This window comes from Burkholderia sp. S171 (genome assembly GCF_009766085.1).
Classification (GTDB): domain Bacteria; phylum Pseudomonadota; class Gammaproteobacteria; order Burkholderiales; family Burkholderiaceae; genus Caballeronia.
On record NZ_LMUF01000062.1, the window covers coordinates 1 to 57,671 of the forward strand.

The 57,671-nt window shown below is 60.0% G+C and carries 49 protein-coding genes; 17 read left to right on the plus strand and 32 right to left on the minus strand.

The genetic code is table 11. The features are described from left to right. Nucleotides 1-178: 178 nt before the first annotated feature. The 3 genes from GSQ93_RS34355 to GSQ93_RS34365 are packed head-to-tail and all read left to right on the plus strand — an operon-like array spanning nucleotide 179 to nucleotide 3,353. Nucleotides 179-1,417, plus strand: a complete 1,239-nt coding sequence (locus GSQ93_RS34355; protein ID WP_158940385.1) for a site-specific integrase — start codon at nucleotides 179-181, stop codon at nucleotides 1,415-1,417. Continuing rightward, complete coding sequence (locus GSQ93_RS34360) at nucleotides 1,414-2,358, plus strand: tyrosine-type recombinase/integrase (RefSeq protein WP_158940386.1); 945 nt, start codon at nucleotides 1,414-1,416, stop codon at nucleotides 2,356-2,358. Before GSQ93_RS34355 ends, GSQ93_RS34360 begins: the two co-directional genes overlap by 4 nt. Further along, nucleotides 2,355-3,353, plus strand: a complete 999-nt coding sequence (locus GSQ93_RS34365) for a site-specific integrase (RefSeq protein ID WP_158940387.1) — start codon at nucleotides 2,355-2,357, stop codon at nucleotides 3,351-3,353. Before GSQ93_RS34360 ends, GSQ93_RS34365 begins: the two co-directional genes overlap by 4 nt. Here the strand turns inward: GSQ93_RS34365 and GSQ93_RS34370 are convergent. From GSQ93_RS34370 to GSQ93_RS34395, 6 genes are all read right to left on the minus strand, one after another. Next, a complete protein-coding gene (locus GSQ93_RS34370) occupies nucleotides 3,308-4,270 on the minus strand; it encodes a tyrosine-type recombinase/integrase (protein WP_158940388.1) in 963 nt (320 codons plus the stop codon). The two genes, GSQ93_RS34365 and GSQ93_RS34370, sit on opposite strands and share 46 nt — an antisense overlap. Beyond that, nucleotides 4,263-5,234, minus strand: a complete 972-nt coding sequence (locus tag GSQ93_RS34375) for a tyrosine-type recombinase/integrase (protein WP_158940389.1) — start codon at nucleotides 5,232-5,234, stop codon at nucleotides 4,263-4,265. Before GSQ93_RS34375 ends, GSQ93_RS34370 begins: the two co-directional genes overlap by 8 nt. After that, entirely contained in the window at nucleotides 5,231-6,484 is a 1,254-nt protein-coding gene (locus GSQ93_RS34380; RefSeq protein ID WP_158940390.1) for a site-specific integrase, read from the minus strand. Before GSQ93_RS34380 ends, GSQ93_RS34375 begins: the two co-directional genes overlap by 4 nt. A 488-nt stretch (nucleotides 6,485-6,972) precedes the next feature. Beyond that, a complete protein-coding gene (locus GSQ93_RS34385) occupies nucleotides 6,973-7,419 on the minus strand; it encodes a cupin domain-containing protein (protein WP_158940391.1) in 447 nt (148 codons plus the stop codon). A 4-nt stretch (nucleotides 7,420-7,423) separates the two neighbouring features. Further along, nucleotides 7,424-7,825, minus strand: a complete 402-nt coding sequence (locus GSQ93_RS34390) for a cupin domain-containing protein (protein WP_158940392.1) — start codon at nucleotides 7,823-7,825, stop codon at nucleotides 7,424-7,426. Between the two features lie 65 nt (nucleotides 7,826-7,890). Continuing rightward, nucleotides 7,891-14,190: an autotransporter outer membrane beta-barrel domain-containing protein gene (locus GSQ93_RS34395; protein WP_158940393.1), complete on the minus strand. Its 6,300-nt coding sequence runs from the start codon at nucleotides 14,188-14,190 to the stop codon at nucleotides 7,891-7,893. Nucleotides 14,191-14,603: 413 nt separating this feature from the next. Between GSQ93_RS34395 and GSQ93_RS34400 the strand changes: the two genes are divergently transcribed. Both GSQ93_RS34400 and GSQ93_RS34405 read left to right on the plus strand, forming a co-directional pair. After that, entirely contained in the window at nucleotides 14,604-15,785 is a 1,182-nt protein-coding gene (locus GSQ93_RS34400) for a helix-turn-helix transcriptional regulator (RefSeq protein WP_158940394.1), read from the plus strand. A 72-nt stretch (nucleotides 15,786-15,857) separates the two neighbouring features. Further along, nucleotides 15,858-16,973: an FUSC family protein gene (locus GSQ93_RS34405; protein ID WP_158940395.1), complete on the plus strand. Its 1,116-nt coding sequence runs from the start codon at nucleotides 15,858-15,860 to the stop codon at nucleotides 16,971-16,973. A 584-nt stretch (nucleotides 16,974-17,557) separates the two neighbouring features. Here the strand turns inward: GSQ93_RS34405 and GSQ93_RS34410 are convergent. Both GSQ93_RS34410 and GSQ93_RS34415 read right to left on the minus strand, forming a co-directional pair. Beyond that, nucleotides 17,558-18,010 (minus strand): cupin domain-containing protein, encoded by a 453-nt coding sequence (locus tag GSQ93_RS34410; protein ID WP_158940396.1) that lies wholly within the window; start codon nucleotides 18,008-18,010, stop codon nucleotides 17,558-17,560. 383 nt (nucleotides 18,011-18,393) lie between these two features. Then, entirely contained in the window at nucleotides 18,394-18,822 is a 429-nt protein-coding gene (locus GSQ93_RS34415) for an HdeA/HdeB family chaperone (RefSeq protein WP_254074215.1), read from the minus strand. A 175-nt stretch (nucleotides 18,823-18,997) separates the two neighbouring features. Between GSQ93_RS34415 and GSQ93_RS34420 the strand changes: the two genes are divergently transcribed. Then, nucleotides 18,998-20,566 carry a class I adenylate-forming enzyme family protein gene (locus GSQ93_RS34420; RefSeq protein ID WP_158940397.1) on the plus strand — a complete coding sequence of 523 codons (1,569 nt, stop codon included), beginning with the start codon at nucleotides 18,998-19,000 and terminating at the stop codon, nucleotides 20,564-20,566. Nucleotides 20,567-20,715: 149 nt separating this feature from the next. Then, nucleotides 20,716-21,729 carry an alpha/beta fold hydrolase gene (locus GSQ93_RS34425; protein ID WP_158940398.1) on the plus strand — a complete coding sequence of 338 codons (1,014 nt, stop codon included), beginning with the start codon at nucleotides 20,716-20,718 and terminating at the stop codon, nucleotides 21,727-21,729. A 178-nt stretch (nucleotides 21,730-21,907) separates the two neighbouring features. On the opposite strand, the gene GSQ93_RS34430 is transcribed toward GSQ93_RS34425, so the two are convergent. The 3 genes from GSQ93_RS34430 to GSQ93_RS34440 form a co-directional block, all read right to left on the minus strand. Then, nucleotides 21,908-22,564 (minus strand): response regulator transcription factor, encoded by a 657-nt coding sequence (locus GSQ93_RS34430; RefSeq protein WP_158940399.1) that lies wholly within the window; start codon nucleotides 22,562-22,564, stop codon nucleotides 21,908-21,910. A 444-nt stretch (nucleotides 22,565-23,008) separates the two neighbouring features. After that, complete coding sequence (locus tag GSQ93_RS34435) at nucleotides 23,009-23,512, minus strand: cupin domain-containing protein (RefSeq protein WP_158940400.1); 504 nt, start codon at nucleotides 23,510-23,512, stop codon at nucleotides 23,009-23,011. Between the two features lie 184 nt (nucleotides 23,513-23,696). After that, nucleotides 23,697-24,722 carry a fatty acid desaturase gene (locus GSQ93_RS34440; protein WP_158940401.1) on the minus strand — a complete coding sequence of 342 codons (1,026 nt, stop codon included), beginning with the start codon at nucleotides 24,720-24,722 and terminating at the stop codon, nucleotides 23,697-23,699. Nucleotides 24,723-24,996: 274 nt separating this feature from the next. Between GSQ93_RS34440 and GSQ93_RS34445 the strand changes: the two genes are divergently transcribed. Further along, nucleotides 24,997-25,521, plus strand: coding sequence for a DUF6622 family protein (locus GSQ93_RS34445; RefSeq protein WP_158940402.1), 525 nt, complete (start codon nucleotides 24,997-24,999; stop codon nucleotides 25,519-25,521). A 53-nt stretch (nucleotides 25,522-25,574) separates the two neighbouring features. On the opposite strand, the gene GSQ93_RS34450 is transcribed toward GSQ93_RS34445, so the two are convergent. Next, on the minus strand, nucleotides 25,575-27,125 hold the full coding sequence (locus GSQ93_RS34450) for a DUF4387 family protein (RefSeq protein WP_158940403.1): 1,551 nt from the start codon (nucleotides 27,123-27,125) through the stop codon (nucleotides 25,575-25,577). Nucleotides 27,126-27,262: 137 nt separating this feature from the next. Next, nucleotides 27,263-28,183, minus strand: coding sequence for a LysR substrate-binding domain-containing protein (locus GSQ93_RS34455; protein WP_158940404.1), 921 nt, complete (start codon nucleotides 28,181-28,183; stop codon nucleotides 27,263-27,265). 607 nt (nucleotides 28,184-28,790) lie between these two features. Between GSQ93_RS34455 and GSQ93_RS34460 the strand changes: the two genes are divergently transcribed. Further along, a complete protein-coding gene (locus GSQ93_RS34460) occupies nucleotides 28,791-30,116 on the plus strand; it encodes an MFS transporter (RefSeq protein WP_158940405.1) in 1,326 nt (441 codons plus the stop codon). Nucleotides 30,117-30,336: 220 nt separating this feature from the next. Here GSQ93_RS34460 and GSQ93_RS34465 read toward each other — a convergent pair whose 3' ends face one another. The 9 genes from GSQ93_RS34465 to GSQ93_RS34505 form a co-directional block, all read right to left on the minus strand. Beyond that, nucleotides 30,337-31,734 carry an MFS transporter gene (locus tag GSQ93_RS34465; RefSeq protein WP_158940406.1) on the minus strand — a complete coding sequence of 466 codons (1,398 nt, stop codon included), beginning with the start codon at nucleotides 31,732-31,734 and terminating at the stop codon, nucleotides 30,337-30,339. A gap of 137 nt (nucleotides 31,735-31,871) precedes the next feature. After that, entirely contained in the window at nucleotides 31,872-32,795 is a 924-nt protein-coding gene (locus tag GSQ93_RS34470) for a 2-dehydro-3-deoxygalactonokinase (RefSeq protein ID WP_158940407.1), read from the minus strand. A gap of 89 nt (nucleotides 32,796-32,884) precedes the next feature. Next, nucleotides 32,885-34,069, minus strand: coding sequence for a mandelate racemase/muconate lactonizing enzyme family protein (locus GSQ93_RS34475; protein ID WP_158940408.1), 1,185 nt, complete (start codon nucleotides 34,067-34,069; stop codon nucleotides 32,885-32,887). A gap of 20 nt (nucleotides 34,070-34,089) precedes the next feature. Continuing rightward, the gene (locus GSQ93_RS34480) at nucleotides 34,090-35,166 is read right to left on the minus strand and encodes an ABC transporter ATP-binding protein (protein ID WP_158940409.1); all 1,077 of its coding nucleotides are present in this window, start codon (nucleotides 35,164-35,166) and stop codon (nucleotides 34,090-34,092) included. Then, the gene (locus tag GSQ93_RS34485; protein ID WP_174254711.1) at nucleotides 35,153-36,112 is read right to left on the minus strand and encodes a dihydrodipicolinate synthase family protein; all 960 of its coding nucleotides are present in this window, start codon (nucleotides 36,110-36,112) and stop codon (nucleotides 35,153-35,155) included. Before GSQ93_RS34485 ends, GSQ93_RS34480 begins: the two co-directional genes overlap by 14 nt. Further along, complete coding sequence (locus tag GSQ93_RS34490; protein WP_158940410.1) at nucleotides 36,112-36,927, minus strand: SDR family NAD(P)-dependent oxidoreductase; 816 nt, start codon at nucleotides 36,925-36,927, stop codon at nucleotides 36,112-36,114. The genes GSQ93_RS34485 and GSQ93_RS34490 overlap by 1 nt, the downstream gene beginning before the upstream one ends. After that, nucleotides 36,924-37,763 carry a carbohydrate ABC transporter permease gene (locus GSQ93_RS34495; RefSeq protein ID WP_158940411.1) on the minus strand — a complete coding sequence of 280 codons (840 nt, stop codon included), beginning with the start codon at nucleotides 37,761-37,763 and terminating at the stop codon, nucleotides 36,924-36,926. The genes GSQ93_RS34490 and GSQ93_RS34495 overlap by 4 nt, the downstream gene beginning before the upstream one ends. 2 nt (nucleotides 37,764-37,765) lie before the next feature. Then, nucleotides 37,766-38,512, minus strand: a complete 747-nt coding sequence (locus tag GSQ93_RS34500; protein WP_158940412.1) for a carbohydrate ABC transporter permease — start codon at nucleotides 38,510-38,512, stop codon at nucleotides 37,766-37,768. 263 nt (nucleotides 38,513-38,775) lie between these two features. Continuing rightward, nucleotides 38,776-40,044, minus strand: a complete 1,269-nt coding sequence (locus GSQ93_RS34505; RefSeq protein WP_158940413.1) for an ABC transporter substrate-binding protein — start codon at nucleotides 40,042-40,044, stop codon at nucleotides 38,776-38,778. A gap of 173 nt (nucleotides 40,045-40,217) precedes the next feature. Here GSQ93_RS34505 and GSQ93_RS34510 point away from each other — a divergent pair, with 173 nt between their 5' ends. Together GSQ93_RS34510 and GSQ93_RS34515 are read left to right on the plus strand one after the other, a co-directional pair. After that, nucleotides 40,218-41,993 (plus strand): SMP-30/gluconolactonase/LRE family protein, encoded by a 1,776-nt coding sequence (locus tag GSQ93_RS34510; RefSeq protein WP_254074216.1) that lies wholly within the window; start codon nucleotides 40,218-40,220, stop codon nucleotides 41,991-41,993. A gap of 288 nt (nucleotides 41,994-42,281) precedes the next feature. Continuing rightward, nucleotides 42,282-43,277 (plus strand): porin, encoded by a 996-nt coding sequence (locus tag GSQ93_RS34515; protein ID WP_158940414.1) that lies wholly within the window; start codon nucleotides 42,282-42,284, stop codon nucleotides 43,275-43,277. A 349-nt stretch (nucleotides 43,278-43,626) separates the two neighbouring features. On the opposite strand, the gene GSQ93_RS34520 is transcribed toward GSQ93_RS34515, so the two are convergent. Both GSQ93_RS34520 and GSQ93_RS34525 read right to left on the minus strand, forming a co-directional pair. Further along, nucleotides 43,627-43,866 (minus strand): DUF4148 domain-containing protein, encoded by a 240-nt coding sequence (locus GSQ93_RS34520; RefSeq protein WP_158940415.1) that lies wholly within the window; start codon nucleotides 43,864-43,866, stop codon nucleotides 43,627-43,629. 503 nt (nucleotides 43,867-44,369) lie between these two features. Beyond that, nucleotides 44,370-45,158: a helix-turn-helix transcriptional regulator gene (locus GSQ93_RS34525; RefSeq protein WP_158940416.1), complete on the minus strand. Its 789-nt coding sequence runs from the start codon at nucleotides 45,156-45,158 to the stop codon at nucleotides 44,370-44,372. A 61-nt stretch (nucleotides 45,159-45,219) separates the two neighbouring features. Here GSQ93_RS34525 and GSQ93_RS34530 point away from each other — a divergent pair, with 61 nt between their 5' ends. Beyond that, nucleotides 45,220-46,413: an MFS transporter gene (locus GSQ93_RS34530; protein WP_216857718.1), complete on the plus strand. Its 1,194-nt coding sequence runs from the start codon at nucleotides 45,220-45,222 to the stop codon at nucleotides 46,411-46,413. 1,538 nt (nucleotides 46,414-47,951) lie between these two features. On the opposite strand, the gene GSQ93_RS34535 is transcribed toward GSQ93_RS34530, so the two are convergent. The 5 genes from GSQ93_RS34535 to GSQ93_RS34555 all read right to left on the minus strand — a co-directional run bounded on the left by GSQ93_RS34535 (nucleotide 47,952) and on the right by GSQ93_RS34555 (nucleotide 52,398). Then, nucleotides 47,952-48,356 carry a hypothetical protein gene (locus GSQ93_RS34535; protein ID WP_254074217.1) on the minus strand — a complete coding sequence of 135 codons (405 nt, stop codon included), beginning with the start codon at nucleotides 48,354-48,356 and terminating at the stop codon, nucleotides 47,952-47,954. 212 nt (nucleotides 48,357-48,568) lie between these two features. Beyond that, the gene (locus tag GSQ93_RS34540) at nucleotides 48,569-48,895 is read right to left on the minus strand and encodes an HdeA/HdeB family chaperone (RefSeq protein ID WP_158940417.1); all 327 of its coding nucleotides are present in this window, start codon (nucleotides 48,893-48,895) and stop codon (nucleotides 48,569-48,571) included. Between the two features lie 307 nt (nucleotides 48,896-49,202). Then, nucleotides 49,203-49,703, minus strand: a complete 501-nt coding sequence (locus tag GSQ93_RS34545; protein WP_158940418.1) for a universal stress protein — start codon at nucleotides 49,701-49,703, stop codon at nucleotides 49,203-49,205. 404 nt (nucleotides 49,704-50,107) lie between these two features. Beyond that, nucleotides 50,108-50,782 carry a response regulator transcription factor gene (locus tag GSQ93_RS34550; RefSeq protein WP_158940419.1) on the minus strand — a complete coding sequence of 225 codons (675 nt, stop codon included), beginning with the start codon at nucleotides 50,780-50,782 and terminating at the stop codon, nucleotides 50,108-50,110. A gap of 293 nt (nucleotides 50,783-51,075) precedes the next feature. Further along, nucleotides 51,076-52,398 carry an ATP-binding protein gene (locus GSQ93_RS34555; protein ID WP_158940420.1) on the minus strand — a complete coding sequence of 441 codons (1,323 nt, stop codon included), beginning with the start codon at nucleotides 52,396-52,398 and terminating at the stop codon, nucleotides 51,076-51,078. A gap of 264 nt (nucleotides 52,399-52,662) precedes the next feature. On the opposite strand from GSQ93_RS34555, the gene GSQ93_RS34560 reads away from it, so the two are divergent. Beyond that, nucleotides 52,663-52,899 carry a hypothetical protein gene (locus GSQ93_RS34560; protein WP_158940421.1) on the plus strand — a complete coding sequence of 79 codons (237 nt, stop codon included), beginning with the start codon at nucleotides 52,663-52,665 and terminating at the stop codon, nucleotides 52,897-52,899. A 129-nt stretch (nucleotides 52,900-53,028) separates the two neighbouring features. On the opposite strand, the gene GSQ93_RS34565 is transcribed toward GSQ93_RS34560, so the two are convergent. Then, nucleotides 53,029-53,298 carry a hypothetical protein gene (locus GSQ93_RS34565; protein WP_158940422.1) on the minus strand — a complete coding sequence of 90 codons (270 nt, stop codon included), beginning with the start codon at nucleotides 53,296-53,298 and terminating at the stop codon, nucleotides 53,029-53,031. Nucleotides 53,299-53,390: 92 nt separating this feature from the next. Continuing rightward, nucleotides 53,391-53,678, minus strand: coding sequence for a hypothetical protein (locus tag GSQ93_RS34570; protein WP_158940423.1), 288 nt, complete (start codon nucleotides 53,676-53,678; stop codon nucleotides 53,391-53,393). Nucleotides 53,679-53,993: 315 nt separating this feature from the next. Between GSQ93_RS34570 and GSQ93_RS34575 the strand changes: the two genes are divergently transcribed. From GSQ93_RS34575 to GSQ93_RS34585, 3 genes are all read left to right on the plus strand, one after another. Continuing rightward, nucleotides 53,994-54,179: a DUF3563 family protein gene (locus GSQ93_RS34575; RefSeq protein WP_158940424.1), complete on the plus strand. Its 186-nt coding sequence runs from the start codon at nucleotides 53,994-53,996 to the stop codon at nucleotides 54,177-54,179. Nucleotides 54,180-54,205: 26 nt separating this feature from the next. Then, the gene (locus GSQ93_RS34580) at nucleotides 54,206-54,655 is read left to right on the plus strand and encodes a TerB family tellurite resistance protein (RefSeq protein WP_216857719.1); all 450 of its coding nucleotides are present in this window, start codon (nucleotides 54,206-54,208) and stop codon (nucleotides 54,653-54,655) included. A gap of 580 nt (nucleotides 54,656-55,235) precedes the next feature. Further along, a complete protein-coding gene (locus GSQ93_RS34585; protein WP_254074218.1) occupies nucleotides 55,236-55,715 on the plus strand; it encodes an aldehyde dehydrogenase family protein in 480 nt (159 codons plus the stop codon). Here the strand turns inward: GSQ93_RS34585 and GSQ93_RS34590 are convergent, their stop codons facing one another. Further along, a complete protein-coding gene (locus tag GSQ93_RS34590; RefSeq protein ID WP_158940425.1) occupies nucleotides 55,716-55,898 on the minus strand; it encodes a hypothetical protein in 183 nt (60 codons plus the stop codon). 283 nt (nucleotides 55,899-56,181) lie between these two features. Between GSQ93_RS34590 and GSQ93_RS34595 the strand changes: the two genes are divergently transcribed. Next, nucleotides 56,182-57,540, plus strand: coding sequence for a hypothetical protein (locus GSQ93_RS34595; protein ID WP_158940426.1), 1,359 nt, complete (start codon nucleotides 56,182-56,184; stop codon nucleotides 57,538-57,540). The last annotated feature ends 131 nt before the right edge of the window (nucleotides 57,541-57,671 follow it).

Below are 57,671 nucleotides of genomic sequence, written 5' to 3' on the forward strand. Positions count from 1 at the left end.
GAACAACCCAGCCTTCTTAAAAAGCGCATCTCACCGCACATCTTGAGACACTATGTGCCGTTCCGGACTATGTCGGGTAATCCAGAAATAGCGTGGATTTCACGGGCGATTCAAGCGTTCGGCTAGAGATAGTCTTGACTCCTTCCACTAGCCCCCGCATGTCGGGAAGGAGCTCATCGTGAAGTACATCGTCCATGACCAGGCCGTTCTCTCTCGACCGCCTGAAGGACCGCTTGCGGCCTATATCGGATCGTTTGCGAGATCGCTCAGTGAGCAGGGATACAGTGCAGGATCACTGAAGCAGCAAGTACGGATCGCAGCAGGGTTTAGCCGTTGGCTTGAACAGACGGGTGTTGGAGTGCGCAGCATCTGCGCCGACCATGCGATACGGTATTTGCGATATCGCGCTCGACATGTTCGGCCCCGCCGGGGGGATCAGGCTGCGCTCAGACACCTCATTGATTTTCTGCGCCAGGAGCAACTGATTCCTGCGGAGCGGGTACCACTGCCCCGACTGCCGTCTACTGAGCGCTGCGTACAGGCATACGTGGCGTACTTACGCGAAGCGCGTGCCTTGGCCACAGCGACGATCGTCAACTACGTGCCGTTCGTCCGCGGTTTCCTTGAAGAGTGTTTCGGTAAAGGACGCGTCACACTCTCTCGCCTATGTGCTGGCGATGTTGTGAGATTTGTACAACGTCAGGCGCCGCGTTTGCAGCCGAAGCGGGCGAAGCTTCTGACCGCTGCGCTGCGATCCTTTCTACGTTATGTGCGCTATCGCGGCGACATTACACTGGATTTGGCCGCCGCAGTTCCAGTCGTGGCCAACTGGTCGATGCCGTCAATCGCACGTGGGATCGCCCCAGATCAAACACGGCAGTTGTTAGCCAGCATCGATCAGCGAAGCGCAACCGGTCGTCGAGACTATGCCATTTTGCTTTTGCTTGCTCGATTGGGGCTGCGCTCCGGGGAAGTAGCGTCGCTTGAGCTGGATGAGATCGACTGGAGCGCGGGACGTTTGAGCGTGCGCGGTAAAAGCGGGCATCGCAACGAATTGCCATTGCCCGCCGACGTCGGAAAGGCGATCGCTACATACCTGATTCGCGGGCGACCGCGAAGCACTTGTCGTCGTGTATTTTTGCGCGCCCGGGCTCCGATCACAGGGTTTAGCGGGGCAAGTGGAGTTGGTTCGGTTGTGCGGCACGCACTCCAGCGCGCCGGCATCGACGCTCCAACCATGGGGGCTCATCAGTTCCGTCACGGATTGGCCACCGAGATGCTGTGCCATGGTGCCTCGCTCGGTGAGATAGGAGAGTTGTTGGGGCATCATCACCCGCAGACCACGAAGATCTACACCAAGGTCGACATCAAGGCATTGCGTACGCTGGCTGTGCCGTGGCCGGGAGGTGTGCAATGAACACGCTCCGGCAGGCAGTTGCTGAGTATCTCAGTCTTCGACGCAGCTTGGGATTCAAGCTGCACGATGCGGGCAAATCGTTACTCGATTTCGCGACCTTCATGGAGCAGCATCGCGCCCCCTGTATCACCCAGGCGTTGGCTCTCGCCTGGGCGCAACAACCATTCGACGTCCAACCCGCACACTGGGCGAAGCGACTCAGTTTCGTACGCGAGTTCGCACGTCATCGCAGCGCCACCGATTCGCGAACGGAGATTCCAGCGCAAAGCCTGCTGCCGTTCCAACCGAAGCGGGCTCGACCGTATCTGTATTCGGACGATGAGATTCGCAACTTACTGCGAGCCGCCCTTCAAATACCGTGCCGCTATGAGCGCAGTGCACTGCGGCCCTGGACGTTCTATTGCCTGCTTGGGTTGCTGAGTGTGTCGGGCATGCGTCTCGGGGAAGCACGCAATCTCGAGCTTCGGGACCTCGACCTCGCCACTGGGGTGTTAACAATTCGTGGCACTAAATTCGGTAAGTCCCGGCTCGTGCCTTTGCACGACTCGACTTGCGAGGTGCTTGCCGACTACATTGTGCGACGTAATCGTCATTGGGCCGGTCGGCCAGTGTCCTCCTACCTGTTCGTATCCAACCGAGGCAATCGCCTGGATGGCGCAGAGGTACATCGGACTTTCTATGCGCTGTCACGACAGGTCGGTCTGCGCGGCGTTTCCGACCATCATGGTCCACGCCTGCACGATATGAGGCATGCATTTGCGACGAACACACTCGTGCATTGGTACCGGTCTGAACAGGATCCGGAGCGTTGCCTGCCGATCCTGTCAGCCTACCTCGGCCACGTCCATGTCGCCGATACGCAGTGGTATTTAAGCGGCTCACCGGAACTCATGCACGAGGCCATGCGCCGGCTCGAACTGCGCTGGGAGAACCGGCCATGACCACGCCCGCCAGCTTCGCCCCGCTGCTCGAGCGTTTCTTTACACAGCGGCTGATGCAGCAGCGCCAGGCGAGTCCTCACACAATCAGTTCCTATCGCGATACCTTCCGTCAATTTCTGAAGTTCGTACAGCAGCGTTTGCATACGCAACCGTCACGGTTGAGTTTCGAGGAGATCGATGCGCCGTTGATCGTCGCGTTTCTGGACGACCTGGAGAAACACAAGGGCGTAAGCATTCGCAGCCGCAATCTGCGGCTAACGGCAATTCATTCGTTTTTCCGGTATGCGGCACTCGAGACGCCGGCGCATTCCGCGCAGATCCAGCGTGTCCTTGCGATTCCCAGCAAGCGATTCACCCGCACGCTCGTCAGCTTCCTGACGCGTCCGGAAATCGATGCCTTGCTTGCCGCGCCTGACCAGCGTACCTGGTCAGGTCGGCGAGATCACGCCTTCATACTGGTAGCTGTGCAGACGGGACTACGTTTGTCCGAAATGACCGGACTCAAACGCGAAGACCTTGTCCTCGGAGCCGGTGCGCACGTGCGCGTGATCGGCAAGGGCCGCAAGGAACGCTGCACTCCCATCGCCAGATCCACGCTCGCGGTGCTCAAGGGCTGGCTACGAGAACCTCAACGCGGGAGTGATGAAGTGCTGTTTCCGAGCGCCAAGGGCGAGCGTCTGAGCGTCCACGGTGTGCAGTACTTGCTAAACAAGCATCGCGAGGCTGCGTCCCGAGTTTGCCCTTCGTTGAAGCAGAAACGGGTCACCGTGCACCGCTTGAGGCACACGATGGCCATGGACCTTCTGCAGGCTGGCGTTGATCGTTCAGTGATCGCGTTGTGGCTCGGGCATGAATCGGTGGAAACCACGCAGATCTATCTCGAAGCAACCCTTGCGATGAAGGAGCAAGCCCTCGCGAAGACATCTTCGCCACAGGGCAAGTCGGTTCGCTACCGGCCGACAGACCAGCTCCTCGGCTTCCTGAATAGCCTGTAGGGCCGGCAAACTATGTCGGGGGATGAATGGGCTGCCTTGCGCCACGATGCACGAGTATCGGGTGTTCGTAAAAACCAATTCTCGTTACCCGACATAGTCCGGAACGGCACATAGTGTCTCAAGATGTGCGGTGAGATGCGCTTTTTAAGAAGGCTGGGTTGTTCCACACTCGCGCGGCTCACAGCAAGATCCAGGCGTTGCGCGACGTTGGAGCGCGACATCGCCTGCCCATCCCGGTTGGGCAGCAAAGCGGCTTCGCCGCGCATCGCTGAATTCGATCGCAACCAACTGCGAATTTCGGCGACGGTGGCGTCCCACAGGGGAATCGATCGAAGCTTGCGCCCTTTACCGCGCAGGTGCACACACGCTGCACCGTCGAGGACCACATCGACGACCCGTACTCCGATAATCTCGGAAACACGCGCCCCCGTGTTGTAGAGCATTGTCAGTAGCAAGTGATCGCGTCGCGAGGACCAGCTCTCGCCCGGCTGGCCGAGTACGGCCACCATCTCCGCACGCGTGAGGTAGTTCAGCATCGGCCGCTCGAAACGCTTCATCGGCACTGCCAGTGCGCGCTCGACGCAGTGCAACGACGCCACGTCGCGGCGGCCGGCAAACTTCAGGAACGCGCGCAGTGCGGTGAGCCGCAAGTTGCGGCTGCGAACCGAGTTCTTCCGATCCTGCTCAAGATAGTCAAGGAAGGCCAGAATCAGATTGGGTTGGATGTCGGCCAGCCGCATCGTGGTCGGCTCTTTGCCGAGCTGACGGCAGGCGAAGTGCAGAAACAGCAGCAAGGCATCGCGGTAACAGGCCACTGTCTGCGGACTGAGCGCCCGCTGCGCGACCAGGTATTCCGTAAAGAATGTCTGGACCAACGCAGCGAACGATGGCTGCTTAGGGGCTAGTGTCTCACGCATCTTGCACCTCCCACTTGGCCGTAGACGACTCGAAACGTACGGCGGCCAGCGCCATCAACTCGGGCACCGCCGAGAGGTACCAGTAGGTGTTGGTAACCATCGTATGTCCCACGTAGGTCGACAGCGACAGCATGGCCTGATCAATGTCTACGCCGTGGGCCTGCCACTCCACAATGCGGCGCACAACGAAGGTATGCCGCAGGTCATGAATGCGTGGGGCATGGTGCGCTCCGCGGTTGGCCCAGCCTAGCTGCTGGCTTAGGTCGCGGAAGACGCGATGCACTTGACGCACGCCGAGTGGCAGACCTCGTCGTCGACCGCGGGTGCCGACGAAGAATGGGCCATCTTCCGTTGGCGTCCCCTCAGTCAAGTCGCGCTGCAAGCAATACCGGCGCAAGCAACCCACGGTGCTTGGGTGCATAGGAACCTGGCGCGACTTGCCGAACTTGGTCCGACGGATGGTCAGCATCCCGTCCTTAAGATCAACATCGTCGTTGCACAGCGCCAGCGCCTCGCCGATCCGCAGCCCCGTGGCGGCGATCAATCCAAACAGCGTTTCGTAGACGGCGCCGCGGAGCGCCGGCGAAGGCCCAAGTCGGCGCGAGCGAGCAAGTAGGTCGACTATCTCTTCTTCGCTGAAGATGTGGGGTGCTTGCCGCTGCGGCAACCGTCCGAAGATCGAATCGTCGGGTACCTCGGTGCGTGGCTCGAACTGCTGCAGCCAGCGCAGGAACGTGCGCAGCCTCTTCAGCCGTCGCGCCCAGGTCCGTGGGTCATTGCCTTCGCGGCGGTCGCTTCGGGCCCAAGCGGCCATGAGTTCCACCGTTAAGGCGCCGCGATGACCGGCAGCGTGGACATGGCGCGCGAAGCTGCGCAGGACGTAGCCGTCATCGGAGAATCCCAGTTGGCGACGCTCGACTAGAAACTGTTCGACGCGTGCTTGCATAGAGGTCGGCGTGCTCATGCTGCGCTCCCTGGCCATGGCAGCGCGACCTCGACCAACTTGCGACTGTCGAGCTTGGCATAGATCAGAGTCGTGTTCAGCGAGCGGTGACGCAGGACGTCCGCGACTTCCTTCAGCGAGGAGCCACTGGCTAGCAAGCGGGTCGCCATCGTGTGGCGCAGCAGATGCGAGCGTGTGTAAGGAAGGCCGGCGCGGGTGAAGGCTTGGCGGATCGTCTTGCGGACGAGATCGGTGCCGGCAGGTTGGTCGCGCGGCGCAATATGGCGGACAAAGATGGCCCGATTGGAAGTCTTGGGACGCTCCTGCTCGAGGTAGGCCGCGATGGCTTCGCCGGTAGTGGAGGGTAGCGGCAGCATATCCTCGCGGCGTCCCTTGGTGTGCCGCAAGACGAGCGTACCGGCTTGCCAGTCGATATCGTCTAGGCTGAGACGGGCGATCTCGCCGCTGCGCAGTCCGAGGTCGAGCGCACATCGCACGATGGCGTCGGCTCGTCTCATCGAGCGGCCCTGTTGGCCGAGCGATCTGATCAACCGTTCGACCTCTTCCGCCGTCAGCGACTTGGGCAACGAGGAGAGCGACCAGTTAGCAGGATAGGACACCGCGCCAATCAGTCCGTGGACAAGATCGCCAAGCGAGGCGCGATAGCGGAAGTAGCCGCGCAGAGATGCCACGACCGACCCAGCATTCGCCGGTTTGCTGTAGAGCTTCGCTTGACCGGCAAAGAAACGCCGAACGTGCTCGGGTTTGATTGTGGCGACGTCTACGGCACCCTCGCCGAAACGAGCCGTCAGCAACCGTCCGACGATGCGCAAAGCTATGCTCCGCGTCTTAGGCGCCAGGCCGCGCACGTGATCCATGTACTCGTCGTAGCGGCGCAGTTCCTCATCTACCGGTGTCGCGCGGTTTGCGGGCACCGCGATGACGCCCTGCGCGCGCAACACTACGAGCAGATGTCCTAGCGCTGCACTGTGGTCACCCCGATCGCGTCGGATCGGACCGGGGCATTCGCACTGCGGCAAATGCTTGTCGAGAAACTGAGCGATCAACACTTCGTCGATCCCTTGCCGCCGACGGTGCCCGAAATGCGCCCATCGGGCGAAATGCATGATGCAGCGAAGATAGGTAACAACCGTCTTTGCAGCGTACCGGCGTTGGTTTAGGTACTGCTTGAACGCACCAACGCATGGCCCGATCGGCCCGTCGGGGAAAAGGTCTATGTCAGCGAGGTGGGAACGGCGAACGATGCCCATGATGATCTCCAGAAGTGGGACCACCACTGCATCCTCAGACACAAACTATGTCCAGATCTTTACGTGTTCGACTTGCCCACGTTCCGCCACGATTGGGGCGGCGTCATCGGCCGCCGACCATCTGTGCATAGTTGCGACCTGAGCATAGGGGTCGCTATGCAAAGGTTTACATAGCGACCCGTTTCCGCCGGTCGGCCAAAGTCTGCCCGGACGGCAGGTTTCAGGGTACAAGAGTCAATCGCTAAGCAACGTTGGCCGATGCGTGATCGGCCGTTACAGATAGCCTTAGACTCGCATCTTTTGTATGACCGTCCCGGTGCCGAGGATCGCCACGACACGCTTGTAGCCGCCGATCAAGTATCGAGGAGCGCACGGCGTCGAACGACGGAAAGCGCCCGAACTCGCTCCCCGCGCGCTTCCCAGAGTTTGAAGTCCAGATCGGCCGTTCAGCGCTTTGTAAGTCAAAATCGTTCGCGCAGACAAGCCCTCTAAGCCTTCAACGGGGGCCCAAGAAACTCGACACCCCACTTTGCACCAAAGTTTCGTAAAGCGTCGGGTTGAGGCTCACCATTCGCCATTACGCTGCGAAGTTGGTTGAAGAAAGCGGCAGCATCGAGTCCCGGGGTGATCAGCACCAGCATGCGCGACGTCTCTTTGTCGATGTTGGTGAAGCGGTGCGTGCTGCCCGCATGCCCCACCACGGTTTCTCCCGCGCTCGCGATAGTGCGCTCCCCGTCCACCTCGAATAGGTATTGACCGGTCAGCACATGGAAAATTTCGGTTTCCCGTTCGTGCCGGTGCATTGGCGGCCCGTATCCGGGCTCATCGGAAGTTTCGATGAGTGTCGCCTTGTTTCCGGTCGCTGCCGCGGCGATGCGCACCTGAACGTTGACGCCGATCGCGGGTATGTCGATGGTGTTGAGATTCGATTGCATGATGTTATACCTTGAGATTGTTTGTCCGATGGACGATTTGCATGGCGTCGAAGCCAGGAACGATCATCACCAGTTGCTTTGATGGATGGCTGTCGATATTCACGAAGCGATGCGGCACGTTGCCATTTGCCACGACGGTATCTCCCGCCGTCGCTTCGAAGCACTTGCCGTCGACCTCGAAAAGATAGCCCCCCTGCAAGACGTAGAAGATCTCGGCTTCGCGATGCTTATGCAGCGGCGGGCCGAAGCCCGGCGCGTTAATCGTCTCGATCAGTTCGAGGCCGCTGCCCGCGAAGTCTTTCGGCGTGCGGACCCTTAACTCCAGACCGATCTCGGGAACGGCGACGCATCGATTGTTCGCAAGAGCCACGCAAGCGCTCTCAGTCAATTTGAAACTCGTATTCATGGTGGTGTTTCCGAAAATGCACCGGACAAGCCGAACGCCGCCGATGCGCGCTTCAGGAAGCGGAATCAGAACAGGTGATTCACGCGCAAGATGCCTTCATTCGAGCTGTAGCCGCTGCCAAACTGGCCGCCATACTCCAGTTTGATCTCCGTGCTTTTGGAGACGCTGAGGTTCATGTCCAGTTTGACCTTGGCGAGCGCCGACGGCGCCGACGACACCGCGGTGAAAGGCGCAACGCCTGGCGCGCTGCCGACGAACTGCGCGCTCGAATCCCAGTGATTCCTGTTGTGGAAAATCGCGCCGGCCGCGACGTCCGGCCGCAAGACCATGCCGTTCGCGAAAGTCCAGCGGCCGCCGACCTCGAACATCGGCGACGCGGACAGCGTCGTGGCAGTCGAACCGTTGACGGCAAGGTCCAGCGCACCCGCGCCCTGCTCCGTGAATCCACCCGTATGGAAGTGGACGACGTGCAAATCCAGATAAGGCTTCATGTACCAGTCGTTCATCGGGATCGTGTACGCGACGCGCGAGTGCAAGCCGGCCTCGTAGCTGTTGAAGTCGCCCTTCGCTTGAGCTGCGTAACCCGGCAGCGAGACGTTTCGCGTGGAGTCGTACCAGCCGTAGCCTGCATCCGCGCCTCCGGAAATCGTCCAGTTGCCAATCTCCTTTTTGAGCATGACGCCGACTTGCGGGCCGTGTCCGTTCACATCGCCGACGCCATCCGAGCCATCGAGGTTCGACGTGTCGTAGCCGACACTGCCGCCGACGAACCAGCCATCGCCGATAGCGTGCTGGCCGCCGAACTGCATCGCATACGTGTTCGCTGAATAGCCGATCGTGCCGGAGCCATCCGCGCTCGTGTGGTTATCGATGATGCGTCCCCACACGCAGTCGCGCTCGTGCATCATCGCGTCGGCCGGGCCGTCTAACGACGGGCAGCTATACATGCGCTCGACGAACGCGTGGCTCGCGGCAAGGCTTGCGATTCCCACGGCCTGCTGCGTTTCGTTGCCGAGCCTGTTGAGCGCCGCGTTATACGACGCGTGATTCGCAACGCCATTCGCCAACTGTGCGAAGGCTGTACCGAGCGCATCGGCGTTCGCGCCTGCGTCGAAATTGGCCTGCAGGTGGGTCGCGACCGCCTGCGCGTTCGCGCTCAGACCCTCCGCGTTCTCAGCGAAACTCGCATGCGGCGTGACATAGAGCGACTGGCCGCCGGACTGCGCATCAGGCGTCTTGCCGCTCGCCAGCGTGTATTTGACGAGGTAGGGATTGCTCATCTGCAATTGCGAGGCATCCAGCGCGCCTTTCACGTCGATCACGTCGAGCGTGCTGTTCGTGAGGCGCGCCGGGCGCATTACGAGCTGGCCTGCAAGCGTCGCGTTACCCGCTACGACCAGACGATCGTTCGTGGCCGCGACGTGATCGCTGTCGATGACAATGTTGCCCGTCACGCCCTGCGCCAGATCGCCCGTCACGAGCGTGACCGCACCGGGCGCGCTCCTGCCGCCGACATCGAGTGTCCCGTTGTTGCGCGTGAGCGCCGCCGCGACCGTCGAACCGGTATTCAGCGTGCCGCCCGGATCGTTCACCACCTGTCCTTCGCCGCCATCGTTCTCGAGATTGATCGTGCCATCGATCACGCCGGTTGCGCCGTTATGCACGAGCGTCTCGCCGTTGTAACTGAAGACCGCCGAGCCATTTACACCCACCGTCGAGGTGATGAGGCCGTTGTTGTTGACCGCGTTGAGCGGCGTCGTGCCATCGATGCTCAGCAAGCCTTCGAAGACCTGAATGGCCGCCGCAGTGCCGTCGCCGCCGTGGTAGAAGTCCTTCCCGCCGGAAACCGTCGCGCCCTGATTGACGTTGACGACGATCTGCGATCCATTCAGGTCCGCGCCGCCCGCCTGCGAGCTTTGCGCGTAAATCCCCGGCGATGCGGCGCCCGTCGCGCTGACCGTGCCGCTCACGTTCACGTTGACGGGCCCGCCGTTGCCCGAGCCGCCGAACGAGCCCGCATACAAACCTTGCGCGTATTCGCTCGCGCCCGCCGTGAAGTAGCCACCTCCGCCGCCCACGCTCTGCGCGATGATCGCCGGCGCGTTGGCACCGCTCGTCTGCACGCTCGATCCGGCGCCGACCGTCACCGCGACCGTGCCGCCGTTGCCGCTGCCCGGGTGGTTGTTGGCAGCGTAATAACCGAGATGCGCTTGCGACAAGCCCGTGTCGCCCGCGATCCCGCCGCCGCCGCCCACACTTTGCGCGAAGATGCCGACCGCACCCTGCCCGCCGGTGACGATGCTGCTTCCACTGTTCGTGGTCACGGTCACGTCGCCGCCATTGCCGCGCATCGCAGCGGTGTTCATGAATCCGCCCGGACCGCCCGCGATTTCGCCGCCGAGTACGATCCCGCCGCCGCCGCCCACGCTTTGCGCGAGCACGCCGTAAGAGTTGCGCCCTTGGGTCGTGATCATGCCGCTGTTGTTGACGTTGGCCGCACCGGCCGAGCCGTTGCTGCCGTCATCGCCGGTGCCCCCGAAGACGACGTTCAACTCGAACGTGCCATTGTTCTTGACCGGGTCTGGGTTGGCGCCGCCGCCCGCGTTGTCCGTGGCGTCGGTCGACGCCGCCTTCACGATGCCGCCGCCTCCGGCGATGCTTTGCGCAATGATCCCGCTTGCGTCGTGGCTTTCCGTGAGAATGCTCGCGCCCGCGTTATTGTTGACGGTCACAGTACCGGACAGGACCGTCGCGGCATCGTTGCTCTTGCCGATCTGGTCGCCGCCGATGTTGATGCCCTTGTTGCTGACATTGAGTCCTTGCAGCGCGCCGTTGCGCCCGCCCGCGACGCCGCCCATCCCTCCGCCGCCGCCGATGCTTTGCGCCACGATGCCGTTCGCTATCGAGCCGATCGTGATGATGCTGGCGTTCGTATCGTTGGTGACGGTTACGTCCGACCCACTGCCCGCCGCGCCGCCCGAGCCACCCACCGCAACCGGCGCGCTGACGCTGTCCTGATCGACGTTGAGCGAGCCTGAGCTCGTCGCCGCGCCGCCCTTGCCGCCGCCGCCGCCGATCGATTGCGCGAGAATGCCGTCGGACATGACGCCGATCGTGCCGATGCTGCCGGTATTGCTGACCTGCACGATGCCGCCGTTGCCCGCCGCGCCGCCCGAGCCGCCGATTGCAATATTGGTCTTGATCGACGTGGCGTTGCTGTCGTCGCCCGAGTCGCCCTGATCTTCGCCGAGGTCGCCAAGATCGCTGGCATCGTCCGCCGGGCTTGAACCCAGACGGCCTGCGGCAACGGTGGCCGGAGAAGTATCGAGAAGTTGACCGGCGAGCGCGCTCAACGCGGCGACGCTCGTGTATTGGCTGCCGATGCCGCCATCCTTGAAGGCGTTGGCGAGCGCGTCGAGGGTTGGGTTGGTGGCGCTGCTGCCATTGCCGCCGTCGCCTGTGGACTTCTTGCTGCCGATGCTCGTCGCGGCTTTCCCGCCCATGCCGCCCCCGCCGCCGATGCTCTGCGCGACGACCGCCGAGGCGTCGGCGCCGAACGTGACGATCGAGCCGCTGTTGCTCACCTGCACCGAGGCCGTCGGATTGTTCGACGCATCCACGACGGTCGCCGAACCGCCGGCGCCGCCTGAGCCGCCGATGCTCACGGTCGCGCTGAAATCGCCCTTGCTCGTGCCCGCCGCGCCGCCCGCGCGTCCGCCGCCGCCCCCCACAGCCTGCGCGATGATGCCCGACGCGCCGTCCCCGAGTGTGAGAAGCGCGCCGCTATTGCTCGCCTGCACCAAGCCCAATGCGTTGCCGCCTTTACCGCTATTGCCGCCGATTGGAATGCTCGCCGAGATGTTCGTGCCGTCGCCTGTGGCCTTAGCCTGTGCATCGCCGCTGCCGCCGTTGCCGCCGCCACCTCCGATCGACTGGGCAAGGATGCCGTCCGCCGATTCACCCGTCGTGACAATCAGGCCGGTGTTGGCGGCGTTGATCGCGTTGGCGTCGCCGCCTGCGCTACCCTTGCCACCGATCGCCACCGACGCATCAATGTTGAGTTCGCTGCCAGTCGTGCTCGACGTGGCCGACGAATCCCCGCCCGAACCGCCGCCGCCGCCGATGCTCTGAGCGATCATGCCAATGCCGCCCGCGCCGCTCGTCGCGATCAGGCTCGCATTCGTGATCTGTGCCGTGCTGCCGTCGCCGCCTGTGCCGCCTGAGCCACCGATCGACGCTGTCAGCGAGAGCGACGGCGTGTCGTCAGGCGCATAGGTTTTCGATGTCGCAACAGACGCCGCGCCGATTCCGCCGCCGCCGCCGATGCTCTGCGCCACGATGCCGAAGCTATCCGACCCGCTCGTGCGAATCGCGCCCGTGTTGGTCTCGGTCATTCCGTCGACGAAGCCGACCCACGCCGCCGAGCCGCCCGCGCCGCCGTTACCGCCAACCGATTCCTGCGCACCGAATACGCCGTTGGTGTCGTTGCTGAAGGCCGCGCCGCCCTTGCCGCCGCCACCGCCGATCGACTGCAGTTCCATGCCCGACGCATGCTGTCCGCTCGTGACAATATTCCCGCTGTTGTAGGCCTGCACGGTCCATCCGTTGCCGCCCGCGGCCCCGCTGCCGCCGATCACCAGATTGATTTCCGCACCTTGGCCGCTCTTCGCATCGCCGCCGTTGCCTCCGCCCCCGCCGATGCTCTGCGCCTGAATCCCCGCTGACGACCGCCCGCTTGTCGTGATGGTCTGGCTCGAATTGATCGTCACGCTCGCGCCTGAACCGGCGTAAGCGCCCGCGCCGCCGACCGCCATCCAGCCATTGGAATCGCCGCCGTTGCCTCCGCCCCCGCCGATGCTCTGCGCGAGCACGCCGGGTGAATCGGTGGTGCTTGTGGTGATGTTGCCGCTGCCTCCAACGAGCACGTTGCCCCCGTTGCCGCCGAACGCGCCCTCTCCACCAGACGCGCCGAAACCGCCGCCCTTGCCGCCGTTCGCGCCCGCGCCGCCGAGGGACTGCGCGAGAATGCCCGGCGAATGCGATGCGCCTGCCGTCGATAAGGTGCCATCGTTGGTCACCGTAACCGAACCCGCGTTGCCGCTCTGCCCGGCGATCCCGCCATTGTCCACGCCGCCGCCCGCACCGCCCGCGCCGCCGATTCCGCCAAGCGACTGCGCCCAGACCGCGGGCGTCATCGGGTTCGTGCCGGTGCCGGCCTGCGTCGCGACGCTGCCCGACTGAACCGTCACGACGACGTTTCCGCCCGGCGCGCCCGCGCCGCCCGTGCCGCCCTGACCGCCCGCCTGAGCCGTGCCGGTCGAGCCGCCCGCGCCGCCGTTGCCGCCCGCGCTGACCGCCCAAATGCCCGCGCCCTGGTCGCTCGGATCGGTACCGCCGACGCGCCCATTTGCAAATCCGACGATCGACGTGCCTGTTATGACCGTGACGTTCCCGCCCGGCGCGTCCGAATCCGCACCATCGACACCGAACTTGCTGAAGCTGGTCACGTGCGGATTGCCGGTGCCGCCATTGCCGCCGACGGACGCCGCATAAATGCCCGAGCCAAAGCCGATGACCGCGGCCGTGCTACCCGTCAACGGGTTGACCTGGTTCGGGTTCGCCATGTCTTGGACCGTCACGTCGCCCGCGCTGCCGCCGATCTGCGATGTGCCTTGCGTGCCGCCCGTGCTGGGCACACCGCCGCCGCCGCCCGCGCCACCCTGCGAAACGACGGATATTGCGGGCGCCTGTCCCGCCGCGCCGACATTGGCCGGGCCGGCCATGATCGCCTGCACCTGCGCGCCCGATGTGATGGTGAGCGCCACGCTGCCGCCAGCGCCGGCCGCGCCGCCGTCGCCGCCGTTCAGATTGGTTAAGGGCACCAGCGTGCTATTTCCGCCGCTCGCGTCGCTGCCGTTTCCGCCCGTACCGCCGATACTCAGCATGCCAATCGCGGAAGGCTCGTCGCCTGCGCTTCCCACGCTCCGAAATGCCGTCGACGACGACTCGCTGAAGGTGGCCGTTAGCGCAGGTGCAGTGCCCGCGCTCGTGCCCGGATTGCCGCTTTTATCAAGATCGCTCTTCGGTCCGGGTGTGCCTGGGTATCCCGCAGCGCCGATGGTGCAGATGTTTGCCGAGAGCCCGGCGCACGGGTTGCCGCTCGTCTGCGCGTGCGCGCCGAGCATCAAACCGCCCGCCGATGCGCCGATGGCAAAGTGGATCAGTTGCACGAGACGCTTGCGCGCGAGGCGCGGCGTCCCATCGAACGAGGCGCGCGCGGCATGCGCCTGGCGTCGCGCTGTTCCGGCGCGAGCCGATAAGGAAGTGCTTCTATTGCTGAGACGACACGAATGACGGACCGACATGGAATGATCCTCGGATCTGATGGGTTGAAATAGTTGCGTCGAACTTGCTCGCACCGCCGTGCGCGTGAAAGCACGTGCCGGAGTCGTCGCTGCTGGACGCCGGTGGGCCTCGACACACGAGGACACACCGTCTCAGGGTTTCCACATCGACATCGTCTGGACTTTGCTGCTGGCGCTGGTGAACCGAATGACACCGTCGGGACCGCCCGTCGCATTGGTCAAGCCGGCAAACCAGGTGAGTCGTCCAATTCACGGTCGATGTGGCGGCTTGGAGAGCCGGTCGACGCGATCCGTCAATGTGTGTGCCGAACATTCCTGCAAATTCGGCCTGGGAGAATTGTGTTAAATTTTGACTGCTATTCCATCCCCTTAACTGGGTATAAATTGCGCTACTTCGGCAGTCGGAGGCTTCTATGCCCGGGTCCGCTCTGTCCGATGTCATCGATCTGATCTATGCCGCAGCGACCGGGGACGGGGCGGCGTGGGACGATGTCGCCCCACGCTTATGCACGCTCTTTGGCGCACAGCGGGTCGGTCTGGTGCTGCCGGAGGCCCCAGGCAGGATTCGCCAGGTTCTGGGCGGCGGCGATGACGAGTTCGCCGTCTCGTACGCCGCGTACTATCACCGGATCGATCCGTATCGCCAGTCGGCAGAACAACACTTTCGCGACGCCAGATTGCCTCGGATCAATGTGGTAGTGGACGAAGAAATCGTGCCGTACAGCACCCTGAACAAGTCCGAGTACTTCGCCGATTACGCACGGCCAGCCGGATTTCGTTACCTGCTGGGAGGCTTGTCGGGCGTGGAGTCGTTCGCTCCCATAGGCTTTTCGCGCGATGCAAGCAGCGGTCCATTCAGTGACGCCGACAAGCACCGCTTGCTGACACTATTGCCCCATTTGCAGCGCGCGCTTCAACTGGAAAAGCGGCTCGCAATTGCTGACCGGACGCACCTTGGGTCGGGTGCGCTGGACGCACTCGCAATTGCTGTCGTGCTCGTGGACCGTGCGATGCGAATCTTGCACGCGAACGCCGCAGCGAGCAGATTGATGGACGGCAGTCGATGCGGCCTCGCGATGCTCGGATCGGGGCCATGCCCGGGTGTGGGTGACATCCGCTTGCTTGCGCGCCATCCGGACGATCAATCGGCGCTGGTCAAACTCGTCGCCGACGCCGCCTCCGGCGGCTCAGGCGGTGCGTTCAGATTGCGGACCACGCGCGACGAACCGGCCCAAAACGCACAACTGGCGGTGCTCGTGTCTCCTGCCTTGGGTCACCTGCGTTCCCACGCGACGGACCGCTACGGCGTCGCTCCCGGCGCGGCGATGCTGGTCGTTCGCCAGTTGAATCGCGCGTGGCTACCTCCGCCCAGTCTGATGAGCGAACTTTACGGCCTGACCAAAGCAGAAGCGGAAGTTGCATTGCGCTTTAGCGGCGGCGCGACCGCCGAAGACGTGGCGCGACACAGACGAGTCTCCCTGGATACAGTCCGCACACAGGTAAAGACCATTCTGCGCAAGACGAATGCGGTGAGCCTGCGCGATCTTGAGCGCATCATTGCGATCAGCTCGGCCATTCTGCCTGCGGCGTCGTAAGGCTGTTCATGGCGGACCGCGTATTTTCATCGCCGCTCGGCATTTTCCCGACAAGGTCATGGACAGCCACCAATGAACGACAGTCCGCAGCGCTCCCCGGATCAAGGCGATGCATCACGACCGGTGTTACCTTCGCTCTCTGCACTCGGCCGCTGGCTGGACCGAATCGACCCTGGTACGCACCGTCGCATCAAGGGGCTTCGGCTCGTCACGGCGTACGGCATCGCGGCCGCACTGGGAGCATTGCAAGATATCGCTCATCACGTGCCGGGCAGCATCCCGCTCAGCTACCTCGCTGGGAGCTTCGCGCTGTGGGCAAGCGTGTCGGAGGGCAAATCGACGCGAGCCGAGTCAGGCCGCGATCTCACGTTACTGAGCTTTTCTGCGAGCTTAGGTGCGCTTCTGTTCGTGTTCCTGTCCGAGCCGCTGCGCGTGGCCGGTCGAGCGGGTCCGGAAATGGTTCTGGTGACGGGCGCGTTTCTGGTCGGTTATCTCAAGCGATTCGGCGTCTTGGGTGCGGGCATCGGATCGCAGATTTATATCGGCGAGTTGCTCGCTTACGGCGCTCGTTTGACTACGGACGACGTGCTGGCGATCGCAATCGCCGCACTGATCGCTACGCTGGCGTCGGTCGTGCCGCGCATGCTGAGCGGACCTGCGGAGCGGCCTGTCACGCCAGCGGTGCTCGCTGCCGGGCCGCAAGTTGTTCCGGGCAGATGCTCGCCAGAGTTATTCATGGGATTGCAGGCGGCCATAGGCGCGTTGGTCATTGTTCTTCTGAACGGTCTGGTCGGGCTTGAGGAGTCCGCCTGGGCGATCACCGCGTGCACCTACGTCGTCGCCGGTTCGGCGACCGGGACGGTAGAACGTGTGCGTCGCCGGATAATCGGCACGCTGATTGGTGTTCCGCTAGGCATTGCTTGTCTGCCGGTCGCCGAGCACGCGCCGCTACTGGTCTGGGCTGCAGCCGCAATCGCCATGGTCATCTATTCGATGGCGTTACCAGAGCGCTACGACGTTGCCTGTGCGGCGTTCGCTTTCACGTTGATCGTGACGCTCGCCGCTAGCGGGGTGCACTCATACGCGCTCCTTGCTGCACGCGCCTGGGAGACGCTGCTCGGTGGCGCGCTTGGCATAGTCGCCGCAATGGTCGTTTTCCCGATACGCACCCCAAGGTCCGGGAAATAAGAGCTCTAGAAGGCTATGGTGCCTTCACGACCTTTTAAGTCTCGGCGCCGAGGAGAAGGTGACCGAGCGGCGAGTTCTGGTTTCTACTGGGGCCGTTTTTTTACACGTTAGACTACGCATTGCTTGCGCTCGAAAAAGAAGATTTACGCCGCCAAGTCGCGACACTTCAGGGCGAATATTTGGAGAAGCACGCCGGTGTTGTGGGACCGGGCACTGACGTTCCGCGCAACTCGCCACAACTATCCAACGGCTTGGCAACCTGGAAATTTTTGTCGTGATAATTCGGTACCGGGTCCTTTAGCTTGTCCGATTTGGACACGCTAAAAGCCCTCTCTCTGAAGATCGACAAATCCTTCGTATCCGCGATCGGCAGTGACGCCGTGACGCCGTGACCGGGTCGGTCATCGACCACATCATTGTTGGCTACATTGTCATGCGCCTTGGTCCGAGCCATGTCGAGATTCTAATCGAGTTAGGATCGCAAGCCTTCAAACAGTGCGTGCAGTTCCAGATGCTCGCCTGTTCCGATCAGCGGTGATGTGGCAACGCATCATAGTTCAACTGCTTTGTTGCGCTCAGCGCAATTAGAGCGGTAAGCGAGTAATCCGTGACCAGTCAGGTAAGGGATCAAGATCCGGCCGCATCGTGACGCTTTCCTGTTCGTTGGGATCCGTTCGGGCGATCACCGCGATGCAAGGCTCATCCGCGCTCGCGTTGTACGGGACATGCGGCACCCCTGCGGGAATATAGAAGAAATCTCCGGCCCGAACCACCGCATGGTGCTCCAGGCGTTCGCCATACCAGCAACCCGAGACGCCGCTCAGCTGATAGATGGCCGTCTCATGTTCCGCATGGAGATGCGCCTTGGCGCGGGCACCCGGTGGAATTGTTGCGAGCTGAAGATGCATATTCTCCGATCCCACATTTTCAGCTGAGATACCGACAGCATAGGTCAGCCCTTGCTTCCCCTCGAACTGTGGACCCGCTTGCACGAGTTGGCAGGTAGCGGTGTTTGGCTTGTGTGTGCTGATGTTCATCGCTTCTCCAGGCAATGAGCGCCGACGCAGGCGAAATTGCGAGCATACGAAGGCAGATTAAACCGCGCGCTGTTCGAAACGGTCATCCATTTGTGGGTCATGTACCGTGTGTCCCGGATATCGAATAGTGCGCTGCGATCAAGGCAGATAATCACTTCAATTTTACGCCGCCCGTCGGCCGCCTGTATCTCGCCTACAACGTCGAGCGGGTCTACAAGGGGGCCGGGATATCTGGATGACAGCCGCGTGGCTGGACATCCTGAGGGCATTGCCACGTAAGGCACAGCTGAACGTTGAAAGCAGCTCAGTTAGGTCCGAGGAGCGGCCTGGTTGTCCGCGCGGCTTTCTGTTGAGTATAGGCGGTACGGGCAAATAGCCAGTTTTCAGTGATGGTCAAAGAGCGCGATTTTGTTGGCCTTGATCATGGATCTGACTTTCGACATGAATCGAGCGTGCGGGTCCTTCTTGCACTCTTCCATCACCGTTTCTCCCACCGGATGAGCCGTGTCCACCACCATGGTGTCCGTTTCCTTCACACCGAGCTTATCAACCCCGGCGACCCAGTAGACCAATGCGGGTCGATAAACCTCGTCAACGGCCACGAAATCGGCGCAACTCATCTTCGCAGGACTCAACGGCTTCTCTTGTGCGCTGGCCGCATGAGCGACGAAAAAACACCCGGCGATTGCCAGAACTTTCAAATATTTCATAAGAATTCCAAATATCAATAAATTGAGTTTGCAAACACGGTCGAATACGACATTGATAGCGGATATGGACAGCGTGAAATTCGCCGGCGATCCGTCATTCATGTGAATCGTATAGACGTAGAGTTAGCTGCGAATTAACTCGGGTAAAAGCCACCACTTAGGATTAGCGAACCGTTTGGCGAAGGAGCTAATTATTCCCTCATTTTCCGGTCTCACAATGCGTCACATCGAAGCTCGACTACCGCCTCGAGTCGTGTATCACGCAAAGGAAACGATCATGGAAAACATCAGCGCAACAGCATGCCGGCCCTACATTGACGTCCTGCTCGACCGACTCAAACAACGATCCAATAGCGCGGTGTTGCGCTATCTGGATGATGACGTAACGGGCAACGCCCTCAGACGCTCCATCTTTCGCCATGCACGGGCGCTGACGGCCCTGGGCATTGGCCGGGGTAGCCTGGTCGCACTGCTCTCACCGAATTGCCCGGATGGTCTCGCGATTCGCTACGCGGCAAACCTCCTTGGCGCGGCAACGATCTTCCTGCCTAAGCTTGCGAATGCCAACAGGATGTCCACCTTGTTGACCCGCCTTCAACCCACGCTCCTTGTCGTTTTTCGGGAAACGGTTCGCTTCATTCCCGATGCGTTCGACGGACGCCTGGCCTTCGTCGGCATTGGCCCCGCATCGTCACGCATCGACAAGCTCGCGCAGGCGCAGTCGGAATTGCCGTTGCGCGGACAACTCAGGCCCGATGATCTCGCCGTAGTCGTCTCGTCGGGCGGCACGACAGGCGTGCCAAAATGCAGCCGACGGTCCTTCTCCACCTACTCGACGATGGTCGGCACTGCGGACGACGAGAAGCGACGTCAGCTCATCAATGGTCCGCTTGCCTACCTGTCGCAAGTGCTTGTCGACGCCACGTTGATTGGCGGAGGGACGGTCGTGCTGAAGCCGCACTACGATCCCGCGGAAACGCTCGCAACGATTCAATCGGAACGTATCACCGACATGCTTCTGGTCGAGCCTCAATTGTTCGAAACCATGAATCACCCGGACGTCGGCCGATGCAACTTGTCGTCGCTGCGTTCTATCGTCCACGTGGGTGGCTCGGCGCCTGCGGTGCTGCGTCAACGGGCTGCCCTGCGCCTGGGTTCGGTGCTGACCCACGCGTACGGCGCCAGCGAAATGGGTCTCGTCAGCGTTCTGCCGCCATCCTCTTACGAGGATCGCGACCGGCTCACTTGCGCGGGCCGCATCCGAGTTGGCGTCGAGGTCCGCGTGCGTCGCGCCGATAGAACGATTGCCCGTGCAGGAGAGTGCGGAAACATCGAGGTCAGGTCCGCCGCCGTGGCAGACGGTTATTACCGCCAGACGCTCGAGGAGGCGCAAAAGTTTCGGGACGGCTGGTGCCTGACGGGCGACACCGGCTTTATCGACGAGGCAGGCTATCTGTACATACTCGGCCGCGCGGCCGACGTCGCGCAAATCGATGGCGTGGCGATTGGCCCAACCCAGATCGAGGATGTCCTGTGCCGCGTGCCGGACCTTCGTTATGCCGTGGTGTTGGCCGCCGACAACGACGCCGGCAAATATGGCTGGAACGCGCTGGTCGAGCCGTGGGTCGCCGGTCCGGACGTTGCGCTCTGCATGCGCAAGCTCAAGATCGCGTTCGGCGCCCGCGTTGCAAACCGGATCCGTATTGTCGTAACAGACCGCGTGCCCCTCACTGAACAGGGGAAAGCAGACCGCACCGCGATCGAAGCGATCGTGAAAGATGATCTGCGTTCGCGTCTCGACACGCTCCCCTCCATTTTCCGCGCACCGGTCCTGGCTATTCATTGAGAAGTCGAGAGTGCGTCACTCATTCTCGCGAGACTTTTGGCTCTGGCGCTGGTGACGCTCACCCCTCCGCCGGATCTGATTGATGTCAAAGGACAGCCATCCAAAAAAATGGCACTATTTCGCCAGCTACTCTCTGGAGGTCTCAGGTCATGAGCGAAGAAACGCAAGTGGATTCATCACGGCTGCCGACAAGCCCCGTTGTCATCCGCGACATGGGCAGTTTCCATGTGGGCGGAGAGATGTTGAGCCTTCAGGGAATGCCGTTCCGTGAGCGGGTCAGTACCCGTCAGGGGGCGGTCCATCCGGTCGATCAGAACGGCGAGATTATCGCCGGCCAGATGTATGTCCAGTACGTCAAACTCGAACGCCCGACCAGCGAATGGCCCCTGCTGCTATGGCACGGGGGCGGCATGAGCGGCGTCAACTGGGAAACTACGCCTGATGGCCGCCCAGGCTGGCAGATGTTCTTCCTGCGGGCGGGATTCGACGTTTATGTCTCGGATGCGGTCGAGCGAGGCCGCGCCTCGTGGGCGCCCTATCCGGAGGTCTATGCGGAGGCGCCGTACTTCCGAACTGCACGCGAGGCATGGGAAGAGACCTTCCGGTTCGGGTCTGTTGGATCATGGCATCGCGACCCGGGAGCGAGACGCCCTTACCCGGGCGTGCGCTTCCCGGTTGAGTTCATGGAAACCTTCATGAACCAGTTCGTTCCCCGCTGGTCGACCAACAACGAGCGCACGCAACGCGCCTACGACGCCCTTGTCGGCAAGCTCGACGCCAGCATCATTCTCACGCACAGCCAGGGCGGCAACTTCGGACTGACCGCGGCGCTGCATGCGCCGGAACGCGTCAAGGCGGTCATCTCGCTTGAGCCATCGGGCGCGCCTTCTGCCGACCAGAACGATGCAGCCGCACTCAGGCACGTCCCTCATCTTTTTGTTTGGGGCGACTTTCTCGATCAGCACTCATTCTGGGTAGACTCGGTGCCGAAAGTGCGTCGCTGGTACGACGCGCTGGTGGCCGCGGGCGCAGACGTTGAGTGGATCGATTTACCCGCGCGCGGCATCACGGGCAATTCCCACGCGCTGATGGCCGACGACAACAGCGACGCCATCGCGATGATCGTGCACGACTGGTTGCGCAAGCGGGGTCTGGCGATCTAGCCGGAGATCAGTACCCGGTGGATGCGTCTGTGTCCCAATCCTCGGTTGCTCGTTGATTGCTTCCGGCGTTTGTCCGGTTGCCGCGCGTCCGGCCATAACGCGTGTCGAACGTTTCCGCACATTCGGCGTGCGGAAACTATTCACGCTCTCGACCGCAATTTCGACCGATACAAAAATCTTAATGCGCCACTGTCCAGCCGACTCCGCGCACGTTGCGGATCAGGGACGGCCCGAACTTCTTGCGCATCGAATGGATCAGCACGTCAACGGCGTTGCTGTCCACCTCTTTGCCCCACCCGTATAGCCTGTCCTCCAGCTGGTCGCGAGACAGGATCATGCCGGGCCTTTCCAGCAACGCGTGCATCAGCGCGAATTCGCGTACGGAGAGCGACGACGCTACGCCGTTGCAGCACAACATGCGCTTGTTGAGATCGAGATTAAGCGACTCCCCACCGATCCGCGAGGTCGCGTAGCCCGCCTTTCGCCGCAAGACCGCCCGTATGCGGGCAAGCAGTTCGCGGACTTCGAATGGCTTGCGAACGCAATCGTCGGCGCCGACGTCAAGGCTGTGCACACGGGTATCGAGATCATCCAGTGCGGTGAGCATCAGGACAGGGACGTCGTTGCCCGAGGCACGCAACGCGCGCAGCAGATCGATACCGTCTGCGCCCGAGGTACCGAGATCAAGCAAGACGACAGCGTAATAGGCGGTGTTGATGGCCGTGCTACCGGCGTGGCCGTCGCGCACCCAGTCGACACTGCAATCCGCATCGTTTAATGCGCGAAGCAGGCTTCGGCCGATCTGCACATCCTCTTCAACCAGTAAAACTCGCATGATGTCCTATTCGTTTTGGATAGCGTTCGGGAAACGTCAGCCGCACGCTATTGAACATACAAATCCCCCTGTTGATTCGCGAAACTACTGTGCTGGGCTTAGATCACCGGAATTCACGTTTTTGAAGCGTCGTGCGCAGCCTCGCGCATGGTTTTGCCCTGGATCGAATCACGACAAGTGGTCGTCTTGATACTACGGGGCGCAGTGTGCGGGATTTTTCGGAATGGCGAAAATACCGACTATCGATGCCAATATAAGCAGCGCCTATAGCTCACGTATTTGCCCACCTGCAGCCGGCCAGAGCGGCAAGGCAATGTCTGGCTCAACCCTGCCTGAAGGCTTTACAGCCGGCCGCGAAAGAGGAATGCGGTGGTCGGTCCGACCGTGGCCGGACTCGACATTCGACGCCCGCGTACTCCGGGATTTTTATCCGCAGGCGATGTTTCAACGTCCTGTCTGCACGTCTGACGCTTCACTTGCAGACCGCGCCAAGGGGGGTCCCAAAAACTCGACTCCCCATTTATCCCCGAATTTCTGCAATGTCTCGGGAGCAGGAATGCCGTTCTTCATGGTGTTTCCGAGTTCGGTAAAGAACGCGGCCGCATCGAGCCCCGGCATGATCAGGATCAACATCTGCGAAGGCTCGGCGTCGATGTTGCTGAAACGGTGCGTGCTGCCTGCCTTTGCGACGACGGTCATTCCTGCTTCCGCGACGGTTCGCTTTCCATCGACTTCGAAAAGATAGCGCCCCTTCACGATGTGAAAGACCTCGGTCTCCCGCTCATGCCTGTGCATGGGCGGCCCATAACCCGGAGCGTCCGTTGTCTCAATGAGGGTCGCTCGTCCTTGCGTCGCGGCCGGAGCAATGCGCACTAAAAGATTCACCCCGATAGCGGGAATGACAATGTCGTTTTCCGCTGTCTCCGTGTAAAGAAGTTCGGTATGCATGTGTTTACCTCATGAATGGTGGGCAGCGTGAGCATGGACACACACACGCTTGCAGTTATTGCCGTCAGGCGAACGATGGGGCGTCGAAACCTTAGAAGTCCCGGCCTTCATCCGATCTCAGGATGAACCCGCAGACTTAGCCAAAAATGATTGCGGCATGGTCGACACATCGGGCGAGATTGGTCTACTCGCGCCCTCGGACGTTCACTACCGCGAGCAGCTTGGCCTGCTGGACAAGACGACCTTCTGCGATCAAACCGACACGTCGCGGATGCACCGGGAAGTCTGTTTCACGCACGAAATAGCGCTTGAGCAGTTCCCAATATCCGCCCTGGATCAAGAAGCCACCATTGCGTGCCGCATAACCGTCACGCCGAATCCGATACGCATGAGGCAAGTGATACCAAGGCAGATGTGGCAGATCGTGATGCACGAGATGGTAGTTATTGTTCAGATACAGAAGCCGCATCAGCAGCCCTGCTTCGTTGATGACCGTGCGGTGCTTGGGATCGCGAGCCGCGCGATGCTCGTACAGCGATCGAATCATCGCCAGAGAAAGCGCAGGCCATGTCACCCCCAGCAAGTAGTACCACCACGGTATGCCCGCATAGAACTGCAGCCACGCAAGCAACACCGTGACGAGCGCCGCGTGGATGACCCACGTAGACGCATAACGACTGTCACCGCGGCGCCATTCATTGAACGCTTGCGCGAGCAATGTCACGACACCAAGCGGCGGACCGACAATCAACCGGCCAACGAAACTCTTGCGCATACGCCATAGGGCGCGTTGCCATGCCTTTGCGTTCATCCATTGTTCGCGCAGCACGTAGTTGCTCTCCGGATCAATGTTCGGCTCGGTAAGGCTGTCATCGCGATGATGCGCGATGTGAGTGTCGCGATAGATCGCGTACGGATACCAGATCGCAAGCGGGACACTGCCGAGCAGTTTGTTGATGCGCGAGGAACGCGTCGGATGGCCGTGAAGCAGTTCGTGCTGAAGCGACAAGTGCCATGCGCACACCACGATGAGCAACGGCGTCGCGGCCACTATCGATAGCACCCCGGTTTGCACGCACCACGCGACGGCGAGCCAGCCACCATGAATCAGCACGATCAACAGCCACGTGGGCCATTCGGTACGCGCTGTGAACGTTGTTTGCAGCGATGCGATTTCCGACGCATGCGCTTCGTCTAAGTACTCGGCCATTCTCTTCTCAAGCCCGCCTGTTGATCACGGACGCAATCTAGGCTGCGAATATGAGGTATGAATGAGGCCAGTTCAGTTGGAGAGAAGATAATTCGACGCTAATTATTCACGTGGATTATTCAGTCTGTGCGGGCAAGCGTGTAGTCACCCAGAGTCGATTCAGCCAAATCCCCGCCCTCATTCTTTGCTAGTTCCGTGCCCGTACGATGAAGTCGTTCGATAGAGCGGTCGTTAATCGCGGCGCGAAATATAATCCGATCGGAAGGAGGCAAGCATGTCACCAGCAGCAATCATCCACGGCGCGCCCATCTGGGTCTGGGTGCTACTTGTCGTCCTGTTATTTCGTGGGTTAAAGGCGCTCAATAGCGGCACGGCGCCGCTCTCGAGGCTCGCCATCACGCCGCTCATCGTAGCGGGCCTGGGCATGGCGCATCTGGCTTCGAATCCACTAGCGGGATGGTTCGCAGTCGTTGCATGGATGATAGGCGCGATCGTTGGCATTGCGGGCGGCATTGCCATCGCGAGCCGGACTCGCTTCATAGTCGATCCGATTCGCAATACCGTGATGCTGCCGGGTTCCTCTGTGCCGTTACTGCTGATGCTTGCCATCTTCGCCACTAAATTCTGGCTCGGGTTCGAAATGGCTACGCTAACCAATGCATCGTCGCTCGAGATGGTCGTGTTGATCGGCGCTGCGGTGTCCGGAGTCGTCGCAGGCATGTTCGGCGGACGCTTTATTACCTACTGGCGAGCGATGACCGCGCGACAGGTGACGCAGCCGAATTCGCAAAGTGCTTAGGTGTGTCGTGTCACTCGTGTTACCCGCGCGCTGCAGGCCATCGTTGATCGTCGTTAATCCGTCGGAATGATCATCCGCTCCAGCATGGATTGCTTTTGCGTGCGGAAACCATCACGCTCACTGGGCGACGCCGATATGACCGGTTTCTCCACGGTGATCTTGATCGCGTTGCAGTTGTCGACGAAATAAGTGCCCACAACCGAGGTCAACTCGAAGCCGAGTGCATCCGCCACATTGCGTGTGCAAAAGCAGTTCGAGCGCAGCGCCGCTTCATACGCGTCCTTGGAGACGAACAGCACGTCGAATGTCAGCCGGTTGATGCCGGCGTCCTTGCTTCGGATCACACGGGCAATGTCGACCAGACGCCGGCTTCTCGGTAGTGTTCCCAGCGGTGGGTCAGGCGGGACGTCCTCGATCAGCGAGAGCGTCCTGTCGTCGAGATTCTGAGCGCCGGCCGGTTCGCCTACATCGAAATAGTCCGCTCGCGCCTCGCCCGTCTTGTTCCATTCGCGGCCGTTCGCACGGTAATAATGGATAGGAAACATCCGGTTGCGAATGACATCCTCGTTCTGAAGAAGATGATAGAGCGTCCATTTATACGCATTGGTCGCATCGGTCGCATCGGTTGTATCGATTGTATCGGGGCCGGGTAACGCCCCCGCGGCTGCCGACTCGACGCGACGCGCGCCCTCGAGCTTGATGCTCAACGGCCACGGCTTGCCGATGCGATAAAAGCGACTCTTGCGAATGCCGGCCGTGCGGGTATCGACAGCGAAGTACTCCGTTCTGGCCATCGCGAGCACGCCTTCAGGATAAAACTGCAACTGCGGATGAGCTTGCCCATGAAGCATATGCGCGGCGATGGAGTCCGGCGTACAGCGGCGACTCTCGTCAGGGGAGATAAAAACTGCGCTGCCGTCGTCGTAGAGCTCCGCCACGAGAAAGTCGGATGAGGAGCCGGGATCGCATGCGAGCGCGCCGCCCGCGAGCACGTGCCCAACGTGATACGCAAGCCCCGGCGCGATACCGCGGCGGAGCATGCCGGCGGCAAAGAGCGCCACGTCACCGGAACGGCATGTGAAAATATACTTCGCATTGCTATTCAGTGCAGAAAGTACCGGATGGATTCCCATCTGGCCGACAATCGTACTGTCGCGCAGCGACGCTTCGTCGAGTGCGGGTTCCACGCCGACCGGGCGCAATAACCCGGCGCGCAGTTCGTCGATCACAATCGCCGGATCGAGTTCGGATTGAATCACGGCTACTTTTGTATCGTGCACGTCGAGTTCTTCGAATACTTCGCGGGCGACCTCGAGCATCCAGTCGAGATTGCGATCGCCGCCTGCGATCCCACAGTTACCGAGAATCATCGGACCTTCGATACGTTCTGCGGCAGCGACCATGTTGCGAAGCGTGTTCTTGACAGCATGACGCTCGACGTATTGGCCGCCACTACCGGGATAATACGGTCCGGCATCGGTCGATCCCCCGGGGGAAATCACCGCATCAACACGCCCAACCAGCGCCTTTTTCAGCGATTCAAGTGAAGATTCGCAGCCCAATGCGCCGCCCGCGGAGACCACCCGATAGATTAGTTTCGCCATATCAACTTCCCCACTCGCATCGGACGACACCATATCGTCTTCGAGATGCCGGGGGGAGAGTCTGCGCGCGTTTTGAGAACAGGACTAATACTGTCTTGCGATGCCCGTATAAGCCGACACTTATAGCTTGCGACGGGTCATCCCCCTGGCGGTTCGATCCCGGCTGGCGGGTGCTCGGACAGGTGCTGTTTTACAAAGCCGGCAATGAAGTCGCGCACGGCTTCCCCGGCGGCAGAAAGCGGCGTCTCGGCTGAAGAAACGATGCTGGCCGTCAGCGAAATGGGGGGGTCGATCGCTTGCGCGGTAATAGTGCCGGGCAACTCGTCCGTGCCGCCAAGGGGCAAGATGGTATCTCCGACACCGGCCTGCACAGCGGCGAGCATGTCGGTACTGACGTCGGCCTCGGCCGCGATATGCGGCTCAATTCCGGCTGCCACGAACAGACGGTCGAGTACAAGCCGCACAATATTCGGCTGATGCGGCAGCACGAGTGGAAGGCCCGCGAGTTCCTCGAATTTGATCGATCCAGGACTAAGCGAGCCGTTTGCACGCCGCAGAAGAAAGAGTCGTCGCTCGAATAGCGGCACACTGACACAACCGCCATACGGCTCGCTTTCGAAGAGCACAGCCAGGTCGAGCGCCTGTTCACGAATGCGTGCGGCCAGTTGAATGCTGCCCGCTGAAGAAAGCTTAAGCCGCACCTTTGGCAACGCGGTTCGGCATGCCGCCATGATTGGCCCTGCAAGCTGCGACGCCAGGGGGAACGCCATGCCGATGGAAACGCTACCCTCAACTTCTTCGCCGTGTCCACGAACGACATCGGGCAAGCGCTCGACCCGCCGCAGGATCGCACTCGCCTCCACGTAAAGCCGCTCGCCTGCAGCCGTGGCGTTCACGCCTCGCGCGCTCCGTTGCAACAGCGTGACGCCGAGCCGATCTTCGAGATCGGCCATCTGCTGGCTCAACGCAGGTTGGGCTACGTGGGCGACCTGTGCCGCGCGCGAGAAACTACCGGCATCGACGATTGTCACGAAATAACGCAACTGTCGGAGTTTCATGTATCAACACCTCGCTGGAATGTCCAACACAGAGGCATACGCGCATGACGCGTGGTGTTCCGCCGGGCGTGGAAACCGCGCCGGTTCGCGCCAGATAATGTGCTCATCGGCTATGGGCCGCAGATCCGCACAAAAGCGAGACGGTAGGCGCTCAATGAGTCTACTGCGTTGCCGCTTGACGCACAATCCGCGCAATTTAACGCTGGAGGGGAGATCGGAAAGCGTGGAAGCGGTCGATGCCCGACCCGGCCGGTTCAGCTGCTCGGCTACGCGCGGCTTCGTGCGCGCTGCATGAGCCGGTACATCCAACTCGAAACCTGGTGATATGTTGTTGCATGTCGAGCACTTGCCTTATTGTTCACGAATGCGATGAGCGCCTGCTTTATGGAGGACAGATACGTAGCAATACCAGGATTAACCACGGAAAGTCCGGATACCGATATCAGGACCGGACTCAGCATGTCGGTGTTCACTAAAATGCCGGCGTTTTAAATCATGCGTAACTTCCAGCTAAGTTTGGGTCCTTATCCTTGCCTGATTCGTCAGCGGTCTCATTGACGCATACGTTCGAACCCGTCGGACTTGACGCCACGCAAGGAGATTTTGTATGTCAGATCTTGCCACCACAACGCTTGACTCACAGCCCGGGCGACGCTCATTCCGGGCAGCCATCGCGGGCGCCATCGGCAACGCAATGGAGTGGTACGACTTTACCGTTTATGGTTTCTTTGCGGCCACCATCGGCAGCTTGTTCTTTCCCTCTCAAAGTCATCTAGGGTCGTTGCTGGCGTCGTTTGCTGCTTTCGCGGTCGGCTTCGTCGTGCGACCGTTTGGGGCGCTCGTATTCGGCCATATCGGCGACAAATTCGGGCGTCGCGTCGCGCTGTGGACCTCAGTCGTCTGTATGGCCGTCCCCACATTCATGATGGGTCTGCTGCCGACCTATGCGCAAGTCGGTGTGCTTGCGCCCATTTTGCTCGTCCTGTTGCGGTTACTCCAAGGGCTTGCCGTCGCTGGAGAGATGGGCACGTCCGTGACGTTTCTCGTCGAGCAAGCAGGTCAAAAGCGGCGCGGCCTGGTCGGGAGCGCCGCGATGGTGAGCGCGGCACTCGGAACGCTGGCCGGTTCTGCACTCGGTGCGGTGCTGACAACGCTGTTGAGCGCTGAAGCGATCAACACCTGGGGCTGGCGCGTTCCATTCCTGATCGGGATCGTGATCAGCGGGGTTGCCTTGTATCTGAGACGGACGCTTCCTGACAGCGAAGTACCCGCGAAGCGAGCAGGTTCCCCGTGGCGCGAATCATTGAGGACACAATGGCGCACGATGCTGCTTCTCGTCGCCATGAACGCAGTCGGTTCGGTAGGTTTCTATCTGTGTTTCGTCTTCGTGACGACGTACCTTCGACAAACTGAGCATATGGCGGCATCCACCGCGCTCGACATCAACACATTGGCCGTCTTCATCCAGATGGGAACGTTTCCGCTCGCCGCGGCGCTCTCTGACAGGATCGGCAGGCGACCGGTTCTACTGACTGCAGCGGGAAGTCTGCTCATCCTCGGGCTGCCGCTCTTTTGGCTGATGCATCATCCTGATCCGATGCTCGCGGTCGCGGGTCAATGTGTGCTGGCGGCATTGATCGGTTGCTTCATCGGCGTCGCGCCGACGTACATGGCGGAAATGCTGCCAGGAAACTTGCGATGCACGACTGTGTCGCTCGCCTATAACGTCGGTTTTGGCGTGCTGGGCGGGCTGACGCCGCTGACGGCACTGTGGTTCATGCATCTTGACGCCAATGCGCTTTCGCCCGCCTATCTGCTCATGGCTGCTGCAGCTATCTCGCTGGTTTCTGTGTTGCGCATGCCAGAGACTTCCGGGTCGCGGCTTTCGGACGTGTATCGAAGCCGCGGTGCAGATGAGTTGTCGAGTGTTTGATGGGAGACAACTGCATTGTCGAGTTATCGTCAGTGAGACCGCACGACGCAGATGTGACGAAACTCGTCTGACTTGCGCCATCGCCACTATGACCAATCTTCGGCTTCCGGCTTCCAAACTCAACGGAATCTTAATTAAGCATCCTTCGTATTTTGTATCTATACCTATACGAAGTATCTCGGCCGAACCGGTTATTTACACCAGAGCCCCAACGCGCACCTTAAATTGGATCAATGCGACTGATCGTGCCAACGACCAACGCGTAACTGGCGATTGCTAGCAGAGCGTGAGCGCCGACGAATACGAGCGCACCGTTGAATGAGTGCGTTGTGTGGACCAGGTAACCGATGGCGATGGGCGTGGTGATACCCGAGAGGCTGCTGAAGGTATTGAACACCGACGCAGTCAGACCTGACGCATTCACCGGCGACGTATCGGCGATGACCGCCCATCCGAGCGCGCCGAAGCCCTTGCCGAAGAATGCCAGTGCCATGATCGTAACGACGAGCCAGTCCGCGCTCACGTAATTGCACGCCATGATGGTGGAAGCCATCAGCATGCCCACGTAGATGGGCACCTTGCGGGCGACTGTCAGTGTCCGGCCCCGTCGAAGCAGCAGGTCCGAAAGCATTCCACCCAGGATTCCACCCGAAAATCCGCAAATGGCCGGAACAGACGCCAGTATCCCGGCATGCAGCAAAGAGATATGCCTTTCCTGCACTAGATAGACAGGAAACCACATGATGAAAAAGAAGCTCAGGGTACTAATGCAGTACTGTGCCAAGGAAATTCCCAGCAGCACGCGGTTTTGCAGCAGGCGGCGAAACGTGTCGAAGCTGATCTGTCGCCGCGCCGGCATGCCCTGCATTGCGGCCGGACCGCTGTCCCTGCTTTTGCCGGCCATATCCAGCGTTCCACCCCCCGCTTCGATGAACTCGCGTTCCTCTGCAGTGAGCCGAGGGTGATCCAGCGGCCCTTTCAGCCTGAGTGCAAATAGCACGCCTGCGGCAATGCCGATGGCGCCCATCGCAAAGAAGACCGAGCGCCATCCGAAGTTGGCAGCAAGCAGAGCGAGCGCGGGCGTGAAAGCTGCGGCCGCGAAGTACTGCGTGGCGTTGAAGATCGCCGATGCCGTCCCGCGCTCGGCTGCCGGGAACCAGGCAGCCACGATCTTGGCGTTGGCGGGATAGCAAGGCGCCGCGGCCATGCCGACCATGAAGATCAACGCGAAAATCAGTGCGCTCGCCGCGTGCTGGCCGAAGAGGGGTGCAAAACCTACACCCGCGACGCAAAACGACCACAGGAAGACGGCCCCCGTATAAGTGCGTTTGGCCCCGAACCGATCCAGCGCCCAGCCCCCGGCCAACTGGAAGACCGTGTAGGCCCACGCGAAGGACGAGAAAATCCAGCCCAACTGAAGGTGATTCAAATGCAACTCGGCAGACATGGGTGTGGCCGCAATCGACATCGCCGCGCGATCTGCAAGATTGATCGTCATGACGACAAATATCAGCCCGATCACTTCGTAGCGAATGCGCCGCGCCGCAAACTTGCGCAGTTGCGCAATCAGGCTCCTTTCGATGGGGCGATCGAAGACGCGTGTGGGATCGACGTTCATATGAAAAATCCGGAAATTGCGCAGCGTGACAGGAAACCGAAATGTTTCCGTCTCCGGGAAACCCGAGGCCGTTCACCGCAATTGTCGCCGCGCTCGCTGCAGCATGCCAACAACGTTACGGTACCGAGTTGGGGTTTTCAGGCTGACTCACACACCACGATGCCAGCCTCCCTGGCAACCCGAACATGACCCTGAATGGTGGCGGCGTCTCGCGCGCGAACCGACTGCAAGCCTGCAAGCTGCAGAGCAACCTCGTAGCGACAGCATAAATCGTCGTCTCCGATCAAGACAATGGGTCGTTCGCCATCCACGTTCTCCGTGATCAATGCACTGGCAACTTCCAGACCGATCAGAATTCCTGACAGGTAGTCAGGCAATGCAGCCGGATGCTCTTCACCCATGAGACCCGCAGTACGCGCGGCAAAGAGCACGTGCGTGGCATGCGACGGATGATTCAAGCCAAGCGTTGCACCGCGCGCAAAGGCCTCGTTATCCTTGACATCAAACTCCATCAATCTACCGAGAATGCCGTGCTTGGTGAGCAAGCCGTACAACTCCCCGGTCATATAGGTCGCGAACCGGGTGATCATCGACTGCTCGCCGACGAAGGCCCATTTGCTGTGCGTACCGGGTAAAACGCACAAGCTGCCGGGCTCCACATCAGCGCCCCAAATCTGCGTTTCTTCTCCACGCATGACGTCGTACATCGACGCTGCCGAGCCGCATCGCAATCCGGGAATGATGTGCATCTCGACCTTGTTCGAGATTGATAGCGTCGTGAACGCGCGCGCGGCGGCGGCTGGCGTCGCAGGACAGTCCAGGTAAGGCGCTTCCACCCAGCCTTGACGACTGCCGATCATGCCGCTCGCCACGATCGGACAGCCGAATTGATCGATCCAGTCGCTGCAGATTGCATGCAGTGACGCCTCGAACTGCCGGTCCTTCACCGACATGACACCGCCCGCGGCATTTCTCGCCTCGATGATTCTGCCCTCTGCCGACACCAGTGTGGCACGCAAACTCGACGTTCCCCAGTCGAGGCTGATGAATGATGGGTTCATAATATGGGATCCTTATTAATGCGTTGGTATAATTGAAATATTTTCGGCGCAGCGCGAAACAACGAAATCGCGCTGCGCCCATTCTGTTTCTATGCAGCAGGCTTCTTTCGAATGTGCTGCCACACCTTCTCACTTGGCTCGATACCCAGTCCAGGCCCCTCGGGCAACTGGAACGCCCCATCGACGCAACGCATGGTCGTCTGCACGTATTGCAGGTTGCGATCGAAAACCGAATGCTGGTATTCGTGCATCGGTGCATTGGGAAGTGCGGCGGTTGCATGCAGGCTCGCCGCCTGGAAGATTCCGATGCCAATGCTCGCGTGTGGAATCACCTTCATGTGGAACGCATTGGCCATCCGCGCGATCTGCATGAACTGGCTGATCCCGATATGCCCCATTTCAGGCTGAATAATCGACATTGCGCGTTTTTCCAGCCGCGTGCGATATTCATAAACCGTGCGCCATTCCTCGCCGAGCGCGAGCGGTACACGGATATGCGAACCAACGTGCGCCTGGCCTTCGATGTCCTCCGGCTGACACGGCGCTTCGACAAAGTAGGGACGATATGGCGTCAGTTGGTCGACGAGTTGGATCGCTTCCTGGGCCGTGAATTTCCAGTGCAAATCGACCATGAGGTGCATGCTTTCCCCTAGTCCTTCGCGGAGTGCGCGCATCTCGTCGACGATTCCGTCGAAGGACACGGCCGCGTGATACTTGAACGCGGTGAATCCCTTGGCCACGAACGAATGCGCCAGCGCTACGCGCTCGTCGAGTGAGCGGCCCGGAAGGCCTGAAACATACGCCGGAATTGACGTCCGACGCTGCCCCCCGATGAGCTTGACCACCGGCTGTCCGACCAGCTTCCCGAACAGATCCCAGATCGCAATGTCCACGCCAGCAATGGAATCTACATAGAAGCCACCAAAAAAGCCGCGCACCCGCATCATGTCGTACAGGTCTTCCTGGATCACGACAGCGTCTCTCGGATCGCGTCCAAGGACGGCCGGCCCGAGCACGTCGTCGATGATTGCTGTCACGGCCTCGGGCGCCACGATCCCATAGGTTTCACCCCAGCCGACCGTGCCGTCGTCTGCGGTAAGCTTGATGAGCACTGACATGTCAGTTGCCGGATAGATCGTTCTATTGCCCCTGCGGATAAGGTAGCCGCGGCTGTTGACCTGCTCGTCCTGACCGAGGCCGCCGAGGTAAGGCTCATCGCGGGGAATCGAAACGATGAAGGTTTCGACCGACGCTATTCTGGGTGAGATAGTCATATGGAACGAGTCGTGATTAGTCAGGGAGCGGAAATGCGCGAGCCATCGCCCGCAAAAAGATGCAGTGCTTCGTCGGCGAATGCGAGCCCGATGAGCTCACCTCTTGCGCATGTTGTTGTGCCGTCGACTTTCGCCATAATCGTTCCCATCACCGTCTTCACATAGACGAACGTTTCGCTGCCGAGCCGCTCGACGAAGTTGACTTCACCGATCAGCGGTGCATCACGCTTATCGACGATCCGCATATGTTCAGGCCGCACACCCAGGGTCAGGGTCGGGCTGGTGATCCGCTTCGCCACCGGCATGCACACATGACCGGCCGGCAGCTCGACGTTGACCGACATCGAATCCATGGGCGCTGCCGACACCTCGATGAAGTTCATTTTCGGCGACCCGATAAAGCCTGCGACAAACCGGTTCGCCGGACGGTGGTACAGATCCAGCGGACGTCCCACCTGTTCGATCTTTCCGTCGCGCAGCACGACAATCTTGTCCGCGAGGGTCATTGCTTCGACCTGGTCATGCGTCACATAGACGAACGTCGTGCCAAGGTCTTGCTTGATGCGTGCAAGCTCGAGCCGCATTTCAACGCGCAACGCAGCGTCCAGATTAGAGAGCGGCTCGTCGAACAGAAAGAGCGAAGGCTCACGCACGATCGCCCGGCCAATCGCCACGCGCTGACGTTGCCCGCCGGAGAGATCCTTTGGCTTTCTTGCCAGCAGATGCTCGATTTGCAGAATACGCGCGCTTTCCTTAACCTTTTCTCCAATGCGCTCCTTCGGTAACCTCGCCATCTTCAGGCCGAACCCCATGTTTTCCGCGACGCTCATGTGCGGATAAAGGGCATACGACTGAAACACCATCGCGATCCCGCGTTTCGCCGGCTGCAACCCCGTGACATCGTTGCCGCCGATTGAAATCGTGCCGGACGTGCTTTCCTCGAGCCCCGCAATCAATCTGAGCAATGTGGACTTTCCGCATCCCGATGGTCCGACGAACACGCAAAATTCGCCATCGGCAACATGCAGGTCGACGTCCTGAATGACGGACGCGACACCGAACGATTTATTAATCTGACGCAATTCAAGCTGTGCCATGTAACTCGCCTCTAATGGTGGAAAGCACTTGCTGAGGAATCAGGAGATCGTCGATGTCGCGCAGGAAATCGTCGACGTCAGAGGTATCGGCCGCGTCGAGCAAGGGACCTGACGCACGCTGCAATCTGCATGTGATCAGTCCGCGCCGATGCAGGACGTACTTCGTCAACGACCAGCGAAACACCGCCTGCACGTTCAGGATCGGCAGCATGCGCGTGAACAGCGCCCTCACTTGTTCGCTTTGCCCTGCGCTATGCGCCTTGAACAGCGCAACGTGAATCTCTGCCAGTTCGATAGCCGGCATCGTTCCACACGCGCCGCGCCGTAGTTCGTCCGTGATGTAGCGGCCGCCGGCGCCGCCGAACACACCCAGCATCGTTTTCGGTGCACGGCCCTTGAGGATCGAAAGCCGCTGCCCGCTCGGCAGGGTTTCTTCCTTGACGTACCGGATAGCCGGCACCGCATTCAGGATTTCGAGCAACACCTCGGGATCCAGGCCTGCTCCAACGGGTGCCGGCACGTTCTGCAGCATGATGGGTATGTGCGGCACTGCCGCTGCAATTCGACTGAAGAACTCGATCTGTGGCTGCGCGGTCAACCGGTCCGGCGGGACCGCGATCATCAGCGCCGCCGCTCCCCCTTGGGACGTCGCTTGCGCGAGCCGGATGGTCAACTCGGCATCCGTACTGGAAACACCGGCAATCAGCGGCACACGGCCGTCGATTTCGTCCAACACAATGTTAGTCAGCATGAGCTTTTCGTCGATGCTCAATTGCCCGAACTCGCTGGCGACGCCCGGGTAGGTAATCCCGTCCACCCCAGCCTTGAGCAGGTAGCGCACGAGATTGCGCAGGCTGACGACGTCAGGATCGCCGTTCTCCTCGAACGGCGTCGGCAACACCGGAAACACGCCGACAAGCGGTATGTGGGCGGTCGTTATCGTCATTACTTGTTCTCCACGATGTGCAGGGCAGGAAGTCCCCACGAGGTACGAATATGGTTCGACAACAGCGCGCTGGCTGCGAGCGACGTCAAGCCGCCGTCGAGTGGAAGATCCACTCCCGTAATGAACGAAGACTCATCGCTGGCGAGGAATAGCGCCGCGTTGGCGACGTCGGCTGGCTCGCCGATGCGGCCCATCGGATAGCTCTGCGCAACGGCTACAAGATCCGCCGGCGTGAGTCCCTGGACCGTGCGCTCGGTTGCGATGAATGCCGGCGAGATCGAGTTGCAGCGCACGCGCTGCACGCCGAATTCGACGGCGATCTGCTTCGTCAGCGCCCGCACGCCGCCCTTTGCGGCGGTGTACGCGGCAAGGCCCGGATTCGCGACAATCTGGTTGATCGACGCAACATTGATAATTGATCCGCCACCACGCGCGATCATTTCCGGCATCGCGGCGCGGCAAAAACGAAACGTCGCGGTCAGCGCCGAATCGATCGTGCGGGCCCACCCTTCGTCGGTCTCGTTAGTGAGGCTCGCCGCCGTGTACTGAACCGCGTTGTTGACCAACACATCGAGTCCGCCGAAGCGCGCTCTTGCGACGCGAATGGCCTCATCGACGGTCGATTGCTCGTGCGCGTCGAGGCACAACATTTCTATGCGCTCTTGCGGCAAGCCGGCGATTGCGCGCCCGGCGCTCGCATCCGACAGTTCAACGGCGACCACCCGGGCGCCCTCGCCCACGAACCGCTCGAGGATCGCGCGGCCGATACCCTGACCCGCACCGGTGACGATCGCTACCTTGTTCTCAAGTCTCATGATTTGACCGCTCCAGCGGTAAGCCCCTTGATGAAGTAACGCTGCAGAAAGGCGAACCCCAACACGACAGGCAGCGAGATGACGATCGATTCGGCCATGGCTCCGCCCCAGTTCGCGCGGCCTTCACCCAGATAGCTCAGCAGCAGGCCGGGGCCAACCGTGCGCAACTCCGGGGACGTCACAAGCGTGAGCGAAAAGAGCAGATCGTTCCAGGCCCACATGAACGAATACAGGCCGACGGTCACCATCGCGGGAATAGCGAGCGGCAATACGATTCGATGCAGGATGTAGACTTCGCTCGCTCCATCGACACGAGCTGCTTCAATTATTTCATTAGGAATATTGATGAAATAGCTGTAAAGCATATAGGTACCGCTCGGCAGCGCGAGGATGATGTAAGCAATGATCAAACCCAGCCGGGTGTCGAGCAGGCCAGCCCACTGAAACATCGGGTAGACGCTGACCAGCAGCATCGCAAACGGGAACATCTGCGCCGAGAGCATCAGGAACATCAGCGGCTTGCGGCCGATGTAGCGGAACTTGGCGAAGCTATACGCCGCGTAGGTCGACAGTGCGACGGTGAGAAGCGCGCCGCCGCCCGCCGTGATCAGGCTGTTGCGCAGTTGCAGCCCGGTCCCGCTGTGGCCGAAGAGCGAACGATAGTTTTCCAGCGTTGGTGCGTGCGGCAATATTGACGGAATGCGCACGAACACTTCACCTTCGGGTTTGATCGACGTCAGCAGCATCCAGACGATCGGCAGAAACAGAAAGCCGCCAATCACGAGCAACAGCATCAGGAAACCGGTTCTTGCTCGCCAGTTGTTGAGAAGTAACATGCTTAATTCTCCCGCTTGAACAGAATGCGCAGATAAAACACGGACGGGATCGCAATGGTCACGAACCACAGCACGCCGATCGTGCATGCGCTGCCGACATCCCAGTTCTGAAACGCCTGCTTGTAGACTTCGATGGACAGCATCGTCGTGGCCTTGACCGGACCGCCTTGAGTGAGCGCATAGATCACGTCGAACGCCTGCAGGTTACTCATGGCGCCGAGTATGGTCACGATGATGATCGTCGGCGCGAGATGGGGTAACACGACGTATCGGAAAACGCCGATGTTTTCGCAACCGTCGACTCGCGCCGCGTCCATCTGATCCTGCGACACGCCCTGCAGACCTGCCAGGAAGAACGCCATGAACAGCGGCACCGACACCCAGACGCGTGTGAGGACCACGGCCGCCATAGCCGAGTGCGCTTCGGCCAGCCAGGGTACAGGGTCCGTAATCACGCCCAACTGCAGCAGAATCGCGTTGAGGATGCCGTACTGACCATTGAAGATCCAAGCGGCAAGAAACGCGGTAACGGTCGAAGGAAGAACCCAGGGCAACAGCGAAAGCGCGCGCAGAAATGCCTTGCCCCTGAACGACTGATTGAGCACGACCGCCCACGCGAGACCGAGCACGAGCGTGATGCTGGTCGTCAGCACCACGAACGTCAGTGTGTTTAACCAGATTGTCAGCGTGTCGGGATTGCTCAGCAGCTTCCTGAAGTTACGCAGGCCGACAAAGCGGGGCGTATCCATTTCTATCGTGTAGCGATAGAAAGAGAGTTTGAGCGATTGTAGAAACGGAATCAGGATAACGGCAAAGAATGCAATCAGCGAAGGCAGCGCGAAAGCAAATCCAATTCTTCTTTCGTGCGACTTCAATGATCCACGCTGCTTTGCAGCCCGTAGATCGGACTGCGTCGAGGATAGGCTAGCGTTGTTCATAGGAACCGGGTTCGTGTAAAGGATTGACGCGCGGATTGACGTGCGGGCACGAGTTCATTCGCGGCGACGCCTGCTTATACGATGGCGGCACTCAGCCGCTGACTCATGTCGTCAATTGCTTGCGCAGCCGTCTTTTGCCCCAGCACGGCGGCTTGCACCTGCTCGCCGACGATCACCGTCAGGTCCGCAACATTCGGGAAGAAAGCAAGTTCGTCACGTGTGGCGCTCTTTGCGCTCGCGGTCCAGTTCGCGACATACGGGTCGCCGGATAGTTTGGCGATTGCGCTTCGGGTGACGGGGAACAGACCAATCCGCTGGAAATACTCGAGTTGCGGCTCGTCAGTCATGCTGAGGTACGAAACAAAGCGAGCGGGCGCCGACTTCACATCGAAACTTTGCTTGTCTTGCGCGAAACTGCCGAGCAGATGGCCCCATGCAAACGAGCGCGGAACATCACCTTTCTTTAAAACCGGTGTCGCGATAGATTCAACGTTCACGTCGAAGGCGGTGCCTTTACCAGAATTGTCGCGGGCGAAACCGCGGGCGAGCGGCGCATCCTGATAGAAGGCGCAGCGGTTCTGCGCGAACAGGCGGCGGGCGTCGTAGCGGTCCGTGTCTTTTGCGGCCAGACGGTCTTTCACGAGGTCGCTCATAAACCCGAGCGCGCGCGCGCCAGCGGGGCTGTTGACCACGACCTGTCCCTGCTCGTTGAAGATGTGGCCACCGAAGGTCCACAGCCAGGTCTGGAAGTCAGCCGCCATCGACGCATTGTCTTTAGTAGACATGGCGTACGGCACGGCTTCAGGGAATTTCGCCTTGACCGCCTTGAGCGATTCGATGAACGCGTCAATGGTGACGGGCGCTTGGGGAACGCCGGCTTCCTTCAGGACGGTCGCGTTGGCAACCATGCCGATGGAGCCAGCGGTCCACGGCATGCTCAGTTGCTTGCCCTTGAATTCGCCAAGCCGCAGGATTGCCGGATCGATGACCTTTTCGAGCGCCGCCCTGCCGTAGACGTCGTTGAAGTCGACCATCTTGCCGGTCGCGCCGAATTGCGGCAGCCATTGCAGCGTGAGTTGGGCTGCATCGACTGGCTGATGCGCACGCAGCCGCAGGAAAAGATTCTGCTGCATCTGCGCATAAGGGAACCCCACGACCTTAACCGCCGCGCCAGGGTCGCCTTGCTGAAACTGTTCGAAAATCCTGCTCAGTGTGGCCTTGCTGGCTGCTTCGTCCTGGGACCAGCCCACGTACGTGAAACCGTTTGTGGCAGCTTTCAGCAGCGCCGGCGCGAAAACGGATGAGGCAGCCACGGCCGAAATGAATTTGCGTCGTGTGAGCACACTTGTCTCCTTGTTTCTATAATTGGAACTTGTGATGCGATCCTAGCATGGTTTTTTTAAAAGTTCCATTGAATAGAACAGAAATCTAACCGTCAAACTTTTGGGCGTACAATGCCCCAAAGAGGCGCGTTCTATAGGAAACGGACCCGCCATCTCCATCTGAGGCGAAAGACTTGACCAAAGCGAAACGAAAAATAGTAGAAATCACCTCCGCAAATCCGCTGAATGCGGAATTCGAGAGTGAGGGGACGGCGGCGCTCGCCATAAGTGAAGACAAAGGCCCGGGCGGCGTCGGCGTGCTCGAAAAGGCAATGTACCTGTTGAATATAGTCTCGCAGGCGCCAACGCCCATGACATTCACACAGCTCCTACGGGCCTGCGGCCTGCCCAAGGGCACGCTGCACCGTATCCTGACGACGCTCCAGCGCGAAGGCCTGTTGCGTCACGATGCATACAGCAAGACGTTCCGCCTCGGGTTGCGCTTCCTCGAACTCGCGCACGAGGTCTGGAGCGACTTCGACCTGCGGGTCGCCGCGCAAGACGAACTTGTCCTGCTGCGCGATCTCGTTGGTGAATCGGTGCATCTGGCGATTCTGGACGGCAATAGTGCCGTGGTCATTGCCAGCGAAGACGCGCGCCAGGTCGGGCGAATTTCGCTCGGCGTCGGCATGCGCCTGCCGCTTCATGCAAGCGCGGCCGGCAAAGCCATCGCGGCCTATCTCGACCCGCTCCAGCAGCAGGATCTGCTGAACACGATCACATTGCAGCCGCTCGGTCCGCGCACGATCACGTCCGTCGACGCGCTCAGGAGCGAGCTCGACCTGACGCGTTCGCGCGGCTATGCACTCGCCAACCAGGAGGGCTCAAACGACATGGTCGCGCTCGCGGCGCCGGTGTTCGACTTCGAGGGCCGGCCGATTGGCGCGGTGGCCATCTCCGGCAATACAAGCCGGCTTGACGTGGCGCGCGCACACAATCTGTCGGCGGCAGTGATGGGCGCTGCGCGCAAGATCTCGCACAACTCGGGCGGCCAATCTATGTCGCTTGCGGCAAAGAGCCAACCTCCCGCGCTAGCAAACGCAGACGTTCACTGCGTGAGCCAGGTGCCGTCGCTGCTTGGCGAGGCGCCAATGTGGTCGCCGCGTGACGACGCGCTCTACTGGGTCGACATTCTCACGCCCACCATCCACCGTTTCGATGCAGCCAGCCGCTCAAGCACGGAACTCAAACTCGGCTCAATGTTGAGTCTCGTGATCCCGAAGGCGACCGGCGGGCTGCTCATCGCGACACCGGGCGGTCTGATGACCGTCGACGAGGTCGGCAATCTCACGCGCTTCTCTCACCCGGAGTTCGACCGGCCGCTCAATCGCTACAACGACGGCAAGTGCGACCGCATGGGGCGCCTGTGGGTGGGCACGATGGACATGGGCGCGGTGGCCAATCGAGGCAACCTGTTCCGGGTCGACGCAGACGGTTCCTGGAAGAAGATGGATACGGGTTTCACAGTAGCGAACGGCTTGGGCTGGAGCCCGGACAATACGCGGATGTATTTCACGGATTCGCACCGCAAAACTATCTATCAGTACGACTTCGACCTGATCAACGGCGTGATCGCCAACCGTCGGCCGCTGATCACGCTCGACTCGTCGGCGGGTTCGCCCGACGGCCTGACCGTCGATGCGGAGGGCTGCCTGTGGGTCGCCATGTGGGACGACTGGTGCGTCGTGCGCTTCGATCCCGAGGGCCGGGAAATGACGCGCATTCGCATGCCCGTCCCACGCCCGACCAGTTGCTGCTTCGGCGGCCAGAATCTCGACGTGCTCTATGTAACCAGTGCGCGCGTCCGGCTGACCGAAGACATGCTTAATAGCGCTCCACTTTCCGGATCGCTCTTCGCAGTCAATATCCCCGGCGTGCGCGGTCTTCCCGAGACGACCTTCGCCGGATAAGCCTCTTCGGCTCATCCGCGCGTGACATCGCCGGCACTGCGCCTGGCGATGTCGAAACCTTCCCTACCCTCTACCGCCGCTTCAAGATCTCGCTGATCGCCTTCGCGCCAGACCTCCGCGCGCGGCTCGCCCTCTGTTTGCCGCCCACCGCTCCCTCGATGCATCGTGACAACGCGAATCCTAGGAGTATCCCGAAGAGGCTCTAAAACAACTTGCATTGGTTCCACTGAATGCTAAACTTCACTCATAAGTTCCATTTAACGGAACTAACCGAGGAGACTGTTAGTGATGAGAAAAAAATTATTCATGGCTGCCTTGACCGCGCTGGGCGCAAACGCTGCGATGGCGCAGTCGTCAGTGACTCTCTACGGGTTGGTCGATTTGGAGGTCGGCAAATACGACGGCAGTCAGGCTATCCGGATGAACACCGGGGCGACCAGCTTCTGGGGTTTCAAAGGGGTCGAGGATCTGGGAGGCGGGTACAAGGCAATCTTCCAGTTGGAACAACAGTTCAATCCGAACAACGGCACGTTCTATAACTCGAGTTCGTTCTTCAGTGGCCGCTCGACCGTCGGGCTCGAGGGATGGTTCGGTCACCTCGCCCTGGGCCGGGATGTTAATGCGAGCCACTACGCCGAAGTATCGGCCGACCCCTTTGGTCAGAACGGCTTGGTGGCGGGCTATGCTGCGCGCGGCGGCATATCCGAGGCAAACGGCGGCCCAGGACAAATCGATACGGTGCGCACGAACAATTCGGCGAATTATGCGTACACGCTGGGTTCAGTGACTGTGCGCGCGCAGGTCGCCTCACGCGACTCGGCGGTTCAGGGTGACAACATTCCTTATTCCGCGTCGATCGTGTATCAGAGTCTGAATCTCAAGCTCGCCGCCTCGTTCATCCGTCCGCAGGGGGACCACGCTCACTGGGCCTATACGGCTGGTCAATACGACTTCGGGTTTGCGCGGCTTTATGCCGGCTATGGCTTTGGCCAGAACACGTTTAGCCAGTCGATTCACAACCAGATGGCCGGCCTCAGCATCCCCATTGGCCCGGCGCAGGCGGTAATGACCACCTTCAGTCACACGGCATCCAACGGACAGACAATTCAATGCCGTAGCGCATTGGGCTATTTCTACTTCCTGTCCAAAGCGACGAGCGTCTATGCGGATGTCGTCTACGACTCCAAGTCAGGAAGATTCGCTTATGGAACCACAGGCTGGCAGGCGACGAACACGTCGACTAACGGCACAGGCTATACGGTCGGTCTGCGACACTTATTCTGAAACACATCAGCGCGATTGCCGGTCACGCACACATGTGGTCGACAAAAAGGAGGCGAACTGAAGAGCGGTGCGAGGAGAGAGGTGATCAAGCGAGCTTCCGGCCAGGTGTTTTCACTCTCCGAACGCCAGGATGGCGCGCTTCGTTTGCTGCCCGTTTTAAAGGCCCTGGAAGCGGGCCGCTCTTTTTCGCCTGCGTGCGAGATTTGAACTACGCGCTGCTTTGGACTTTACAGGGTGGCGTTTTGGGTGGCGTTTTGTGTGGCATGTTTGCGTCGGCGTTGGCCTCAACGTCGCTCGCTTGGGGAGACGTGAAAGGATGACCGGCCATCTGCCCTCCCTTGCAGTTGGGTTATCGGTTAGGCGTGCTTTTTATGTTTCCGCGCTTCGCGCCGATACGTGCCTCTGCTGCCTGAAGATTGCCGGGGTACTCAACATAATCGACGGATCCGGGATGGAAGCCCGCATGCTCGACCTCGATAAGCTCTGCAATGACTTGAGCCCGCGTCAACGGCTTGCCTGACTGGGCCAAAGAAACGGCGGGAACGGCCGCTACAGAGAGTGTCGCTAAGGCATATAAAACGAGTTTCATGATGACTTTCCTCCGAGGAAAAGGAGACGTCGTCCCGGCCACGCCGGCAAAGCGCCAACGGCCGGTAGATTCATTGTAGCCAAGCAGACCTCGCCTTGCCGGGTCCGCTACTCGTTAGCGATTGACCGGCACCGGATTGCCCTCCTACTACTTTCTCATGCTCGACGCGGCCTCGACAGTAAAGCGAGGTTCGACGTTCTGAGGCTTGTGCGCTGCAATGAATGCGAATGAGACACTGCCATCAAATGGAAGCGATGCGAAATTTTCCCGAGGGCGACGGCCTGTCAGTGTATTCGCAGGCAAACTCAATGCCATGGCAAGACGATTGAACGACCGTTCCGAGAAAACCCCTGAGCTACAAAATGCCAGCCGAACGATTCCAGCTAACTATTGCATCCACCCGGTTAAATCCGCCTCGTCACAGCGGACGCTGGTCCGGGGTTTAAAAGCGTATTTCCAGATTCGTTCGCCGGCTGAAGGCCACGCACCGTGGTGAAAGGGGACTAGATTGGCAGAGAACGATCGAGATATGACCTGGGGGTGTCGCCGAGCATTTTTCGAAAGAAGGAAATGAAAATGCTGTCGCTGGAGAACTCCAGTTCCGCCGCCGTGTACGAAATACTGTGCCCGGTGGCCAGGAGTTCTATCGATCGCATCAGACGCCATTGCTGACGCCACTGTTGATACCCCATCCCGGTCTCTCTCTGGAAAATGCGCGTAATGGTCTTGCCACTTGCCCCGACCGCTTCTTCCAGCACCTGCAATTCCGGTGGCATGCGATCCGGCTGGGAGGTCAGCTTCACGAGGCGACGATCGGAGGGTAACGGCAGCAACATTGCCTCCTGCGGCGCATCGCCTATTTCGTGAATACAGAGTCCGAGCAGGTGCGCATGCCGACCATGGCGCCAGTCTTCATGAAAATCCGCCAGCGCGATCGACTCAAGGACCGCGCGCAGCAATGGGCGGACGTCGATCACGCGAACATCGTTCGGTAGCGACATGCTCAGGTCTGGCCTGAACCAGAGCGACCGATAATCGACCGTTTGCTGCATCACCGCGCGATGCGCCGTGTGCGGTGGAATCCAGACGGCGCGCGATGGCGGAAGCAGGCACAACCGGTCAGCCAGGGTTATCCGGATGCAGCCACGCCGCGCGTACAGCAATTGCCCCCGCTGGTGCAGATGGGAGCCTGAATCGTGATCGCCCAGCGAGGTCGCAAGGCCAATGACCTCGGCCTCGAAGGAGTCGGGGTCGAACGTGTCAGTTGCGTCAGTTGCGTCGAGATAGGGCATGCAAGCCATTGTCCCTTTTCAGATATTTATTGTCCAAAAACCTGTAACCGGACTGGTGAGAATGATCGACCATAGCGTCTTTCGTCAGGAGGACGGTGTCATGCAAGCGAGAGGTCTGCTCCCATTATCCATCGCGTTGTTGATGTTCCCGCAAATCGCCCAGACCTTGTTCAGCCCGGCTCTGGCCGACTTTTCACGGGCATTCTCGGTTCCTCCTGAAGCGGCGAGCCAAGCCCTTGCGGTTTACTTTGTCGCGTTTGCTTTCGGCGTACTGGTCTGGGGACGCGCATGCGACCGGATCGGCCGCAAGCTGGCGATGTTGGGTGGCTTGTTCGTCTATGCAATGGCCTGTTGTGCCGCGTTTGCCGTCACCACGTTCGATGGTTTGCTGGTATCTCAGGCCGCTGCTGCTTTCGGCGCGGCCGTCGGCTCGGTTGTTACGCAGACGGTGCTCAGGGACCGCTACGCAGGGGCAGAGCTAGCCAGAATTTTCTCGATGGCGGGCATGGTGCTCGCCGCCAGTCCCGCCATCGGGCTGTTCGCGGGCGCCGCGCTGGTGCGCAGCTTCGGCTACGAAGGTGTGGTGGCCGCTCTATTCGTACTCTCGTGCGTGCTGATTGTCTGGACCGTGGCCGCGCTGCCCGAAACTCGCCCGCCGCGTCGTATGACCGAGCCGCTTTCCGCAACGTTAAACCTGATGCTTCGGGATCCGCTCATCTGGCGTGCCGCCCTGCTGGTTGCTGTATTCAATGTCGCGCTTTATAGCTATTACGATCTCGGCCCATTCGTTTTCCAGCGACTCCATCTTGGCACCGAGATGTACGGGTACAGCGGAGCCTTGCTGGCGCTAGGCTCAGCGCTGGGTGCGTGGATCAATCGGCACAGGCTCAAGGCAGGCAGTCAGGCCGAAAGCATGCTGCGAATGGCAAGCGTATTGATGCTGGGAAGCGCGCTTGGCGTCGCTACCTTGCAGGACAGCCCGTGGTTCCTCGCACCAATGCTGCTAGTTGTAGTGGCGTTCGGTGTCGCCATCCCCAATGTGCTCGGCCATGCGCTTGTCGCCTACAAAGACAGGCTGGGCTCCGCGGGCGCGCTGTTCGGATTGATGTACTACCTGATGATCGGCGCGGGAATGATGGTGACCGCGTCGACTCAAGCGCTTGGGGGAACGCTAATCGTGTGCGGCGTGATCGCGACGATGTTGTGCCTGTTTCGGTTAATGCAGGAGGGTAGGTCACGACAACGTAATGTATAAGGTGCGGTTGAATCACATCCATAAAAATACACAATGCGGTACCGCGCGGCTTCAGGCAGAAATCCGACGAACGGTGGCACGGCAGATATCCACGCATCGATACGGTCATCTGACAGCCTAGGGCCGCTTCGCTAGTGTTAGTAGCCGCTCGAATGTCCCAGACACGACGCGAACGAATGCCGTTTCCAGGTGGCCGCGAAGGCGCGCCCCGATCGATTCATTCGCGCGTGGTTGAATACGCTGTCACGCGATTTCCAAACAGGACCCCACGACAGAATCGCAACCGGGCATTAGCCGGCTGATGAGTCAAGCCGATTGACTTAGCTTGTGGCGAAGGTACCAGCGCACACACAGAACAATGATCTCCCGATCAAAATGCTGACCTGCGAACACCCCCGCCAGAACTTTCCCCTTGCCCATCACCAGCCACCAGATTGATTGGATCGCCACCTTAGCCAATCCAATGCCTATTTGCAGCAGAACCGTGCGACAAGTGTCGCCGTCCGCCAAGCGTTAATCGGCAATCAGTATGGATGGCAAAGTTCTTTCTTGTCTTGTCATACATTCGATGACCAATGTGTCGGTGATCGAAGCTGTGACCTGTTTTACGGCAGTTGCCTATCTGGACATGCGCGATGGGTAACAGTCGGGTGTGAAGCTCCGGGGACGATGTACTTCTCGAAAGAATACTCACCTCGGCGACGAGGAAGGAGTCGACACTGCCAGCCGCCGTGCGGTGTGAAGGCTAGGCAAGTTCCGCATGCACAACGTAAAGTGAACTGCAGTTTGAATTCTCGTAATGCAAGATGAGCCAAAGCTGCCGTCAGGCTCAAACCAAAAGGTGAATGGCTGGTTACGCTCCTGGTTCTTGAGCGTACGCCGTCGAAGCGCCATCGGGAAAGAGGCAGGTGCTAAACGGATAGGCGCGCGCAACTGGCGGGTCGGCAAGGAAGAGAACGTGGTAAGCCCGATTCTTCGCCTTGATTTCGGTTCATCGCAATCAAGGCAGGCAACCCGTGAGGGGCGCTGTGAGGAAGCGGGTATGAGAATGCGGAAAAAGCGAAGGGCGGCTGATAATAGGCCGCATAGGGGTTCAAAATTTGCCGCAATCTGAAAAGATGCAGACTTTCGCGTGGTGCAATTGTTGTGGGCCTACATTCGAGATTCGACGAAGGGCAGCTTGTGAGTGGCCGGTCTGACTACGGGTCAGCGCCCTTCGCCTCGGTAATGAGGCGAATCAACGATGTGACGTTTGCGAAGGGCTTGCGCTGCAATGGCAAGACCGGCGTCAACAAGACGCTAATGCTGTGTGCGAGTCGTGTGCGGGGAAAGCTCGCATGCACGGTTCTTCGGGGGCCGCGTTTCCGAGAAGAACCGTGGCTACCCTCTCATCGCGCGCTCTGCCGCGCGGGACTGGCAAAAGGCATCCTTGCCAGCGTCCAAGTCCGCATCGTCGCGCGCTTTCTGTGTTCGCATGCCTTGAAGTGGCAATGTCAAGTTGTCGATCTGTTCGCTTATAGTCCGGCCTCGACAGGCCGTCAGTAAGCCCACCATCCGGGGCCCCACATGCCCCAGTTCCACGCGGCGTTTTCATTCATCTCCGCATTCATGCGCTCCTGGTTGATGAAGTTTTGTCGAATCTGTTCGCGCTTGTAGTTGTCCCACGCATTTTCGTCGCCGATATACAGGCAGCCACACGCATACGGGTCTGCGTATAGAAAGACGACTTTCCCGTCCTTGACCTTCTGAACGACACGATTCGGCGGTAGCGTCTGCAACTGCAAACGTTGTTGATCGGTCGTCACAGGGACTATGTGGAAGCCCGCCGCCGCCAAAAGGTCATTACGCTCGTTGGCTCGTTCGACAGGACTCGCACATCCGGCAATCAGAACGCTCGCACTCATTGCAATCAGAACAGTGGTCCATCTGAGTTTCATCATCATCTTCCTCTTCGAGGATTCCTTAATATAAAAAAAACGGTGCGAAAAATTCTCATTGAAGATCAGGCTGCAATTACGGGCTTCGACGGGTGCCGTGCACAGGCGCAATTAAGCGCTTCACTACGAACGCCGGCCGCGCACACTTGGCGAAAAATAGAAAGTGGTGACCCAGGCTCTCACGCGGATCGCGCGCATTGCGGCTCCGGTGAGAGTCATCACGAATGCTCGAATAGCGAAATTTTCTTTGCCTTGATCATGGATCTGACTTTCGACATGAACGAAGCACTAGGATCTTTAGTACATGCTTCGGCGACAGTCTCTCCGACCGGCTGAGCCGTATCGATCACCATGCTGTCCGTTTCCTTGACGCCGAGCTTATCGACACCGGCAACCCAGTAAACCAGGGCAGGTCGATACTGTTCATCGACCGCGACATAGTCGGCGCAGCTCATTTTCGCCGGACTCATTTTCTTCGCCTGTGCGCTAGCTGCCTGAGCCGCGGCCAAGCAGATAACAATCACCAAGATTTTGGTAGATTTCATAAAACATCCCATGACGTGAATAGGTGCCGATGCGTCGCAACCGCTAAATTTATAGACCCGGGCAACCCGCAATGTGCATGCCATCCGGTACCTCTGCGCATCTTAAAAGCGCAGAGTTAGCCCAGTGTTAACAGCCGAAAATCGATTGGAACGGGGCTCCTGCCGCCTCGGGGTTCGCATCGACCACGTTCCGGTTATATGGTCGGATGGCCGCTCTTATAATAGCCGCATCGAAATCGGGTGCTCGTGCCGCGTGGACCGACCTTACTTCGCCGGATCCGCCGCGCGCCCACTGAGCGGGCGGTCATCAGCTCACGCGAGCATGAATCGCCCGCGGCTGAGAGGTGCGCTCTTTCCTCGTTTGCTCCGACGCCGTTGCGATCAGCACTAACCGCCCCGTGCAACGCGCCACGGCGTCGCTAGTCCGCTGCCTCCAGAAGCACCAGCTCGATTCCTGCCCCGCACCGATCACGACCATGTCGACGTCGAGTTCGTCCGCCGCACTGGCGATTGCGCGGCCGATACTCACGTGTTGCAGCGGCAAGATAAGGGTTTGCGCCGGCGTGTCGAGCGCGGCGCGTTCGATTACGTCCTTGCAGTGCTGTTCGACTGCATGCGCATGCTGGTCGATCGCGACGAGCAGGTCGCCGCAGCCATGTTCTCCCGCAGCCAGCGCCCACCACGGCATTGAATCCACCACATGCAACAAGGTAAGCTGCGCGCCATTTTCACGCGCGCGGGCGATGCCCGCCGACAACGCTCCTGCGCTCAGATCTGGGCCAACTGCAACAAGTACGTGCTTGACCATTTCGGGTGCCTTCATCAATCAGTTGTGTGTTGCCTGCATGATCGGCTGCGAAACTTAGCGGTGAATGAGCGCGACTGGTCCTGTCGCATCCCCGGATGCGACGCACGCATGACGTCGACTATCATCGAGTCAAGGAGGGTCCACATGAATAAGCCGCCAAGGTCTCTGGCACTCGCGGTCGCGTTGACGTGCGCCGCACCAGCAACCGACGCTCACGCACGAACCGTAAGCTATCCGTATGAAGTGATGTGCGTGGCGCCGCCCGCTATGTAGTCGATCTCTGCGGATGATCACGACACGTGTGACGTATCAATACCCGGTCGCAATGGCCCGTGCGGTCAATTCATTTGCGCGTTATTGATGTAATGTAATTGCAGCGGCGACAGGCGTATGAGAAAACGACCTCAAGCCTTGCTCGAACCGCCCAGCATGACGGTCCAGCCAAGGCCGCGTACATTGTGGACAACCGAGGGACCGAACTTCTTGCGCACCGAATGAATCAGCACATCGATCGCATTGCTCTCCACTTCCTTACCCCAGCCATATAGGCGGTCTTCCAACTGAGCGCGAGAGAAGATCGCGCCGGGGCGTTCGAGAAGCGCCAGCATCAACGCGAATTCGCGCGCCGATAGCACCGACGTCACGCCGTTACAGCACAGCGTGCGCTTGTCGAGATCGAGATTCAGGGAATCATCGCCGAGGCGCGACACCGCATAGCCCGCCTTACGCCGCAATACCGCGCGAATGCGGGCAAGCAGTTCGGGAACGTCGAAGGGTTTGAGGATGTAATCGTCGGCGCCGACGTCGAGGCCCTGCACTCGCGCATCCAGATCGTCGCGCGCGGTCAGGATCAGCACCGGCACCTTGTTGCCGGCCGCTCGCGAGGTTTTCAGCAAGTCAATCCCGCCCATGCCCGGCAAGCCGAGATCCAACAGCACGACCGTGTATTCGGCGGCCGCGATCGCCGCGCTGCCGGCGTTTCCGTCACGCACCCAATCGACGCTGTAGTCCGCGTCCTGCAACGCACGCAGCAGACTTTGTCCGATCTGCAGGTCGTCTTCAACCAGTAGAACTCGCATGATGTCGTTTCCACAGTAACGTTTGGTGTCGTTGGCCGCCGCGCGAGGAACAGAAATTGGATTTCGATTCCAAGCCGAGCCCGCCAGTGCAGCCGCTGCGCGGGCACGGGTCATTTCGCATCATAACTGACGCGTGCCTGTGGCAGGCACCGCGCACATGGCGCACGCAATCCTGAGAGCAAAACACAATAAAAAAGGCCGACCGCTCGTACGGTTGGCCAAAGGATTCTGGCTTACGCCGAAAGCCAACGATCTCAGGTTACACGCGGCGAATTAGAAGCGAGTTACTTCGTTCACGAGTCGGAAGATGCCGACGGAAATGCGATCGACGCGACAATTCCCGACTGCCCGTCACGGCGATTATGAAGACTCGCCACGCCGCCATATTTACTCGCGATCGCATCGACGATGGACAGTCCGAGGCCGCTCCCCTCGATTTGCGTATTCGCTCGAAAGAAGCGGTTGAACACCCGGGGCAGCAGCTCCTCCGCAATCCCGGGCCCCGTGTCGGTCACGTCTATCCAGACCATGTCCTCGCGCACCTGCACGCTCAGATCGACTTTGCCGCCATCCTGGGTGTAGCGGACCGCGTTGCTGACCAGATTGCGCACCGCCATGCCAACATCGGCTTCGATCGCGTGCACGAACGCGCTGGCCATTTCGTCAGCGCCAATATCGATGCCACGCGCCATTGCGGTCGGCAATATTTCGGCTACTGCGTTGACGACCACGGCGGGCACGTCCACCCGCGTCAGCATATCCGCTTGCAATGTCGCATCGGCACGCGCAAGCCTGAGCAGTTGCGTGATCAGACCACCACTGCGTGTGATGCCGCCGCGTAGTTCGCGAAAGCGCTCCTGATTGCTGGGTGCGATATGCGGCTGCAAATTGTCCGCCTGCAGTTGAAGCGCGGTGAGCGGCGTGCGCAGTTCGTGCGCGGCGTCGGAAATAAACTTTCGTTCCGACTCGATGGAGTGTGCGAGCCGATCGATCATCAAATTGATCGAGTCGATGAAGGGACGTATTTCGATCGGCACGCCCGACGTCGACAATCGTTGAAAATGACTGACATCGATTTCCAGCACTTGCGCACCCAAACGATTCAACTTGCGCAACGAGCGGCGCACGACAAGCAGCACGGCAATCCACACCAGCGGCACGAGCACGATCATGGGCCAAAGCGTATTGACTGCACGCGCTTGCGCAAGCTCGCGCCGCACCGCTGAGCGTTGTGCGACCTGAATCACCATCGACGGCTCACGCAGCGTGTAGATGCGCCACGCGTCGCCGTCAACGGCTGTGGTCACGAACCCCGCTGGCGCGTCACGCGGCAGCGCCAGGGACGGTTCAGTCGACCGGTAAGGCGTGGCCTGATCGTCCTTCCAGATCGTAATGACAATGTCGCGTTCCGGTTGCGAGCCACGCGCGGGAATGGTGGGCAGCGAATCTGCGAAAGCACCGCGCATGCGGCCGGCGACCTGTTCAAGCCGAAGGTCGAGCAACGCGCTCATGCCCGCTTTAGACAGCTGATACGAACTGACGCCCTGCACCACGCCGACGACGCTTGCTAGCACGCAAAGCGCGAGGACAAGCTGATTTCTTAGAGACTTGAGCATAGAGACGCAGAAGAAGTGTTTCGTCCAATGGTTGATTCGTGGACGCCGGGACACTCAATGCAACGCAAGAGACGGGTGAGACGGGCTCTTTTTGTGAAGTGATTCTACACCCCGCGACCAGGCGCTTTCTGGCGTTGAAACCACGGCAAAGGCACACAACCTTTGCTGCGCGCCCACCGTTTGCAACGAGCGATAGACCTGCTCTGATTTAGCGATCGCTCAGTGCTCGCTATAGAACGACCTCATGCCGACGTCGTACAGCGAATGAATCCCGGTCCCGCTTTGCGATGCGCCGTCGGCGACACCACGATAACCGGCGGATGCGTCGCCTTACCGGTCGACGATTGCTTCGGGAACCTGAATTCCCGCGGCGTCATCCGTGTTGTGGCCGAACTGTTCGAGCGGCGCGAGTTCGGCCTGCACCTGCGCGCGTCACCGCATCACACCGCGAACGAACACGCAAGACAAACAGCAGCGGCAATGGTTATGGTCATGGTTTAGATCAGCGATGTCATGACATTTCCCTCCAGTCGTGTTTTCTGGTCATTCGATGAGTCGGGTGTTCTCTGCCATGGATTTCACTGTAAGGAATAAAAATTAGCGAAGAATGAGCGGCCGTCTGGACGTGAGTCAGCGAGTCGCTGATGCGGCTGCAGCCTGCATTTCATAGCGCGCGTCCTGCATCAGCCGGATTGCGCGTCCAGCATGCCCACCCATGTCGTAGTCGTTGGCACGTTGCGCGGCGCGCATTCGTTCGATGGCTTGCTGCGCGTTGAAGTCGGCGGCTTCGATGTTCGGATGACGGCTCATGAAATAGCCGTCGTCGGCGACCGCGCAGCCCGAGATCAGGGAAAGCGCGACGGCGGTTGCGGCAATCATTGTCAACTGTCTTTGCTTCATGATGCATGCTCCATTGAGGTGATGGAAGTCCGGCGTTCGGGTATGTCGCCTGCCCGTGGCGATTGATTCAGCACGTGGATCGGACGCATCTATCAGCGCCAGTAGCCGTATCGGTATCCATATCCGTAGTGCCGATACCAACCGCGTGGGTGTCCGTAGTAGCCAACGACGACGGGCGGCGCATACATGGGCGGCGGCGGCGCGTAGTACACCGGTGGAGGCGGTGGTGCATAGACCGGAACCGGCGCGATGGGCACCGCGGCCACCATTGGCGCCATCGGCACCCCAACGCCGAAACCGACGAATACATGAGCCTCGGCGGCGCTCACGAGGCCGACGCTTAGTGCGACGGCAAGTGCCGCCTGGCGAATTGCTTTCATTTTGTTCTCCTTGACCTCCGGTGCAGCGCATTGACTGCCTCCGTTGACTTGCATTCTGGTTATCGAAAATGAGGAAAGAATGAGCGCCTCATGACGTATCAAACGGACGATTGATCACAACGCGATGCATTTTCGGAGCGCCGGGAACGCCGCTCATTTCCAGCTAATTTGTGGTGCCTACGATCCATTCGTCGATGCACAGGTTCAAGTTGGAACCGCTAGTCAGACGCGAAAAACGCATTTGGCACGCATCGGACTGAAGCGATGACGCGGGCCGCCGGCCCGACATGCATCGCGCCACTCAAGGAGCACATCATGTTTGCCGCACTTTTGGAAAAATTGGGGTCGTTGTTCGCGCCTTCTCACTGCGACGAACGCCGAGCGTATCTCGCGTCATCGTCCGATCTCGTGGATCCCGAACGTCGCATGCTTCATCTCGACAGCGGCGACTATCCGTTCAGTCTCCATTCGAGCGTCATACCGCGCGACAACGAACTCTGAACGATTGACGGACAAGGAGAACAGATATGCGCCACTATCAATGCGACAGCCCTGAAGCCGCGGCACGCATCGTCGCGGCATGCTTATTGTCGGACGGACACGTAAGCATGGACGAGATCGAAGCGCTCAATCGCCACGGCATCGAACGGCGATTGTCGTTGCACCCGCGTGAGTTCATGGCCGTCGTGCAGACACTGTGCGAAGACCTGACTTGCGCCACCTATCTGAATTGGGGCGACGCGTGCAGGCTCGATCCCGTCGTCGTCGCGCAACTCGCGGCCGACGTGCAGGATTGGGAAATTCGGCGTGACATCATCTGTCTATGCAAGGAAGCCATTCACGCGGATAGGCATATCTCCGAGGGAGAAGCCGGGTTTCTTCGCCTGTTGGGCGCTGCGTGGGAATTGCCCGAGCACATGGATCGGGTGCGTCCACGCGAGGTGATCAGACTCGCGCGCGTATTGCGAGTGAAATGACTGAAGGCACAGCAGTATCGTATGCACATGCTTCGTGCGATCCACGACCTTTTGTCGATCGCGCAAATCTTTGAACATCTTCCCCCGTTGCCAGGCATCTGCCATCACGGAGTCTTATCGCACGCGAGCATGAAGCCATATCCTGGTTGTTGTATGACAGCGGGGCATATCGACAATCGGTATCGTTAAGACATCTTCCCGGAGGGTCGCCGGATAGAGGCAGAGGCGGCTCGCCACAGGACGGGGCGCCGATCGGTCGGCTGGCATCTCGTTCGGTGGCCTGTTGGTAGCGGTACTGTTCGCTGTCGCGTCAGATACTCCGTTGCGCAGTCGCTCGTCTTCGGGCGGACGCAACGCCGTACCGACGCCCCTTTTACTCGCCCGGATATGCCAGAGTTGCGTATGCACGGTTCGCCGTCCGACCACCGCCTTACCTTCCGACAGTCGTTGACGCACCCGGCCGCTCGATCACGTTGGCTGTGACGAGCTTCAACTTCGCAGGGGACGTTCTGTGGGATGCGCTAAATCCTCGCGATGAGATGCAGCGCGTCGGCGGATTGTTGATCCGCCATCCGGGCGTGTGCCTCAGCTGTCACGGCAGGCCGCCAATGTCGAGCGCATCGTCGCCGAGACACTCGCCAAGGGCGCCACGGCATTGACTGGCGCACTCACAAAGGGCTCTTTTTTCGAACCGACGGTGATCACCGGCGTAACGCCGGGCATGGCAGCCTTCGATGAGGAAATCTTCGGTCCGGTCGCACCGATCACGACGTTTCGCACCGACGACGAAGCCATCGAACTCGCCAATGCCACGGAGTACGGTCTCGTCGCGGCCGTGGCATCAGCCAATCTTGCGCGCGCGCAAGCCGTAGCGGACCGGCTCCATTCCAGGGTCATCCATATCAACGACCAGACCGTGCTCCACGAGGTCTATGGTCCGATTGGCGGCGTTGGTGCGTCGGGTAACGGCTTCAATCACAGCACGCTGACCAACGCCGATCAGTTCAGCGAGTGGCAGTGGATCACGACCCGCTCGCAAATTCCCGCCTATCCATTCTGATCAGGCCACGCGCAGGCGCCCGAAACATCGCGTCTGCGCCGAACGTAGTGACGCCGTGCCCAACATGAACATGCTGCCCTGGCGGTTTTGCTTACCCAGCCGCAGCAAAATCGGCGCAAGCCCTTCCGGTTCTAGCTTCAGCAGAACCTCTACGTCAGGCACGATCGTGTGTAACGTCGACATCGCATTCCCCACTTCTGGCGAAGTGCGGCCAGGATGAGCGGCGAAACAGCCACTCGTTGCGGTGTCATTCCAAAGCCTGCCGTCAAACAAAACGCGAGAGGCGGCGCTAATTTAATGCTTCGCGGCAACCCGGACAGCAACCGAATCTCCCACTCAGGAGCGGATTTCGCCTCAACAATTTCAATTCGAACTGAATGACTATGCGTGGCAATTCATGCCTCACTAAAGTAATCGTGATGTTGAGTCGTTAACCCATACCGTAACCTCTTCCCGCTTAGGAACTATGAAGCTTTCGTTTCCAACTATCGCTTTCGCGGCCGTGATGGGTGTGGCCGGTTGCGCCAACAATCCTGGCTCGACAAGCCATGCGTCCGCTGAGGTCACCCTTGGCGACGCGCCGACGCCGGTCAAAACGACGCAGCAGGACCAGATGCGCCAGAAGCTGATAGCCGCCGGGATAGACCCTGACTCCCAACAAGGTCAGATACTGGAGCGTTGGATGACAAAATTCGCGGCTGATCCTGCCTGGCAGGCCGCAATGCGCCGAAACCAGACCGACCTGATTTCCCTCTTTGCGATGCCGCTCGCATCGGACGACAGACTTCGGATGTTGAAACTATTAAAGGATATCGCGACCGGGCCGGCATACGATTGTCACGCACTGACGCAAGGAGCCGATTTCATCGCAATGGCGAAGTCGGCTTCGCCGCGCACCCTCGAAGATGTAATGGAGATTTTCCAGATTCTGGTGAACAGCGCCGCTTCAGGACATACAGAAGAACACTACAGTGACTTAACGTTACTTGATGCCGATGCACTCCTCAATGCGACACCTCCAGAGCGTGGAGCGAAGGAATATCCTAAGAACCCGTGCAGCATGCTCGCGTTTTCCGTCGACACCATCAACGCGCTCCCCCCTGACGTGCGCGGCCCTGCATCCTTTGAGTTCCTCCGCACGTTGAGTCACCGCAAGAATATGATTCAAATGACACTCGACAATCCTTACGCATATTTCGACGAGTCGTTTGATGAGCGTCAGCTACCAGAGGAAATTCGCCGCCGCCTGCCTTTTGACGGCAGTCGTCCACTTCCATATTCGCGCATCACGTTTGACGCCCGTTGGGTGAACAAGACAACGCCAGGAGACGATGCCTCGTTCAAAGATGTCTTCGTCAATCGACGGAACAACGGTGTAGTGGCGGAAGTGGTCACGTCGGCCGACTGGGCGGACTACACCCTGAGCCTTGACCTCACAAATCTGCGCACACAGACTGTTGGAACTGGAACCGCACTGACACGGTTGGCGACCCTGCCCGCTGGCGCTCCCTTTGCCACGCTCGCTCGCGAGCCGGTCGCCGGCGAAACCATCGGCATCGCCCTCCCGCAACCATCGAGCAACGGCGCGGATGCGACGCAGTGCAGGGTGGAGGGAACGGCGCCTGCGTCAACAGTCTTTCAGCAGTTCACGGGCACTGCAGTCACCTTGATATGCTCACAGCGCCAGAGGACCGGTCTGACTCGTCACTGGCATACAACGCTGTTCTCGGCCTACGGAATTACGTGGACGGACTGGATCGACGACGAGGACGGCCGCACTACCGCAACCGTTCGGAATGTCACCATCGATGGCGCGCTGGAGTGACTTCGGTGTGTATGTGCATGTCGCTGGCTTAAATTGTCGGGAAATACGCGACAAACGCCCTGGCGCGAACTCGTCGACAACGCTTGCGCCCAAGTTCCTCGTTCGTAATTCCCGGCGAAATTTTTAGTTGT

Coding starts and splice junctions, on each gene's coding strand:
- GSQ93_RS34580 (WP_216857719.1), top strand. CDS start 54,206: ATGCGCCACTATCAATGCGACAGCCCTGAAGCCGCGGCACGCATCGTC.
- GSQ93_RS34555 (WP_158940420.1), bottom strand. CDS start 52,398: ATGCTCAAGTCTCTAAGAAATCAGCTTGTCCTCGCGCTTTGCGTGCTA.
- GSQ93_RS34405 (WP_158940395.1), top strand. CDS start 15,858: ATGAACGACAGTCCGCAGCGCTCCCCGGATCAAGGCGATGCATCACGA.
- GSQ93_RS34445 (WP_158940402.1), top strand. CDS start 24,997: ATGTCACCAGCAGCAATCATCCACGGCGCGCCCATCTGGGTCTGGGTG.
- GSQ93_RS34530 (WP_216857718.1), top strand. CDS start 45,220: ATGATCGACCATAGCGTCTTTCGTCAGGAGGACGGTGTCATGCAAGCG.
- GSQ93_RS34465 (WP_158940406.1), bottom strand. CDS start 31,734: ATGAACGTCGATCCCACACGCGTCTTCGATCGCCCCATCGAAAGGAGC.
- GSQ93_RS34535 (WP_254074217.1), bottom strand. CDS start 48,356: ATGATGATGAAACTCAGATGGACCACTGTTCTGATTGCAATGAGTGCG.
- GSQ93_RS34545 (WP_158940418.1), bottom strand. CDS start 49,703: ATGGTCAAGCACGTACTTGTTGCAGTTGGCCCAGATCTGAGCGCAGGA.
- GSQ93_RS34540 (WP_158940417.1), bottom strand. CDS start 48,895: ATGAAATCTACCAAAATCTTGGTGATTGTTATCTGCTTGGCCGCGGCT.
- GSQ93_RS34495 (WP_158940411.1), bottom strand. CDS start 37,763: ATGTTACTTCTCAACAACTGGCGAGCAAGAACCGGTTTCCTGATGCTG.
- GSQ93_RS34515 (WP_158940414.1), top strand. CDS start 42,282: ATGAGAAAAAAATTATTCATGGCTGCCTTGACCGCGCTGGGCGCAAAC.
- GSQ93_RS34560 (WP_158940421.1), top strand. CDS start 52,663: ATGAATCCCGGTCCCGCTTTGCGATGCGCCGTCGGCGACACCACGATA.
- GSQ93_RS34485 (WP_174254711.1), bottom strand. CDS start 36,112: ATGACGATAACGACCGCCCACATACCGCTTGTCGGCGTGTTTCCGGTG.
- GSQ93_RS34430 (WP_158940399.1), bottom strand. CDS start 22,564: ATGCGAGTTTTACTGGTTGAAGAGGATGTGCAGATCGGCCGAAGCCTG.
- GSQ93_RS34360 (WP_158940386.1), top strand. CDS start 1,414: ATGAACACGCTCCGGCAGGCAGTTGCTGAGTATCTCAGTCTTCGACGC.
- GSQ93_RS34475 (WP_158940408.1), bottom strand. CDS start 34,069: ATGACTATCTCACCCAGAATAGCGTCGGTCGAAACCTTCATCGTTTCG.
- GSQ93_RS34425 (WP_158940398.1), top strand. CDS start 20,716: ATGAGCGAAGAAACGCAAGTGGATTCATCACGGCTGCCGACAAGCCCC.
- GSQ93_RS34520 (WP_158940415.1), bottom strand. CDS start 43,866: ATGAAACTCGTTTTATATGCCTTAGCGACACTCTCTGTAGCGGCCGTT.
- GSQ93_RS34565 (WP_158940422.1), bottom strand. CDS start 53,298: ATGAAGCAAAGACAGTTGACAATGATTGCCGCAACCGCCGTCGCGCTT.
- GSQ93_RS34390 (WP_158940392.1), bottom strand. CDS start 7,825: ATGAATACGAGTTTCAAATTGACTGAGAGCGCTTGCGTGGCTCTTGCG.
- GSQ93_RS34570 (WP_158940423.1), bottom strand. CDS start 53,678: ATGAAAGCAATTCGCCAGGCGGCACTTGCCGTCGCACTAAGCGTCGGC.
- GSQ93_RS34590 (WP_158940425.1), bottom strand. CDS start 55,898: ATGTCGACGTTACACACGATCGTGCCTGACGTAGAGGTTCTGCTGAAG.
- GSQ93_RS34595 (WP_158940426.1), top strand. CDS start 56,182: ATGAAGCTTTCGTTTCCAACTATCGCTTTCGCGGCCGTGATGGGTGTG.
- GSQ93_RS34380 (WP_158940390.1), bottom strand. CDS start 6,484: ATGGGCATCGTTCGCCGTTCCCACCTCGCTGACATAGACCTTTTCCCC.
- GSQ93_RS34395 (WP_158940393.1), bottom strand. CDS start 14,190: ATGTCGGTCCGTCATTCGTGTCGTCTCAGCAATAGAAGCACTTCCTTA.
- GSQ93_RS34435 (WP_158940400.1), bottom strand. CDS start 23,512: ATGCATACCGAACTTCTTTACACGGAGACAGCGGAAAACGACATTGTC.
- GSQ93_RS34460 (WP_158940405.1), top strand. CDS start 28,791: ATGTCAGATCTTGCCACCACAACGCTTGACTCACAGCCCGGGCGACGC.
- GSQ93_RS34480 (WP_158940409.1), bottom strand. CDS start 35,166: ATGGCACAGCTTGAATTGCGTCAGATTAATAAATCGTTCGGTGTCGCG.
- GSQ93_RS34410 (WP_158940396.1), bottom strand. CDS start 18,010: ATGAACATCAGCACACACAAGCCAAACACCGCTACCTGCCAACTCGTG.
- GSQ93_RS34450 (WP_158940403.1), bottom strand. CDS start 27,125: ATGGCGAAACTAATCTATCGGGTGGTCTCCGCGGGCGGCGCATTGGGC.
- GSQ93_RS34470 (WP_158940407.1), bottom strand. CDS start 32,795: ATGAACCCATCATTCATCAGCCTCGACTGGGGAACGTCGAGTTTGCGT.
- GSQ93_RS34490 (WP_158940410.1), bottom strand. CDS start 36,927: ATGAGACTTGAGAACAAGGTAGCGATCGTCACCGGTGCGGGTCAGGGT.
- GSQ93_RS34370 (WP_158940388.1), bottom strand. CDS start 4,270: ATGCGTGAGACACTAGCCCCTAAGCAGCCATCGTTCGCTGCGTTGGTC.
- GSQ93_RS34420 (WP_158940397.1), top strand. CDS start 18,998: ATGGAAAACATCAGCGCAACAGCATGCCGGCCCTACATTGACGTCCTG.
- GSQ93_RS34550 (WP_158940419.1), bottom strand. CDS start 50,782: ATGCGAGTTCTACTGGTTGAAGACGACCTGCAGATCGGACAAAGTCTG.
- GSQ93_RS34575 (WP_158940424.1), top strand. CDS start 53,994: ATGTTTGCCGCACTTTTGGAAAAATTGGGGTCGTTGTTCGCGCCTTCT.
- GSQ93_RS34440 (WP_158940401.1), bottom strand. CDS start 24,722: ATGGCCGAGTACTTAGACGAAGCGCATGCGTCGGAAATCGCATCGCTG.
- GSQ93_RS34415 (WP_254074215.1), bottom strand. CDS start 18,822: ATGAATGACGGATCGCCGGCGAATTTCACGCTGTCCATATCCGCTATC.
- GSQ93_RS34365 (WP_158940387.1), top strand. CDS start 2,355: ATGACCACGCCCGCCAGCTTCGCCCCGCTGCTCGAGCGTTTCTTTACA.
- GSQ93_RS34525 (WP_158940416.1), bottom strand. CDS start 45,158: ATGCCCTATCTCGACGCAACTGACGCAACTGACACGTTCGACCCCGAC.
- GSQ93_RS34500 (WP_158940412.1), bottom strand. CDS start 38,512: ATGGATACGCCCCGCTTTGTCGGCCTGCGTAACTTCAGGAAGCTGCTG.
- GSQ93_RS34400 (WP_158940394.1), top strand. CDS start 14,604: ATGCCCGGGTCCGCTCTGTCCGATGTCATCGATCTGATCTATGCCGCA.
- GSQ93_RS34455 (WP_158940404.1), bottom strand. CDS start 28,183: ATGAAACTCCGACAGTTGCGTTATTTCGTGACAATCGTCGATGCCGGT.
- GSQ93_RS34375 (WP_158940389.1), bottom strand. CDS start 5,234: ATGAGCACGCCGACCTCTATGCAAGCACGCGTCGAACAGTTTCTAGTC.
- GSQ93_RS34385 (WP_158940391.1), bottom strand. CDS start 7,419: ATGCAATCGAATCTCAACACCATCGACATACCCGCGATCGGCGTCAAC.